At 55.8% G+C, this 56,792-nt stretch carries 49 protein-coding genes, 1 tRNA gene and 4 pseudogenes (2 of these 54 running past the window's edge); 20 read left to right on the top strand and 34 right to left on the bottom strand.

The features are described 5' to 3' along the window. From LQ215_RS04395 to LQ215_RS04370, 6 genes are all read left to right on the top strand, one after another. Window positions 1-378 carry the 3' portion of a GNAT family N-acetyltransferase gene (locus LQ215_RS04395; protein ID WP_230147539.1) on the top strand. 78 nt of this gene lie to the left of the window's left edge, so the window shows 378 of its 456 coding nt (coding positions 79-456); the start codon falls outside the window, past its left edge; the stop codon is at window positions 376-378. Between the two features lie 103 nt (window positions 379-481). Then, window positions 482-1,123, top strand: a complete 642-nt coding sequence (gacA, locus tag LQ215_RS04390) for a response regulator transcription factor GacA (protein WP_003200277.1) — start codon at window positions 482-484, stop codon at window positions 1,121-1,123. Between the two features lies 1 nt (window position 1,124). Beyond that, complete coding sequence (gene uvrC / locus LQ215_RS04385; protein ID WP_230147538.1) at window positions 1,125-2,948, top strand: excinuclease ABC subunit UvrC; 1,824 nt, start codon at window positions 1,125-1,127, stop codon at window positions 2,946-2,948. Window positions 2,949-2,980: 32 nt separating this feature from the next. Next, window positions 2,981-3,541, top strand: coding sequence for a CDP-diacylglycerol--glycerol-3-phosphate 3-phosphatidyltransferase (gene pgsA, locus LQ215_RS04380; RefSeq protein ID WP_003200282.1), 561 nt, complete (start codon window positions 2,981-2,983; stop codon window positions 3,539-3,541). Window positions 3,542-3,604: 63 nt separating this feature from the next. Beyond that, window positions 3,605-3,680, top strand: a tRNA-Gly gene (locus LQ215_RS04375). A gap of 222 nt (window positions 3,681-3,902) precedes the next feature. Then, window positions 3,903-5,744, top strand: a complete 1,842-nt coding sequence (locus tag LQ215_RS04370) for a tyrosine-type recombinase/integrase (RefSeq protein ID WP_230147537.1) — start codon at window positions 3,903-3,905, stop codon at window positions 5,742-5,744. A gap of 250 nt (window positions 5,745-5,994) precedes the next feature. Here the strand turns inward: LQ215_RS04370 and LQ215_RS04365 are convergent, their stop codons facing one another. Continuing rightward, the gene (locus tag LQ215_RS04365) at window positions 5,995-7,512 is read right to left on the bottom strand and encodes a phosphorylase family protein (protein WP_230147536.1); all 1,518 of its coding nucleotides are present in this window, start codon (window positions 7,510-7,512) and stop codon (window positions 5,995-5,997) included. A gap of 427 nt (window positions 7,513-7,939) precedes the next feature. Between LQ215_RS04365 and LQ215_RS04360 the strand changes: the two genes are divergently transcribed. The 4 genes from LQ215_RS04360 (at window position 7,940) to LQ215_RS04350 (ending at window position 9,791) form a co-directional block, all read left to right on the top strand. Further along, window positions 7,940-8,611, top strand: a complete 672-nt coding sequence (locus tag LQ215_RS04360) for an MbcA/ParS/Xre antitoxin family protein (protein ID WP_230147535.1) — start codon at window positions 7,940-7,942, stop codon at window positions 8,609-8,611. Next, window positions 8,604-9,041 carry an RES family NAD+ phosphorylase gene (locus LQ215_RS29470; RefSeq protein WP_253074160.1) on the top strand — a complete coding sequence of 146 codons (438 nt, stop codon included), beginning with the start codon at window positions 8,604-8,606 and terminating at the stop codon, window positions 9,039-9,041. The genes LQ215_RS04360 and LQ215_RS29470 overlap by 8 nt, the downstream gene beginning before the upstream one ends. Next, window positions 8,948-9,307, top strand: a complete 360-nt coding sequence (locus LQ215_RS29465) for an RES family NAD+ phosphorylase (RefSeq protein ID WP_253074159.1) — start codon at window positions 8,948-8,950, stop codon at window positions 9,305-9,307. The genes LQ215_RS29470 and LQ215_RS29465 overlap by 94 nt, the downstream gene beginning before the upstream one ends. 235 nt (window positions 9,308-9,542) lie before the next feature. After that, window positions 9,543-9,791: a hypothetical protein gene (locus tag LQ215_RS04350; protein ID WP_230147534.1), complete on the top strand. Its 249-nt coding sequence runs from the start codon at window positions 9,543-9,545 to the stop codon at window positions 9,789-9,791. 133 nt (window positions 9,792-9,924) lie between these two features. Here the strand turns inward: LQ215_RS04350 and LQ215_RS04345 are convergent, their stop codons facing one another. From LQ215_RS04345 to LQ215_RS04330, 4 genes are all read right to left on the bottom strand, one after another. Next, window positions 9,925-10,137, bottom strand: coding sequence for a hypothetical protein (locus LQ215_RS04345; protein ID WP_230147533.1), 213 nt, complete (start codon window positions 10,135-10,137; stop codon window positions 9,925-9,927). Window positions 10,138-10,627: 490 nt separating this feature from the next. After that, entirely contained in the window at window positions 10,628-11,524 is an 897-nt protein-coding gene (locus LQ215_RS04340) for a LysR family transcriptional regulator (RefSeq protein ID WP_230147532.1), read from the bottom strand. 160 nt (window positions 11,525-11,684) lie between these two features. Further along, complete coding sequence (locus LQ215_RS04335; protein ID WP_230147531.1) at window positions 11,685-12,587, bottom strand: zinc-dependent alcohol dehydrogenase family protein; 903 nt, start codon at window positions 12,585-12,587, stop codon at window positions 11,685-11,687. Between the two features lie 12 nt (window positions 12,588-12,599). Next, a complete protein-coding gene (locus LQ215_RS04330; protein WP_230147530.1) occupies window positions 12,600-13,259 on the bottom strand; it encodes a glutathione S-transferase family protein in 660 nt (219 codons plus the stop codon). Between the two features lie 45 nt (window positions 13,260-13,304). Between LQ215_RS04330 and LQ215_RS04325 the strand changes: the two genes are divergently transcribed. Then, window positions 13,305-14,264: a LysR family transcriptional regulator gene (locus LQ215_RS04325; protein WP_230147529.1), complete on the top strand. Its 960-nt coding sequence runs from the start codon at window positions 13,305-13,307 to the stop codon at window positions 14,262-14,264. Between the two features lie 215 nt (window positions 14,265-14,479). Here LQ215_RS04325 and LQ215_RS04320 read toward each other — a convergent pair. From LQ215_RS04320 to LQ215_RS04280, 9 genes and pseudogenes are all read right to left on the bottom strand, one after another. Further along, window positions 14,480-14,962, bottom strand: a pseudogene (locus LQ215_RS04320) (transposase); the annotation flags it as partial. A 57-nt stretch (window positions 14,963-15,019) separates the two neighbouring features. Next, window positions 15,020-15,691, bottom strand: a complete 672-nt coding sequence (locus LQ215_RS04315; RefSeq protein WP_230147528.1) for an FMN-dependent NADH-azoreductase — start codon at window positions 15,689-15,691, stop codon at window positions 15,020-15,022. A gap of 537 nt (window positions 15,692-16,228) precedes the next feature. Next, entirely contained in the window at window positions 16,229-17,149 is a 921-nt protein-coding gene (locus LQ215_RS04310; RefSeq protein WP_230147527.1) for a LysR family transcriptional regulator, read from the bottom strand. Window positions 17,150-17,344: 195 nt separating this feature from the next. Continuing rightward, window positions 17,345-18,091 (bottom strand): beta-ketoacyl-ACP reductase, encoded by a 747-nt coding sequence (locus tag LQ215_RS04305; RefSeq protein ID WP_230147526.1) that lies wholly within the window; start codon window positions 18,089-18,091, stop codon window positions 17,345-17,347. Window positions 18,092-18,172: 81 nt separating this feature from the next. After that, the gene (locus LQ215_RS04300; RefSeq protein WP_230147525.1) at window positions 18,173-19,198 is read right to left on the bottom strand and encodes an SMP-30/gluconolactonase/LRE family protein; all 1,026 of its coding nucleotides are present in this window, start codon (window positions 19,196-19,198) and stop codon (window positions 18,173-18,175) included. After that, window positions 19,195-20,367: an alpha/beta hydrolase family protein gene (locus LQ215_RS04295; RefSeq protein ID WP_230147524.1), complete on the bottom strand. Its 1,173-nt coding sequence runs from the start codon at window positions 20,365-20,367 to the stop codon at window positions 19,195-19,197. The genes LQ215_RS04300 and LQ215_RS04295 overlap by 4 nt, the downstream gene beginning before the upstream one ends. Before the next feature lie 9 nt (window positions 20,368-20,376). Next, entirely contained in the window at window positions 20,377-21,306 is a 930-nt protein-coding gene (locus LQ215_RS04290) for a 3-keto-5-aminohexanoate cleavage protein (RefSeq protein WP_230147523.1), read from the bottom strand. Window positions 21,307-21,351: 45 nt separating this feature from the next. Beyond that, window positions 21,352-22,485: an FAD-dependent oxidoreductase gene (locus LQ215_RS04285; protein WP_230147522.1), complete on the bottom strand. Its 1,134-nt coding sequence runs from the start codon at window positions 22,483-22,485 to the stop codon at window positions 21,352-21,354. 45 nt (window positions 22,486-22,530) lie between these two features. After that, complete coding sequence (locus tag LQ215_RS04280; RefSeq protein ID WP_230147521.1) at window positions 22,531-23,514, bottom strand: VOC family protein; 984 nt, start codon at window positions 23,512-23,514, stop codon at window positions 22,531-22,533. A gap of 1,002 nt (window positions 23,515-24,516) precedes the next feature. On the opposite strand from LQ215_RS04280, the gene LQ215_RS04275 reads away from it, so the two are divergent. The 3 genes from LQ215_RS04275 (at window position 24,517) to LQ215_RS04265 (ending at window position 27,857) form a co-directional block, all read left to right on the top strand. Continuing rightward, window positions 24,517-25,464 carry a PDR/VanB family oxidoreductase gene (locus tag LQ215_RS04275; RefSeq protein WP_230147520.1) on the top strand — a complete coding sequence of 316 codons (948 nt, stop codon included), beginning with the start codon at window positions 24,517-24,519 and terminating at the stop codon, window positions 25,462-25,464. 129 nt (window positions 25,465-25,593) lie between these two features. After that, window positions 25,594-26,661 (top strand): aromatic ring-hydroxylating dioxygenase subunit alpha, encoded by a 1,068-nt coding sequence (locus tag LQ215_RS04270; RefSeq protein ID WP_230147519.1) that lies wholly within the window; start codon window positions 25,594-25,596, stop codon window positions 26,659-26,661. 293 nt (window positions 26,662-26,954) lie between these two features. After that, the gene (locus tag LQ215_RS04265) at window positions 26,955-27,857 is read left to right on the top strand and encodes a LysR family transcriptional regulator (RefSeq protein WP_230147518.1); all 903 of its coding nucleotides are present in this window, start codon (window positions 26,955-26,957) and stop codon (window positions 27,855-27,857) included. 17 nt (window positions 27,858-27,874) lie between these two features. Here the strand turns inward: LQ215_RS04265 and LQ215_RS29675 are convergent, their stop codons facing one another. From LQ215_RS29675 to LQ215_RS04235, 7 genes and pseudogenes are all read right to left on the bottom strand, one after another. Then, window positions 27,875-28,738, bottom strand: a complete 864-nt coding sequence (locus LQ215_RS29675) for a methyl-accepting chemotaxis protein (RefSeq protein WP_436839558.1) — start codon at window positions 28,736-28,738, stop codon at window positions 27,875-27,877. 9 nt (window positions 28,739-28,747) lie between these two features. Beyond that, window positions 28,748-28,897: pseudogene (locus LQ215_RS29670) on the bottom strand (HAMP domain-containing protein); the annotation flags it as partial. A gap of 1,180 nt (window positions 28,898-30,077) precedes the next feature. After that, window positions 30,078-32,555: an efflux RND transporter permease subunit gene (locus LQ215_RS04255; RefSeq protein ID WP_230147516.1), complete on the bottom strand. Its 2,478-nt coding sequence runs from the start codon at window positions 32,553-32,555 to the stop codon at window positions 30,078-30,080. A 22-nt stretch (window positions 32,556-32,577) separates the two neighbouring features. After that, window positions 32,578-33,603 (bottom strand): WD40/YVTN/BNR-like repeat-containing protein, encoded by a 1,026-nt coding sequence (locus LQ215_RS04250; RefSeq protein WP_230147515.1) that lies wholly within the window; start codon window positions 33,601-33,603, stop codon window positions 32,578-32,580. 53 nt (window positions 33,604-33,656) lie between these two features. Beyond that, window positions 33,657-35,012, bottom strand: a complete 1,356-nt coding sequence (locus tag LQ215_RS04245) for a DUF1329 domain-containing protein (protein ID WP_230147514.1) — start codon at window positions 35,010-35,012, stop codon at window positions 33,657-33,659. A 29-nt stretch (window positions 35,013-35,041) separates the two neighbouring features. Then, the gene (locus tag LQ215_RS04240; protein ID WP_230147513.1) at window positions 35,042-36,673 is read right to left on the bottom strand and encodes a DUF1302 domain-containing protein; all 1,632 of its coding nucleotides are present in this window, start codon (window positions 36,671-36,673) and stop codon (window positions 35,042-35,044) included. Window positions 36,674-36,986: 313 nt separating this feature from the next. After that, window positions 36,987-37,808: pseudogene (locus LQ215_RS04235) on the bottom strand (transposase). An 84-nt stretch (window positions 37,809-37,892) separates the two neighbouring features. On the opposite strand from LQ215_RS04235, the pseudogene LQ215_RS04230 reads away from it, so the two are divergent. Continuing rightward, window positions 37,893-39,368 (top strand): annotated as a pseudogene (locus tag LQ215_RS04230) (TrlF family AAA-like ATPase); the annotation flags it as partial. A gap of 742 nt (window positions 39,369-40,110) precedes the next feature. Here LQ215_RS04230 and mobH read toward each other — a convergent pair. After that, window positions 40,111-41,835 (bottom strand): MobH family relaxase, encoded by a 1,725-nt coding sequence (gene mobH, locus LQ215_RS04225; protein ID WP_230147511.1) that lies wholly within the window; start codon window positions 41,833-41,835, stop codon window positions 40,111-40,113. A 229-nt stretch (window positions 41,836-42,064) separates the two neighbouring features. On the opposite strand from mobH, the gene LQ215_RS04220 reads away from it, so the two are divergent. Further along, window positions 42,065-42,259, top strand: a complete 195-nt coding sequence (locus LQ215_RS04220; RefSeq protein WP_230147510.1) for a DUF7740 domain-containing protein — start codon at window positions 42,065-42,067, stop codon at window positions 42,257-42,259. A gap of 140 nt (window positions 42,260-42,399) precedes the next feature. Here the strand turns inward: LQ215_RS04220 and LQ215_RS04215 are convergent, their stop codons facing one another. Continuing rightward, the gene (locus tag LQ215_RS04215; protein ID WP_169850786.1) at window positions 42,400-43,362 is read right to left on the bottom strand and encodes an ArdC family protein; all 963 of its coding nucleotides are present in this window, start codon (window positions 43,360-43,362) and stop codon (window positions 42,400-42,402) included. 132 nt (window positions 43,363-43,494) lie between these two features. Further along, window positions 43,495-43,824, bottom strand: coding sequence for a hypothetical protein (locus LQ215_RS04210; protein ID WP_169850785.1), 330 nt, complete (start codon window positions 43,822-43,824; stop codon window positions 43,495-43,497). Between the two features lie 447 nt (window positions 43,825-44,271). On the opposite strand from LQ215_RS04210, the gene LQ215_RS04205 reads away from it, so the two are divergent. Beyond that, complete coding sequence (locus LQ215_RS04205; protein WP_230147509.1) at window positions 44,272-44,670, top strand: DUF3742 family protein; 399 nt, start codon at window positions 44,272-44,274, stop codon at window positions 44,668-44,670. Here the strand turns inward: LQ215_RS04205 and LQ215_RS04200 are convergent. The 5 genes from LQ215_RS04200 to LQ215_RS04180 form a co-directional block, all read right to left on the bottom strand. Next, complete coding sequence (locus tag LQ215_RS04200; RefSeq protein ID WP_169850783.1) at window positions 44,659-46,200, bottom strand: conjugal transfer protein TraG N-terminal domain-containing protein; 1,542 nt, start codon at window positions 46,198-46,200, stop codon at window positions 44,659-44,661. The genes LQ215_RS04205 and LQ215_RS04200 overlap by 12 nt on opposite strands. Before the next feature lie 9 nt (window positions 46,201-46,209). Then, window positions 46,210-46,518, bottom strand: a complete 309-nt coding sequence (locus tag LQ215_RS04195; RefSeq protein ID WP_230147508.1) for a hypothetical protein — start codon at window positions 46,516-46,518, stop codon at window positions 46,210-46,212. A 3-nt stretch (window positions 46,519-46,521) separates the two neighbouring features. Then, on the bottom strand, window positions 46,522-47,904 hold the full coding sequence (locus LQ215_RS04190) for an integrating conjugative element protein (protein WP_436839557.1): 1,383 nt from the start codon (window positions 47,902-47,904) through the stop codon (window positions 46,522-46,524). After that, on the bottom strand, window positions 47,901-48,857 hold the full coding sequence (locus LQ215_RS04185; RefSeq protein WP_230147507.1) for a TIGR03756 family integrating conjugative element protein: 957 nt from the start codon (window positions 48,855-48,857) through the stop codon (window positions 47,901-47,903). The genes LQ215_RS04190 and LQ215_RS04185 overlap by 4 nt, the downstream gene beginning before the upstream one ends. Window positions 48,858-48,972: 115 nt before the next feature. Continuing rightward, the gene (locus LQ215_RS04180; RefSeq protein ID WP_027603217.1) at window positions 48,973-49,227 is read right to left on the bottom strand and encodes a helix-turn-helix domain-containing protein; all 255 of its coding nucleotides are present in this window, start codon (window positions 49,225-49,227) and stop codon (window positions 48,973-48,975) included. A gap of 158 nt (window positions 49,228-49,385) precedes the next feature. On the opposite strand from LQ215_RS04180, the gene LQ215_RS04175 reads away from it, so the two are divergent. From LQ215_RS04175 to LQ215_RS04165, 3 genes are all read left to right on the top strand, one after another. After that, complete coding sequence (locus LQ215_RS04175; RefSeq protein ID WP_082339956.1) at window positions 49,386-49,643, top strand: LasR-specific antiactivator QslA; 258 nt, start codon at window positions 49,386-49,388, stop codon at window positions 49,641-49,643. Between the two features lie 185 nt (window positions 49,644-49,828). Continuing rightward, the gene (locus LQ215_RS04170; RefSeq protein ID WP_230147506.1) at window positions 49,829-50,077 is read left to right on the top strand and encodes a hypothetical protein; all 249 of its coding nucleotides are present in this window, start codon (window positions 49,829-49,831) and stop codon (window positions 50,075-50,077) included. Further along, window positions 50,074-50,820 (top strand): zeta toxin family protein, encoded by a 747-nt coding sequence (locus tag LQ215_RS04165; RefSeq protein ID WP_230147505.1) that lies wholly within the window; start codon window positions 50,074-50,076, stop codon window positions 50,818-50,820. The genes LQ215_RS04170 and LQ215_RS04165 overlap by 4 nt, the downstream gene beginning before the upstream one ends. Before the next feature lie 22 nt (window positions 50,821-50,842). Here the strand turns inward: LQ215_RS04165 and LQ215_RS04160 are convergent, their stop codons facing one another. The 5 genes in view from LQ215_RS04160 to LQ215_RS04140 are tightly spaced (each overlapping or abutting the next) and all read right to left on the bottom strand, a layout consistent with a single transcriptional unit that may run on beyond the window. Beyond that, the gene (locus tag LQ215_RS04160; RefSeq protein WP_230147504.1) at window positions 50,843-53,596 is read right to left on the bottom strand and encodes a conjugative transfer ATPase; all 2,754 of its coding nucleotides are present in this window, start codon (window positions 53,594-53,596) and stop codon (window positions 50,843-50,845) included. Beyond that, complete coding sequence (locus LQ215_RS04155; protein ID WP_169850775.1) at window positions 53,596-54,012, bottom strand: TIGR03751 family conjugal transfer lipoprotein; 417 nt, start codon at window positions 54,010-54,012, stop codon at window positions 53,596-53,598. Before LQ215_RS04155 ends, LQ215_RS04160 begins: the two co-directional genes overlap by 1 nt. After that, window positions 53,975-55,492 (bottom strand): TIGR03752 family integrating conjugative element protein, encoded by a 1,518-nt coding sequence (locus LQ215_RS04150; RefSeq protein ID WP_230147503.1) that lies wholly within the window; start codon window positions 55,490-55,492, stop codon window positions 53,975-53,977. Before LQ215_RS04150 ends, LQ215_RS04155 begins: the two co-directional genes overlap by 38 nt. After that, window positions 55,482-56,294, bottom strand: a complete 813-nt coding sequence (locus LQ215_RS04145; RefSeq protein ID WP_169850773.1) for a TIGR03749 family integrating conjugative element protein — start codon at window positions 56,292-56,294, stop codon at window positions 55,482-55,484. Before LQ215_RS04145 ends, LQ215_RS04150 begins: the two co-directional genes overlap by 11 nt. After that, a protein-coding gene (locus LQ215_RS04140) for a PFL_4703 family integrating conjugative element protein (RefSeq protein WP_169850772.1) crosses the window boundary here: on the bottom strand, window positions 56,291-56,792 show its 3' portion. The gene runs 140 nt beyond the window's last position; the window shows 502 of its 642 coding nt (coding positions 141-642); its start codon lies beyond the right edge, outside the window — the gene reads right to left on this strand; it ends in the stop codon at window positions 56,291-56,293. Before LQ215_RS04140 ends, LQ215_RS04145 begins: the two co-directional genes overlap by 4 nt.

The raw sequence follows: 56,792 nt of genomic DNA, 5'->3' as shown, positions 1-56,792 counted from the left end.
TATTATCTCAAGCATGATCTGCTCTGGCAGGACGAGGCATTCGACCTGGCCTGGATCATTCGCCAGAATTGGATAATCAGTCGTGAAGGCCAGGCGCTGGGCTTCGTCAGTCTCAGTCGTGATGCCCGGGCGTTGTATATCCGGGAGCTGCAGATCGACGAGGCGTTTCGCGGGCAGGGCGCCGGTACCTGGGCGATCGGACAGGTTTGGGACCTGGTGGGGCTGGAGCGTCGGCCGGCGCTGCGCCTGACGGTGTTCAAGGATAATCCGGCCAGGGCGTTGTACGAACGCATGGGCCTGCGTGTCGTGGGCGAGGATGAGTGTTTCCTGAGGATGCAGCGAGACGCCGGTGCTGAAGCTTCGGACGTTGTGCCATAAAGATGTGTTGTAACTTTTATCTGTCCCTTTGCGCTAGGTCTGCCGGATGCTTTTTGCTAAGGTGTGGTGCAACCCAAATAAGACCAAATCGTGAGGTGTCTGCTTGATTAGGGTGTTAGTGGTCGATGACCATGATCTCGTCCGTACGGGCATTACACGAATGCTGGCTGACATCGATGGCCTGCAGGTAGTTGGCCAGGCTGAATCCGGGGAAGAATCCCTGATCAAAGCGCGTGAATTGAAACCCGACGTGGTGTTGATGGACGTCAAGATGCCTGGCATCGGCGGCCTTGAGGCCACGCGCAAACTGCTGCGCAGTCACCCGGACATCAAGGTGGTCGCGGTGACCGTGTGCGAAGAGGACCCATTCCCCACCCGGCTGTTGCAGGCGGGCGCGGCGGGCTATCTCACCAAGGGGGCTGGCTTGAACGAGATGGTCCAAGCCATTCGTCTGGTTTTTGCCGGGCAACGCTACATCAGCCCGCAAATCGCCCAGCAATTGGCGATCAAGTCGTTCCAACCGACCAACGACTCGCCCTTCGACGCGCTGTCGGAGCGGGAAATCCAGATTGCCCTGATGATTGTCGGTTGCCAAAAGGTGCAGATCATCTCCGACAAGCTGTGCCTGTCGCCAAAGACCGTCAACACCTACCGCTACCGTATCTTCGAGAAGCTTTCGATCAGCAGTGACGTCGAATTGACACTGTTGGCAGTGCGCCACGGCATGGTCGATGCCAGCGCCTGAAATGACTGAATTGTTTGATCCAAGTGCGTTCCTCTCCACCTGCAGCGGTCGCCCTGGCGTGTACCGCATGTTCGACGGCGACGCGCGCCTGCTGTATGTCGGCAAGGCCAAGAACCTCAAGAAACGCCTGGCCAGTTACTTTCGCAAGACTGGCCTCGCCCCGAAGACTGCCGCCCTGGTGGGGCGCATCGCGCAAATCGAAACGACGATCACCGCCAATGAAACCGAGGCGCTGCTGCTTGAGCAGACGCTGATCAAGGAATGGCGCCCGCCGTACAACATCCTGCTGCGCGACGACAAATCCTACCCCTACGTGTTTCTGTCCGACGGGGCCTTTCCGCGCCTGAGCATTCATCGGGGCGCCAAAAAGGCCAAGGGTCGGTATTTCGGCCCTTACCCCAGCGCCGGGGCGATTCGTGAAAGCCTCAGCCTGCTGCAGAAGACGTTTTTCGTTCGCCAGTGTGAAGACAGCTACTACAAGAATCGCACCCGGCCCTGCCTGCAATACCAGATCAAGCGCTGCAAGGCGCCTTGCGTGGGGTTTGTCGAGCCGCAGGTCTACGCCGAGGACGTGCGTCACTCGGTGATGTTCCTTGAAGGCCGCAGCAATGCGCTGACCGATGAACTCTCGGCAGCCATGGAAGATGCGGCGGTCAACCTTGAGTTCGAACGGGCCGCCGAGCTGCGTGACCAGATCGGCCTGCTGCGCCGCGTCCAAGACCAGCAGAGCATGGAAGGTGGCAGCGGTGACGTCGATGTGATCGCCGCGTTCATCAACCCGGGCGGCGCGTGCGTGCATTTGATCAGCGTACGGGGCGGTCGCGTGCTGGGCAGCAAGAACTTCTTTCCCCAAGTGGGTATCGAGGAGGACGTGGCCGAGGTCATGGCGGCGTTTTTGGGCCAGTACTACATCAGCAGCCCGGAACGCGACTTGCCTGCCGAGTTGATCGTCAACGTGGTCCACGAGGATTTCCCGGCCCTGATCGAGGCCATCGACAAGCTTCGCGGTCGTGAGCTGACCATCAGCCACCGCGTTCGCGGCACCCGTGCCCGTTGGCAGCAACTGGCCGTGACCAACGCCGAACAGGCCCTGGGTGCGCGCCTGGCCAACCGTCAACACGTGGCGGCGCGGTTCGATGCCCTGGCCGATGTCCTCAACCTGGACGAACCGCCACAGCGGCTGGAGTGCTACGACATCAGCCATTCCAGTGGCGAGGCGACGGTGGCGTCCTGCGTGGTGTTCGGTCCGGAAGGCCCGATCAAATCCGATTATCGCCGTTACAACATCGAAGGCGTCACCCCCGGCGATGACTACGCGGCCATGCATCAGGCGTTGATGCGGCGCTTCGGCAAGCTCAAGGACGGGGAGGGCAAGTTGCCAGACATCCTTCTGGTCGACGGCGGCAAAGGCCAGTTGTCCATGGCCCGCGATGTGCTCAATGAGCTGATGGTGCCCGACCTCATCCTGCTGGGCGTGGCCAAGGGCGCGACGCGCAAGGCCGGTTTCGAGACCTTGTACCTGAATGACGCCGCCCATGAGTTCACACTCAAGGGCGATTCGCCGGCGCTGCACCTGATCCAGCAGATCCGCGACGAAGCTCACCGCTTTGCCATCACCGGACACCGCGCCCGCCGTGGCAAGACGCGCCGGACGTCTACACTGGAAGGTGTGGCAGGCGTCGGCCCGACGCGCCGTCGCGACTTGTTGAAACATTTTGGTGGATTGCAGGAACTGTCTCGTGCCAGCATCGAGGAGATAGCCAAAGCACCCGGTATCAGTAAAAAGCTCGCTGAGTTGATTTATGCAAACCTGCACAGCGAGTAGAATGCCCGTCAACCTCGTAGCCAGTTGTGCCGATGAATATCCCAAACCTGATTACCGTTCTACGCGTCCTGCTCATCCCGATCTTTATTTTGCTGTTCTATTTGCCGTACCACTGGAGCTACATGGCCTCCGCCTCGGTCTTCGCCTTCGCCGCCGCGACGGACTGGCTGGACGGTTACCTGGCCCGGCGCCTGGAGCAGAGCACGCCGTTCGGCGCCTTCCTTGATCCGGTGGCCGACAAGCTGATGGTCGCAGTGGCCCTGGTGCTGCTGGTACAGGAACACGGCAACCTCTGGCTGACCCTGCCGGCGGCGGTGATCATCGGCCGCGAAATCGTCGTCTCGGCGCTGCGTGAGTGGATGGCCGAACTGGGCGCCCGCGCCCAGGTCGCCGTGTCGAACCTCGGCAAATGGAAAACCGCTGCGCAGATGCTCGCGCTGGTGATCCTGCTGGCGAACCCTTCGGATTTCAGCTTCTGGGTGCTGTTGGGTTACGCACTGTTGTTGGTTTCCGCGGGCCTGACGCTGTGGTCGATGGTCCAATACCTGCGCGCCGCCTGGCCGCATCTGCGAACGGATGTAGAGCCGAAATAAAACTTTTTTGAATCAAGGGGTTGACGGCGTAATCTGAATCTATAGAATGCGCCACACCAAGACGCGGGAATAGCTCAGTTGGTAGAGCACGACCTTGCCAAGGTCGGGGTCGCGAGTTCGAGTCTCGTTTCCCGCTCCAAATATTGCGCTACGGAGTTCCACTGAATTCTGTAAGTGATTGAAATCAGGGCCTTTAGGCCCTTTTTTCATTCCAGCGGGAACCACTGAAATCCAGCACTATCCGGTGCGTTTAAGTCCAGAATTGAGTCCAGGATTCTGACGAGCATCGAATCGGTTTAATGCTGGAGCAGATTGTGTAGCGAGATGAGCATCTGGCCCTGACTCTGTTCAGGAGCTCGCGATGGCACTCTCAGAAATGACAGTTCGGCATGCCCGAATCACCGGTAACGACTACACCCTAGGTGATAGTGATGGTCTCACACTCAATGTGACGGCCAGAGGCGGAAAAGTCTGGCTCTTCCGCTACTACTGGGCAGGCAAGCAGAAGCGCATGTCACTCGGTAGTTACCCCCAAATTGGGCTTAAAGAAGCCCGTACCCGTCGTGATGAAGCACGTGCCTTGGTTGCCCAGGGCATCAATCCCTATGAACATCGCAAACAACAGCGGCTTGCTGTTCATGCCGCGAAGGAGCACACCTTCGAGGCTGTGTTCAATCAGTGGGTGGAGTTCCGCAGGCTGAGCCTGAAGGAAGGGCGTCAAAGCACGCTCTCGCAGATCTTGAGAATCTTCAATAAAGACGTCCTGCCCCTACTGGGTGGGCGTTCTATCTACGATATCAATCGTCACGATCTATTGGATTTGCTGAGCAGGATCGAACAGCGCAAGGCCTTAACGACCGCCGAAAAATGCCGGACCTGGTTCAACCAATTGTTCCGCTATGCGCTGGTGAAGATTGAGGGGCTGGAACACAACCCAGCTTCAGACCTCGACGTTGTCGCACTCCCCAAACCGCCTGTTACGCACAACCCATTTCTTCGCATGGACGAGCTTCCGGGATTGATGGCTGCTCTTCGAAACTACGGCGGCGCCAACCAAACTCGGCTTGGCCTTCGGTTGTTGCTGCTGACCGGTGTTCGCACGGGCGAGCTACGCTTGGCGACACCCGACCAGTTCGATCTGGAGAAGCGCTTGTGGGTCATACCGGCGGAAGTGGTGAAACAACTCCAGCTAGCGATGCGCAAACCAGGTAAGCAGACCCAAAACGTACCGCCTTATATCGTGCCGCTGTCGGTTCAGGCGCTGGAGATCGTGCGCCACTTGCTGGACCAGGTTGTTCCGGCACAACGCTACTTGTTTGCGCATCGAAGCGACCTGAGCAAGCGCATCAGCGAGAACACGCTGAATGGTGCGTTGCGTCGGATGGGGTATGCCGATCAATTCACTGGTCATGGGATGAGGGCGACGATCTCGACGGCGTTGAACGAGATCGGGTATCCAAAGGTTTGGGTGGATGCTCAGCTTTCTCATGCTGATCCGGACAAGGTGAGCGCGGCCTACAATCACGCGGAATACGTGGAGCAGCGCCGGACCATGATGCAGGACTGGGCGAACCGTCTTGATCTTTGGGGGCAGGGCCAGCTGAAAGCGGCTAGCTCTCCGCTGACCATTCGTTTAGAAGGTGCAGCTTCGTTACCTTCGTTGGAAAGCGCGAACGCAAATGCCGTTCTGTACAGCAGTGGCTTCCCAGCGACGTCGGTCCCAGCCTCCAAAATGTCCGTCAACAACGAACCGGTCCTTAACGCTGCTCAGTATTCACCAGTCCTACATGCTCCAACGCAGACTGAACAGCTGCGCGACCCCCAAGTATCTGAGATACAACGCCAGCGCGCCGAGATGCTAGCTAACTATGAAGCTTCGAGTAGTTTGCCGCTGCTTGTCTTCGCCAAACTGGCAGGCAAATCCCGAGATCAGATCAACCGCGATATCAAGGCTCGGCGTCTGCTGTCTCTGAGCCTCGGGAATCGCGGTCAGCGCATTCCTGATTGGCAGCTTGATCCATTGCGGCACAAGTTGGTACTTGCTGCGTTAGCGCGGTTTCCGGATGTCGATGCTTGGAGGCTTTATCGGACGGTCTGTGAGCCTCATGAGCGACTGAAGGGGCGTTCGCCAATCGATGGGCTCACTCTTGAGAATTTCGACGTGACTGTGCGAGTCGTTTTCAGTGCGCTGGGTTTAAGCTGAGGTGCTGTTTTCGTGCGGTGATGGCGGATGTCGCTGCTTGCTTGGGATCATCCTTGCGCGCTGCCCCTGGGTGGGGCGGACTTCACAATTCGCCTGTGAGTTTTCACCTTAGTCGAACTGACGTTTGATTACGCGAAACGGGTATAACATCTCAAGGCGAGCAGGGCACAAGAGGGCGTGCGGGGGTCGCCTGAGAAGCACCTATAGAGAATGCTTCAAGTTTGAACACCGCCGCCCAATTATGATTAGCTTATCTTCGGCTCCACCCGTGTGTGGCGTAATCAAGAGTCACAATGGCAGCAGCTTCCGAAGCCACCTTGTGGAAGGTGTTGTCCTTGGTCGTGTCGCCGTAATCGCTGATTCCGCGGACGACCAATACAGGCACGTTCTGCTTTTTGCAGGCATCGAATACCCCGTAAGCTTCCATCTCAGCTACCAGTGCTTTTTCGTGAATGCCTTGGAAGCCTTCGAATACCTCTGGGTCTCGAACGAGCAGTTCGCCGGAGGCAATGGTTGCTGGCGATACCATTAGCCTTGCTGCAACTTCCCCCGCGACGGACTCTGCCGGAATCGTGAAGCCCAGCTTTTCTGCACGCTCCTGCAGGCGATCAGGCAGAGATGTGGTTGCGAAGTAAGCATTGAGATCTTGCTGGGTAGAAAGCCCGGGGCGTTGCATCTCTGGCCGTAGCGCAATCTTGCCCCCAGCGTGCGCTGCTGCCCCTTCGTAGTACACGACGCGCTCGGACAAAATGACTTCGCCGAGGCTCAATTTTTTTCGACGTCCGCCCGCGATCCCCATCATCAGGACCTTTTTGGGGTTCAGCTCTGACAACAGAAGTGTGGTGATGCCGCTTGCATTGACGTTGCCTGCGTTGCCAAGAGAGGCAACTACACATGAAAGAGGGCCATCCGCTCGCTGTATGGTTACGGGCCAGAAATGAATGCCATTTTTGGAATAGCGTGCAGGTACATCCTCGCCGATACCGAACACTTTCTTCGCAGCGGCGAGCTCAATGGCGATGGCCGTGATAACCAGAAGATCTGGAGAGCGTGCTGCCTCCTTGGCCTCGATTTCCGCCAGAAAAAGTCCAACGGAAAGGTCTGCCAGCTTGTCCAAGCCGGAGAGCGGCTCCTGCAGAGACATGCTGTCCAGGCGCCCCTTCACCTGCTCGCCAGTGAAGTGGAACATTGTAAGAGGCTCCTTGAAGAAGGTATCACGCAGACCGCGTGCGCCTTCGCCATCTTCGCTGAAGCCACCGAGCTGCAGGTCAAATGGCAGCACGGGAAGCTTCCGTCTGCGTATCTTGCGGGCTCGGTCGGAAACTCCCTTACCACCGCCCAGGGCAATCATCGCAGTGGCCACTTCCACTTGCTCATCACCGATATTTCCGCCGGTGACCAAGTCATCCTCGACGTAGATGATTTCTGCGAAATTTTCAGCAGAGAGCCGGCGTATGAGTGCGCGCTGCTCGAGAGTCATTTTTTCGCGCATGGCCAGTTGGGAGGTAATGATCTTCAACTGTCGAGCGGGGGCGTAACCAGCCAACAACTTCTCCGCCTCGTAGGCCACCGTCCAACCGAAGGTCAGTGCATCTCCAGCGCCATTGGTGGGTAGACCAGCTAGGTAGACGACCAGGCCACCCTTTGCGGTCAGGACGCTTTTGGTCACCGCGCGGGTGAAGTCGTGCGCGAGGTCGATCGGGGCCTTCTCTGCCTTCTTGGAGATGCTGCCTGCAATTGGAATGAATTCATTTTCAAGGTTTGCCATCGTGACAGTTCCTGCCGCATGAGCGGATGCTCGCCCAAGCTCCGCAAGGCGTATTCCCGGGCCGCTTACAAACTGTTGGCCGTGAGAACACATTCTTAGGTCGATATGATGCAGATCGTCGGCCCTTAGGAGGAGGGGCGGGACCGCCCGATCTGGCGTGGTGGGCCGCTGGGAATTCAAGCAGTGCTGAACTGGGTTATGCCAACTATCGGTCCACCATTGCTGGCCTTGAGCTCGCTCGCATAACTGAAAAAGCCAAGATCGTATCCTTAGACTTTTCGTCCAAGAGTCACCGCGCTGATCGAAGGCATGGCGTGCCCCTCTCAATCCAACCTATGCATCCAGATGAATAGCGCTTAGGCTAGAATTAGGGTTATCGAGACTATGTTAGAATTAGATAGCGTAGATAACTGGAGAGGAGATTTCCATGAGCGTTACAGAGCAGTCGGGCGTCTCCACCTTGGTCGGAACGCCTAAGGAGGCTCGGGCTAGCTTAAGCCGCTCGCATGCGGACCGAGTGCTGGTCGTGTCTTTCGATCAGGTCAACCTCAGTGTATTTGAAGTGTTGGCGGAAAACTTCGCCAATGTGGCCTCCTCGATGTATGAGGTGCTGCAGGAGCATCAGGATCCGAAGTCGTTAGAGCGACTGGCCGAGGTGTTTGTGACACGTAAGCCGCCTTCGCCTCGCCTGCTCAAGGAAGCGGCAATGCTGGTCCAAGCCCGCAAAGCAGTTTTGGAAAGCGGTGACTGGCTGACCGCAGCAGACATCGCACAGGTGGCCCAGTTGAGTACCCGAAACCCGAGTGCCCAGCCCAACAAGTGGAAAAAGCAGGGGCAGATTTTTGCCATCAGTCACGGAGCGGTCGACTATTTCCCGGGTTACGGCTTGGATCCGGACGCGGGCTATCGGCCGTTCAAGGCACTCGCCAAAGTCATTGAGGCTTTCGCTGGCCACAAGGACGGCTGGGGCATGGCGTACTGGTTCCGGTCAGATAACAGTTTTCTGGGCGGTAAAAGGCCCCAGGACCTGCTGGCATCGGCGCCTGATCGGGTGATTGCTGCCGCACTGGATGAAATCCAGGGCATAGTCCATGGCTAAGCAGCGTACCGAGTTCAGTGAGGGTAGGGCGACGCCTGCCACGGATTTGGCGGCGTCCACCCCGGAGCCTGCGGCTACGCTGCATGTGACTCTCACGGTGCTTGCCAAGGGCAATGTGCTTTATCGTGTGCACCAGGATATATATCAGCCGGATCAATTCAATCCCGGTGTGCACGGCCACGCACGCTTCAGCCCGATCCAGGACGATCAGGGGCGGGCGATTCCCACCTTGTATGGAGGCACGACAGTCGATTGCGCCTTGATGGAGACCGTCTTCCACGACGTTCCCCATACGGCTGGGTTTAAGAGCTTCGACAAGGCAAGCTGGCAGGGCAGATGCATTCTGCCGTCCAGGTTAGTCAACCGCTGCACCTGGTTGATTTGTCCAGCGTGCCGCTGCGTAAGTTGGGCGTCACTCGCAAGCGACTGATCGACACTGAGAAAGATCAATACCCCGCAACGCGCAAATGGGCCGAGGCGATCCACCGTCAATGCCCTGATGCGCAAGGGCTGTACTGGGTATCGCGACAAGATGATTCGGCACGTGCGGTGGTTCTTTTCGGTGACCGGATTCCTGACGGTGCACTCCATCCGCAGGGGGCGTCACGCAGCTTGACCGGCGACTCGAATGTGTTCGACGTGGTGCTCAATCTGGCAGAGCGGATCGGGGTCATCATCATCGCGGGGAAAAGCTGACTCAAATGGCCGAACAGTACCCCTAAAATTCGCTCTATGAAGCCGGAATTGCCATTCATTAGAACCTGCTGAGGAGGGCGGTTTCGGTGGGGGGCGGTGGTTCCGTAGAAGGGGTTATGCAGCGGCGACGGCCAAATGCGCATTGCGTGCATCTCAAGGAAGGGCGGTGCTTGTCCCAGAACGCAGAAATGACACGATGGCTGGCTCCGTGCTGGCCTAGGATGTGGTGCTAATTATGAATGACAACCAACCATTGTGTGATGAACTGGTGAGCCGGCTGGAGGAGAAAATTCTAGCGATGGCGAAAGGCGCGATTAATGCGGCCTATATCAATACGCTGGCGGCCGGACTCAGTGTGATGGAAGTCATGAATGGCGTGCTCGTTGAAACAACGGCCGATGGTACGAGCAAGGTTATTCGAGTGGCCAAGCCCAAGCATAAGGTAGCTTCGGGCAGGATGATCAAGGTGCGTCGCTTTTCATAACGAGCGGCGAGAGCGCCCGTATCTTTATGATGTCGCCGCGCAACGCGCGGGAAATCTGACATTCGTAATGTCAGTCTTTTTAATATCCGCGGAAGATGGCCGCGAAGCTCGCTATCGCATGGGGTCCGTTAAATCAGTAACCCTGGGCTTTCAACTTAGCCAAGCCCTGTTTGATATATCCGGCGTTCTCTCCGATCATTTGCAGCGCACCGCGGACGTTATCGCCGGTGTCTGTCGCACCTTGGCCTTCTACCTTCAAGGTCAGCTCCATTATCGCAGCCTCCAAAGCGAGCTGATTTTGGCACAGTCGCTCAAGGACATCAGAAAGGGAATATTCGGTGGGCATTGTTTCGACTCCAATTGATGAGTCGAAAGCGTAGCAGCGGAAGGGGTGGAAACCAAAGGGCCGTTGGATAAGCGAGCGCTTGCTGTGATTCAGTGGTAGCAATCGGCCAAAAGCGGGCACCCAGCAAATCTTCGCACAAAGAGTGAGGCTGATAACCGCATTTCGCCCGCCGCGCAGCCCTCGTCCCCTTCGGATTGGGGCATTGGGTCTGTGTCCGGCTCAACGAACGTTACAGTCGTAAGGTTTGAGCGTCTGCACGCCGCATTGCGTCCTCCAGCGGCTGCAACTAGATCGCCCTGGTGCCAGATCCAGCATATTCATATGCTCTCCAGCCGGCGATTTCCTGGCCGCAGCGCCCTATGGCTATCGTCGGTAGCCGTGCGTGATATGTCTTGGTAATCAGATTCAGAGTCCGTCCAAACGGCCGTAATGGTTCGACCCGGTGAATAAATGGCTGCTTCATAGCAGCTAATACCGATGGGGCCGCGCGCTAAGGCAGTTTTTCTTGGAACAACGCACTTACCCACTCGACGAATACCCGCACATTGGGTGAGAGACGACGGCGATCTGGAAACAGCACGGAAACGGTCTTCGGCTCGACTGGAACATCCGGCAGAACCTCCACCAGACGTCCACTATCGATGTATCGCTGCAACGCCGGGCGCAGCCCTTGCACCATCCCAATCCCCGCCAGTGCGCAGTAAAGCAAAGCCTCGGCGTTGTCGACTACAATGCCGCTGCGCATCTTCACATTAATAGCTTTACCGTTGGCCCTGAAGCGCCAGGGCATGATCTGGCGGCGCTGTTCAACCATGAAGTTGACTGCCAAGTGCGACTGCAAATCATCCAGCGTGCCTGGTAAACCATGTTTCTTTACGTAGGCGGGAGCCGCGCAGGTCACCAAAGCAACCTCGCCGATACGTTTGGCAACCAGGCTCGAATCATCCAGATCACCGAGCCGCACGGAACAATCGATGCCTTCTGCGATAAGGTCGTTCAGGTTGTCAGAGGCTCCCAGAGATATTTCCAGGCCAGGGTAGCGCTCGATGCACTCGGGCAGTCGCGGGATTATGACCGCGTGACCGAGTACGGTCTGCATGTCGATCCTGAGCTTGCCTCGCGGCGGACGAGTCGGCGAAAACCAGTCCAGTGTGTCTGCTAGTTCAGCGAGTAATTTCCGGCTGCGGTCATAGAACTCATCGCCAGCTGGCGTGGTGTTCACTCTGCGCTTGGTGCGGTGTAACAGCTGCACGCCCAATTCGTGCTCAAGATTCTGGATGGTCTTAGAGAGCGCCGGGCGATGAACATTGAGCGCCTCGGCCGCTTTGGTGTAGCTGCCATGCTCAACCACTGCCACGAACATTTGCATGGCTTCAATCAGGTTCATCGTCAATCTCCATTTACCTGCGCATCAGGCCAGACCTACTCTGCATGATGATAGCGAAGCCGGGCTGCCTCTCTCTTAGGCACCAAAAAATAAGCCCTCATCGCTTGAGGGTAGGCAGCGATGGCGTACGGCAGCCAAACTGACTGCCGCAGCATTTTACTCAGTCGACCACTACGACGATTTTGCCGATTTGCGCATTCGACTCCATTCGGCGGTGTGCTGCCGCGATGTCAGTAAGCGGGAAGACCTGGTCGATGACGGGCTTGAGTTGACCGCCTGCCAAGCCTTTGGCAACGAATGCCTTGGCATTGGCCAGCTTTTGCATCTCCGTGGTGATTTCGAACAGCTCGTAGCCGCGCACGGTCAGATGCTTGCCAAGTATGTCGAAGACCGGAACCGGGATATCGCGATGATCCAGAGCACCGTACTGAAAGAAGATTCCGTTGCTGGCCATGGACTTGATCAGCTTGGTCGCCTCGGGGCCACCAACGGGGTCGAAAACAATACGCGCGCCTTTGCCATCGGTGATCGCTGCCACCTCGGCAATCAGATCTTCTTCCTGGGTGGCGATGACATATCTTGCACCCGCATCCAGCAATGCCTGACGCTTGGCACTTGTGCGGGTAAGGGCCACCGGGATGGCTCCCTGCATGTTGGCGATCTGGATCGCTGCCAGCCCGACACTGCTCGACGCAGCCGGGATGAGCACGGTTTCACCAGCCTGTAGATTTCCGTACTCAATCAAGGCGCCGTACGCAGTGACAAACATCATCCAGCTGGCTGCTGCCTCAACGAAGCGGAGGTTGGCCGGATGCTTGACGACAGCATACGCAGGCGCATTGACCACCTCACCATACATGCCGTAATCAGCGAAGGAAAACGCCGGCACAACGCTTACTATGTCACCGGGAACAATGTCGCTGACGTCACTGCCAACCGCGCGGACAATCCCGGCCGTTTCATAGCCCAGCTTCGCCGGGAACTGGGGGTCGATCACGTACTGCCCAGTGCGGTACATGATTTCAGCACGGTTCAGGCCGATGGCTTTGACCCCTTTATCCACGTTTGCCGGTTATCAGCTCACGCCGTTAACGGCTGCCACCATCCGTTTTTCCACCTCCTCACCGGTAGCAGCCCATGCTGGTACGGTTTCCAGCAGACGCTGTTGCCAAGCGAACAGATTCGGGAACTCTGCGAAAGGCGCACCCGTGCGTAGGTACTGGGAGAAAGGGGCGGCAATATCAATATCTGCCAGCGTCAACGCGTCCCCGACGATGAAGTGGCGCGTCGAGAGGTGGGCGTCCAGCACTTGCGCCGCATTACGGATATGGGTGCTCGCCATTTGGACAACCGCATCGGACTTCGGCTTGCCCATGAAGGTCGCACCTGCCCACTGATCAAACAGAAGCGTAGAAAAAATCCGCCATTGTTCGCCTGACCAAAACATCCATTGGAGCACCTCCAACCTCTGCGACGGACTTTGCCCAACCAGGTTAGAGTTTACTTTCTCGGCTAGGTAGAGATTGATTGCTGACGCCTCCCAGATAACGGTATCGCCGTCCTGAAGCACAGGGCAAAGCCCGTGCGGGTTCAGCTTCAGAAAGTCAGGGGTGTGACTTTCGCCCTTGAACAAATCGATATTAATACGTTCCAGGTCGACGCCCATGATGGCGGCGGCAGTAGTAACGCGACGAAGGCTTCCGGAGCCCGGATCACCATAGATTCTAATGGCCATGATTTCCTCACATATGGACGTTTGGGCTTGTTACTCAAGCGACAAATGCACGGTAACCTTTTTCTACCGGAAAAATTATACTGTCATTTCGCAGAACACTTATTTGGCAAACAAATGAATGATCGATGGTTGGAAGTCACCGTTTTCACCCGTGTGGCCGAATCGGGAAGCTTCTCACGCACAGCTCAAGAGCTCGGACTTTCGCAGCCATCAACCTCTCGCATCGTTTCGGGCTTGGAGGCGCGGCTGGGAGTGAAGCTCTTGCTACGCACGACCAGAAGCGTGTCACTTACCGAAGCAGGCGCTGCGTTTTTAAAGGGGGCTCGCCAAGCCGCAGCCGACCTGGAGGACGCTGAAGATGCCGCCCGTGGAATCGATTCCTTGCGAGGCACCATCCGCCTCGCACTTCCTATTGCGTATGGCTCCCGAGCGGTCATTCCCGCCTTGCCCGGTTTTCTCGAGCGCTACCCTGAACTTCGCGTTGAAATCACAATGCGTGATGAGCGCCAGAACTTGGTGGTTGCCGGTGTCGATATGGCAATCCGGATGGGCACTCTTGAGGACTCAATGTTCGGTGCTCGGCAATTAGCTTCGGTGCCACGAGTGCTAGTGGCGTCGCCGGCATATCTCGCGAAGAAGGGAGTGCCCACAGTGCCTGAGGACTTGGCATATCACGACGCGATATTGCATGAACCCAACTTTGCCGAGAAAAGCACCTTGAAGCTTTCCAAGGGAGGCGTGGAGCGGGTCGTGACATTGCAGGGGAAAGTAAAATTCGATGCGGCACCCGGTATTCTGGCTGCAGCAATGGCCGGGCTTGGCATAGCAAATGTGACGACGGTCATGTCATCGCAAGAGCGAAAAGACGGAAAACTTGTACACCTGCTGCCCGACTACGAACTAGAGCCTTTGAAAGCGTTTGCGGTATTCCCGTCGGGCCCCAAGCCTTCGGCTAAGGTCCGCGCACTGGTAACCCACCTTTTCGCAGTTTTAGGGAACCGGTGAGCAGAGTTTTTATGGCTTGGATGCTCTGTCCCGGGGCGCTTCGACAGTCCGCTTTTGGCCGAGAGTGGGTAAAAACGCTTTCTAGTTGTTGGCAAGTCGTCCCACCCCTTCTGGCCGCCACGTAGACCGAGCATTTTCCAATATCTGCACCGATAACGCGCCTGCGCTAGCCAGGCGCGTTTTGGTAGCACCTAGCGCTGCGAAAGATAGGGGTTTTACGCCGTAATCGCCTTCATCAAACCTCCGGTGCTTACGATTTTCATGACTCGCTTCAAGTTGCAAGCGAGCACGTTAAGGCTCATCTCAGCGCTTACGCCAACCAGCTTACGAGTGAGAAATGCATAGATCCCATCCATTGTTTAAACGTCCCGAAGGGACGCTCAACAATTCTTTTCCGGACTCGCATCATCTCCGGCGCCTGCTTTAATCGATGGTGCATTTGCTCCAACACTGCTTCATGTTCCCAGCGCCTGACTCGACGATTTTTGCTGGGCGTGCACTGAGATTTCAGCGCACATTTCTGGCAGCTCGAACTCCGATAGCAGTGCATTTTCAGTCTTTTCTCGATGCTGCAAAAACGCCAGATCAGTGCCTCGCCAGCCGGGCAGATATATTGTTTTTTGTCCCGTCATAAACGAAGGCGTCTTGAATCGCCCATCTGCCTTGGCGTTTGAGGTCATCGGCTTTGGCACGTAGGCATGTAGGCACGGCCAGCCGGCTTTCGACTGAGCGTGCAGCCTGTATTGGACTTGCGGTTACGCAGCTGTGCCCGCCGGTGATGATGTAGACGATTTCGACGAGCCCGTTGCATCTGCGCCAGTGGCTGCGACGACGGCTTTGATGTCGTCACGCGCCTGCACGAATGCTGCTTCTCGAGAGGCATCGCCCATGGAAAGGCCGTCGGCTCGCACGAAGCGGATGTCCGTAATGCCCATGAAGCCGAACATCTGACGCATGTATGTGCGCTCTTGCGGCACCAGAACGCCGTCTTCCGGATACTTGCCGCCCCGAGCAGAAACAACGATTAGCGTCTTGCCGCCCGCGAGGCCGACGGGCCCATTTGCTGTGTAAGAGAACGTGCGGCCCGGTTGTGCCAGACGATCGATCCACACCTTGAGCTGGCTGGGAATACCAAAGTTGTAGAGCGGCGCGCCGATCACCAAAACATCCGACTCAAGAAACTGGGTTAGAAGACGTTCGGACGCAGCATTCTGGCGCTGTTGCGCAGCACTTGGCTCGGTGGGATGGCCTACCTTTATACCCAGCGCATCCTTGTCGAAATGGTCCGGTGTGTCAGCGGCCAGGTCGAGATAGTCCACTTCGGTATTTGGATGAACGCGGCGCCACTCGGCGACGACCTCGGCGGTGATCTGACGAGACGACGAATTGGCGCCCAGGATGCTTGAGTCGATGTGCAGCAGTTTCATGAATGATTTCCTCACAGGTCTTTTTTCAAAATTGCCAGGTGGCAGGCGCCGAGATCCTACGCAGCGGAAATATCAGACTCCTAACGCCTCTGCGCTACACACTGCCAGCCTGGAAGATAAAATCGCCAAGGCCCATCTCTATGCGCAACGTCGTACGGCTATTGTGGGCGACGATTGCCATCAGACAGGAGTTGCCGGTGCTCCCAGATTTCTGAAACGCAACAAACATCCAGCTTCTACTACTCGTGATCGGCGCAAAAGCCGGCGAAGGTAGGCTTGTGACCGTGCTTCGCCGGAGTTTTATTGCACGAGTGGAAAACTCCCCCAGTGCTCGTGGCACCGGAGGGTCGCATGCACGATCCTGTGCACGGCGGGGCACCTATTCTTTCCGAGACCGGCACACCCATTCCGACATCCTGTCCTCTCCTAGAAGAGTGAATTTGCTTCCAGGCGTTCTTCGTCAAAGCCTGATTTAATTCTGTGGCCTGTTAAACTTGGTTTGATCAAGCTTGCGAGACACCCAACGCGTCTCTCATTTTATTCCTGCGCGTTGAGCAGGCCGCCGACATAGCGAAACTGGTCTCTTATCCAAGATTGCAAGGGATCGGACTGCTGATAAGCGTGCCACTGCATCATCTCGTTCAGCAGCGGTATTGGCACCGGGCAGTCGAAAATCCTTAGGGGCCAGCGCTTTTCGGCCCACATCGCCAAACGCGTGGGTAGCGTGCCTACTCGCCCGGTGCCCACTACACATTGGGGGATTTGCGTAAACGTCGAGACCCAGGTCTCGATACGACGAGTCAGGTTATGCTCCTGCAAAAAGTTCTCGTCTAACGCTTTAATTCGGCCGACGCCCCATTGAGCAACCACATGGCCCAAACTCAAATATTCTTCAAGAGATAGTGTTTCACCGAGTTGCCGATTGCCGTCCCAAACCACACAGGAAAAAGTATCGCTAAACAGCCTTTCAGACGGGTGCTCTTGGCTGATCACCGTGTCGGATGTAATAAGAAAATCCACTTCGCCGCTGTCAATTTCTTCTAAGAAACGCGCCGAAAACGGACGTATGTCAAACGCAATTCCCGGCGCTTTTTCATAGATATGCGCCAGAACCAATGGAATAAAAATCGACGCCACATAATCGGAGCAGGTAATTGAAAGGCGCCGCTCAATGGTTGCCACATCGATATTTGAGGGTGACGCGGAGATAATCGCTTGCGTGCGCAGCAACAGATCCCGTACTGGCGCTTGCAAGGACAATGCGAAAGGCGTTGGCACCATGGTTTTACCCACCTGCGTCAGAATTTCATCGTTGAAATACTCCCGCAGGCGTGCCAAAGCATTACTCATCGCCGGCCGGCTCAAGAAGAGCCTGTCGGCTGCACGCGTGATGCTTTTCTCCGCTAGCAGCGCATCGAGGCAGACCAGATTATTCAGATCAAATTTGTTCAAGCGCATGTGTCGGACTCAACCATTGGTACGGCGCAGAGGAAATTTCACGTTAGCGTAACCATGGTTACTTCGCAATTCAGAGCAGGGGCTTGCAGCGCTTACTTGCCCGTATAAGTTCGACCAACTTGGTCGCTAGCCGGTACGAGTGGAGCAGTAAGCGCCGCTCATTTTCGAGTGGTCAAAGCGACGCCATTTAGCTAGCTACAGAGAGAGACCACCCGACACTTCAAGCGCAACGCCATTAATAAATGATGCATCATCGCTGGCCAGAAAAACGTACACGCCGGCCACTTCCTCGGGCTCGCCCAAACGGCGCTGCCAGCAGGTTGAACGTATTCCATCCAGAACGGAATTAGGCACAGTTTTTAGAATGTCCGTTGCGATAAAGCCAGGGCACACCGCATTGACGCGAATACCTTTTGGCCCCAGTTCCCTGGCCCACGTCTTGGTCATTCCGATAACGCCAAACTTCGATGCCGAGTAGTTCGTTTGGCCGAAGTTTCCATAGAGGCCTACGACGCTGGACGCATTCAGAATGACGCCACTTCCTCGCTCGAGCATTCCGTCGACGACTGATTGAGTGCAGTTGAAGACGCCCTTGAGGTTTACATCGATGACTTGATCGAACTGTTTTTCAGTCATGCGAGTTAGTTTGGCGTCCTGAGTGATGCCCGCGTTATTGACGAGGATATCGATGCGGCCAAATTCGTGGCTCACCCGCAGTACGGTCTCATCAACCTGCTGGCGGTCGGTCACATCGAGGGTATACGTGGCAACGCTGCCTTGCTGATACCCGCCGTGGGCAGCTTCGTTTTGCAAGGCGTCTTCAGCTCTATCGCACAGCACTACGATTGCGCCTTCCTGCGCAAAGCGGCGGGCGGTCGCCCGGCCAATGCCCGATGCCGCACCTGTGATAATAGCGACCTTGTTAAGTAAAACGCGTGTCATTTTTTGAATCCTGAGAGAGGGGGGTTGCCTGGTTGTGAGCGCAACCGACGCCCGCCCCGTGCCAAGTAACCCAGGTCAAGGTCAGCGCCAGTGAACCATTGGCAATCCCGCCACCGGAGAGGTAAAGGTGGGGATCGTCGTTCCCTTGAGGCTACCTACATACACTGTTTTCAAGTCGGGGCCGCCAAAGGTAATGCTGGCCATCCAGGGCGCGATCGTGCCCCCACAGGCGGCAAGCGTTTCAAACGAAACCGCCTGGCCAGTTTGGAATTCGCGCTCGAACTGCTCGATAGCAGGGCCTGCACCGTCGTCCAATAGCGTTTTCAGATCTCCGTCGGGCGTGATTGCGATAAGCCGGTCGGAAAAGCACATCGCGCCCCAGAGGTTTCCATAGGCATCGAAGGCTATCCCGTCGATTACGCCTCGTCCTAGATCGCTAGGGCCATAGATTTCACGCTCCGAAAGAGATCCGTCAGGCGCAACCTTCAGGCGGCTAACGTGATTGGCGGTGGTTTCCGCGACGTACAGATACTCTTCGTTAGCGTCGAGGCGGATCTCATTGGTGAACGCAAAACTCTCCGCGACGACCCGCAGCCCATTGCCATCCATTAGCGCGATGTAGCCATCGGCCAGGTCGCTGCGAATCGCATCGCTCCAAGGATTGGTACGCGTCGAAATAGTCAGCCAGACCCGGTCTTTAGAGTCACGCAATACGAAGTTGACCTTGCCGATGGGTTTGCCATCAATCGTGTCGTGCAATACCCGTGAACGGCCATTGCGGGTCATCAGCTCCAATGCGTCGGTGCCAAAGTTAGCGATTAGAAAATCACCATTCCTGGCGAACGCCAGCCCGTTGGGCAGTGTTCCAGCGAGCAGGCTGGACTTGGCATCAGCATTCAGGTTGAAGTGCGTGCTTTGGTGCTGAACGAGCAGGTGCTGCTCGCCGTCGGCACCAATACGCATCACGCCGCCGCGCGCATCGGCACTCCACAGGGTGCCATTGGCTTCGGCCAGAATGCACTCCGGACGGCACAGGTCGCGTCCAATATGGGTGATGTCGGCACTGTTAAGCACCCACCCATCCAGCGGGTTTTTTTTGCCCGTCATGTTCTCACCCCGCGCACGCCTAATTCGGAGAAAGTTTCTGCCACCCAGTCAGCGATGTAATCGCGCACATTGGTCATGTTGTCTGCGCTGCAATGTTGAATGCCCCCTTCATGACGGGTGAAAAACTTAAGCTCACGCTTAGGACTGTTAATGGCGCCGTCGTATTGTTGATGGGCGTATTCGCGCGGAATCTGGCGATCGGCATCACCGTGCACGACAAGGAAGGGCACCGTGATTTTGTCGATGACCGGCGCTAAGGTAATACCTTCAGAAAAACTCATGAATTCCCTCAGGGTCGGCTTGCCCCATACCCACTGCACATGGTCCCAATAGTGCGGTACAGGCGTGTCGCCTTCACGTGCTAGGCGGCGCTTTTGTAGTTCACCCCAGTTGAAGTTCGCACCCCATGCTACGCACAGCTTGAAGCGTTTTTCCATCGCCGCAGCACGCGGAGAGTAGTAACCACCCAGCGACCAGGCACACATGCCGATGTTGTTGCTGTCGACGTCGTCGCGTTGCTCCAGGTAGTCGATTACAGCGCCGGCCCACACTTCCGCTTCGATCAGCGCCGTCATGCCATGCAAGCGAAGGGCTTCGCCGGTGCCGGGTTGATCGATGACCACGCTGGAAATGCCACGTTCAGCGAGTGCATCCTGAATGCCGCTGCCGTAGATCATTTCTTTGAAGCTATCCAGACCGTTGGCGAGTACCACGCAGGGCGCTCCGTCTTGACGGTTTTTGGCGGCCACAAACAAGCCAGCCAACGTCTTTCCCGCGTACGGAATATCAACGCGCCGGCAGTTCGCCTCGCTCAACTGAATGTGCTGCACGAAGCAATCTACGCCCTTTTTGTACGCCGCTTTTCGCGGCTCGAATGTCGGGTGAGTCACTCGCTCACCCGTCATGTAGTACACGGCAGCGCGAGCCAGTTTGGTGCCAGCGCTGAGCTTGCGGCCGGCGGCAAGGTCATCCTGGGCGAGCGAGTAAAGGCGGTCGCCAAGGTCGCGCCAGGCGCTGAAGAATTCCTCGGCGCCGCTGTCGTCTGTGCGCTGGGACGCTGCAAGCAACGGCCGGCAGACTTCATCGATCTCGCCTGTATTTCCGCCCGTTGCCAAGGCAATGTTGACGGACAGGTTCCAGACGTAATTAGTTGGAAAGTACTCGACCATTTCGGCTCCTCACAAATTGACTGCAGCGCGGCCTTTAAGGCCAAGGATCGCGCGTGCTTCGTCGGGGGTCGCTACCTCGAGCGACAGTTCATTCAGGATGCGGCGCACCTTGTGCACCTGGTCGGCGTTACTCACTGCCAGCTCGCCTTTGCCCAGAAACACGCTGTCCTCCAGGCCTACGCGTACGTTGCCGCCCATGACTGCGGACACTGCGGCAAGGGACATCTGATGGCGCCCGGCGCCTAGCACCGAGAAGTGATAGTTTTCGCGACCAAACAAGCGGTCCGCCGTGGTGCGCATCAGGGAAAGGTTTTCCGGGTCCGGGCCCATACCGCCGAGAACGCCGTAAATCGATTGAATAAACAGCGGCGGTTTGATCAGCCCCTCTTCAACGAAGAAGGCGAGGTTGTACAGGTGGCCGATGTCGTAGCACTCAAACTCAAATCGGGTGCCGCACTCTTTCCCCAACTTGAGCATGATGTGTTTGATGTCTTTGAATGTGTTGCGGAAGATCGTGTCTTCAAACGCTTCCAGATAGGGCTTTTCCCACTCGAAGCGGTAGTCGGTTATTTTTCGTGCAACCGGGTGCAATGAAAAATTCATCGAGCCCATGTTCAACGAGCAAAGCTCCGGCTTGATTTGCAGGGCGTAGGCCAGGCGATCTTGCAGCGACATGTGCACGCTGCCACCCGTGGTTATGTTGATCACCGCATCGGTGGCCTGTGCAATGCGCGGCACAAACTGCGAGAAAACTGCTGGATCTGACGTGGGTCGACCATCCTGGGGGTCGCGAGCATGCAGGTGCAAAATGGCTGCGCCGGCTTGCGCCGCCTCGATGGCGTGTTCGGCGATTTCATCCGGAGTGATAGGTATATAGCGGGACATGCTCGGTACATGGGCCGAGCCTGTGATCGCGCAGGTGATAATGACTTTACTCATCTAAAAGCACCTCTTTAGGTGGGAAGTGTCGGCTGGCTGACACGATCAGATGGGCTGCATCAGCGTGGCGTAAGTGCTGTTCATCAGGGCGCCCACGTCGCCATGCTGTTGCCCGTTCCACTGCGCCATTTCCCACTCGCCAAGGCGAACACTCACGTCGTACACCAGTTTTGCTCTGGGCATGCGGCGCTTTTCGAATATTGACAAGGCTGACTCAACGTCGTGGCTGTTGGCGGCCAATACCTCGGCCAGCACGACCGAGTCTTCGATTGCCATCCCGGCACCTTCGGCCAGGTGTGGGGTACTGGAGTGAGCAGCGTCGCCGACCAGAACGATCCGGCCTTTGTGCCAAGGCGCGGGAAGCATCACCACTTCCATTGGGCGATAAACCACGTCATTGGGGTCGACGATCTGCTCGGCCAGTTGTTTGACGATGCCGCCGTACTCCGCAAGCCGCTCTTTAAGCAGCGTGTGAAGTTGATCCGCCGGGTGTCTTGGGTTACCCGGTTCAGGCGTAGCGACAAACATGTACATCAGCGTTTCAGAGATTGGCACCAAGCCGGCTTTGCTTTTCTCGCCGAAAAAAATCATTCCCCAATCGAGGTCGCGAGGGCGCTCAAAGTTATGCCGCCACACGCCCTGGCCGGTGAAGTAGGGCTTTACCACGTCGCCGAACAGTTCATGGCGCAATTTGGAGTAGGCCCCATCAGCGCCAATAATCAAGTCATAGCGGCCGGTGGTGCCGTCGCTAAAAGTGGCATCGATTCCCTCACTGTCTTCGGTCCAGGAACTGAGCGTGACGCCCAGGCGCACAGATGTGCCCTGACCTAATGTCGTCTCGGTGAGAATCTTATGCAGGGTAGGGCGCCGGATCCCATTGATAGGTGGATAGTCCGCGCCCATCACGTTGTGCACGTGACTGTCGCCCAACTGATTGCCCTGGGCGTCGCAGAAACGCCACCCCTGGAAGCCTCGGCCGTTCTGGACGCAGGACTGGCCCAAGCCGATTTCACTCAGGGCACGCAGTACGTTTGACGGCTGAATGATGCCAACGCCGTACACTGCCCAGTTGGGGTCGCGCTCGATTACCTCGGCCTCGATGCCCTTGCGATGCAGAGCGATAGCGGCCGTCAAACCACCGATGCCACCGCCAACAATCAGGACTTTATTAATTGCCAATTTAGCCACCTGTCAATTTTTGGAATTGTTGTTTTTTGAACGCGCTTATTCAGTTGTCGGGATCTTTCCATCGACCAGGTAGCGGACTTCCCAATCCGGGGCCTGCTCAAGAAAAGGTGGGATGTCTTGGACCCAGTGTGAGTAGGCGAAAAGCGGCACTGGCCACTCCCGCGGCACCCAAGTGTCATCCACATAGTCGGAGTCGGTGCCGTACTCGATCTCCCCACCAGCAGGGCAGGGCAGGTAATAAAACAGGGCCGAGTCGACTCGATGACGACCCAACCCAAAATGCGATTTAGGCCAGCCGGCGCGTGCCATGTTGTTCACTCCGATCATCAGTTCGTCGACATCGGCGACGCCGAAGTTGGCGTGATGGAAGCGCGTTTGGCCATCCATGCCCGGCAACGGAGCGGACGCATTGATAGCCAGCAAGGAGTGATGATTGTTGGTGCCGTCAGCGCGCAGGTAGACACCAACGTGGTGCTGGTAGTCAGAAAGCTTGAAGCCCAGGCGCTCACGGAAAAATGCGGTTTCTTTCAGAAAATCAGGAACGGCAAAAACGACGTGATTAATCGTTTTTGGCACCGTTCTGGTTTTCCATGGCCGGGGGGTGTTCAGGCGACGGACCAGGCCGGGGGCGTTGGTGGGCACAAGTGCACCGATAAGGGGTTTCTTCGTAAACTGCCTAAGGCCGAAGGAAAGACCGCCATCGGTGGTGAAGCGTGCAGTACCTTCGCTGTCGATAGCGACTTCACGGTCTTGTCCGAGGTTTTCCACCAGCGCTTCTAGTGCTTGCGCGGTGTCTACGCCCCAGATCACCTCGCGCACGCCGATGCCTACTTGTTTGGAGCGGGGAATTCGTGGGTCATTAATGCACCTGACATATACCTTCGATCCTTCGACCAGCTCGAAAACAGCTTCGGTTTCATCACTGCGTATTAACGTGAGACCAAAGTCTGTTAAATACCGTGTACACAAAGTAACGTCATCGACGCCATAAACAAGACTTTCAATTCCCACGATCGCCATAATCAATTCCTCGGCACGACGCGTTTAGCGAGTTGGCGCCAGTCAACAAATGTAAGAATATGCGCTACTTCAACATCCAGTAGAAGGATGAAGCGTTGAAGGTGCGAGGGCGCGATTGAATCTGTAAGCTGAAAACAGATGGCAGATAAAGGGGGGGTGATTGAGGTGGCATAAATATCTCCTTTCATTATTGCCCTTGGCTAGTTAGGGCGTTCTTGTAAAGCAATAATGGGGGAGCAAAAAAAACTGGAAAAGTTTGTTTTTCGGACGTTGATGGTTCACAAGATGAACGTGGCGCGAGCAGGAGGCGTAGGTCGATTTCAGGGCGTGCTGGAGGGAATGGGGAAGCCGCTATCCAGGCCCCTGCGGATGCGAGAGGAGACTAGCTTTAAGCCCAGTAATTACAAGGCTTAAAGCCGTTTCAATCAGGTCTTCGAGGCCGGCGTAAGTCGTAATATTGAGGGGGTAAGCGGCTGGTGCCAATCCATCTATTTATGGCGTAGTAAGCAGCTATTTACACGATAAAGTTGTGACCGCGCTTAGGGCTAGTTAGGGTCTAATTCAACAAAAAAAATGAGCCCTGGCTCTCTGCAAAAATGGCGAGATCGTTATCGTGATCACTGCTCATGTTATCAAGCGCTTTCTTCTTATAATGCCATTGACGCAGTGCAATAATTTGCTGCTAGGTGCGTGTGGTAGTTTTTGCTTTATCAAGCAGTTATATCTAGTCGCGCATCGCTACTTGAGTCGGTGCGTTGATATACAGTGCACGTTTGCTTGTGCGCCGTTCTTGAATATGTACGTCATCAGGCTTTCGAAAAATATATCAGTGCGTCAATAGCTATGGCGGCGTGCCAGTGCGCTTGCGCGGGATTGGCGGTCGTTTGGATATATATTTGGTGCACTAAATCTGTGTGTGATTGCGTTGCGGTGACTGATTAGTAGCGCCACTAGCTCCTTGGTAATGAAAGGGGCGCTTGAAATTGTGCGAGGTGGTAGATCATGGTTGAGGCCATTGTTTTAAAGAAAACGCTTGCGGCAGTAGGAATCTACTGTTTCGAGCTAGCGCGAGCGGATGGCGGCGCGTTATCTCCCTTCACTGCCGGGGCGCATATCGATGTGCATCTTCCCAACGGTCTGGTACGTCAGTATTCGCTGTGCAACTCTGCGCAAGAACAGCACCGCTACGAAATAGCCGTCTTGCTTGACCCCGCTTCGCGCGGCGGATCTAAAGCGGTCCACGAGTTACTTCAGCAAGGAACCCGGCTTTTAATCAGTGAGCCGCGTAATCTTTTTGCGCTGGAGCCTGAGGCTAAGCGCTCGTATTTGTTCGCAGGGGGCATCGGCATTACGCCCATCCTGTGTATGGCGCAGCGGTTAAGCAAACTCGACGCACCGTTTGAAATGCACTACTGCAACAGATCGCAGTCACGCGCCGCTTTTGTCGATCGCATCCAGGCCTCCGATTTCGCCGGCAACGTGTCGTTTTACTACGACGATGAAGGTCAGCGGCTGAATTCTGAAGCGGTGCTAAATCATTATGTGGCGGGCGATCACTTATACGTCTGCGGTCCGCTGGGATTTTTAGAATTCATTCTGTCCGAGGCCAGTCGCCTCGGCTGGCCCGAGCACAGCCTTCACCGCGAATACTTTGCCGCGCCTGCACAAAGCGCTGCTGACGCAGGCTCGTTTGAAGTCAGGCTTTATCGCACTGGGCAGTCTCTGCTTGTCCCGGCTGGGCGTACCGTCGCTGAGGTCTTGCTGGACGCAGGAATCGACATCCCCCTTTCATGCGAGCAAGGAATCTGTGGCACCTGTCTGACCCGCGTTCTAGAGGGCGAGCCGGATCACCGCGACATGTTCCTTACGGATGTAGAACACGCCAGAAACGATCAATTCACCCCTTGTTGCTCCAGGGCAAAAAGCCCTGTGCTGGTATTGGATCTTTAATTTCTGCGAGTTGGCACTGCCGTGATGCCTCACCTCATTTTAGTCAGCGTTGCTGACATAGATGACCTGTACATGCCTGATTGCAGTTAAGTGGCCTGATCTTCACCAACAAATATAAGAGGACAGAATATGGACTTCCTACGAAACACTTGGTATGTCGCCGCCTGGGATAGCGAAGTGAAACCTGGTGAGCTGTTTGCCAGAAAATTATTGAATGAACCTGTAGTGTTCTTCCGCGATGAGCACGGGGTAATTCAGGCGATTTTTGATCGATGCCCACATCGATTCGCACCGCTCTCAATGGGCAAATTGGGAGGCTCTGAGGTTCAGTGCATTTATCACGGGCTTAAATTCAACGGCAGCGGCGCGTGCACGCACAACCCCCATGGTGACGGTAAAATCCCGCGTGCGGCAGTGGTAAAAAGCTACCCTGTGATCGAGAAGCACAGCGTGATCTGGATTTGGATGGGGGATGCCGACAAGGCAGATGAAACATCGATTCCGGACTTCAGCTGCCAGGACTCGACTCGCGTCTATGTGGCGAAAGGATATTTGTATGCCCATGCCAACTACATTCTTGAGTCAGACAACATCCTCGATCTGTCGCATATCGAATTTCTTCACCCCGGCTCGCTGGGCAGTGAAGCCGTTAGTAAGGCGGCGACTAGCGTTGAGCAACGTGGCAATACCGTTTTCTCTTATCGCCAGACATCCGCAGAGATTTTGCCCGACTTCGTTTACATGGCCTTAGGCGTGGAGAACGGTACGGTCGTTGACCGCTGGATCGACGTGCGCTGGGACGCACCGGCCAATATGCTGATTTTTGTCGGGGCCACTCCCACCGGGCGGCCACGAGACGAAGGACGAGAGTCGTATTTCCCTCAATTCTTCACCCCCGAAACGGATACCACGACGCACTACTGGTTCTCCGCGCAGGCGCCGCTGGAAATGGGCGATGAAGCAAGTGTATTCGCTGAAGCGCAACTGGCTGGCTTGACGGAACCCTTCAGCAAAGAAGACTTGCCAATGCTGGAGGCTCAGCAAGTCAGTATGGGTGACGCAGAATTTTGGTCGCTCAAACCCATCTTGTTGCCAGGCGATGCCGGAGCGGTCCGTGCACGCCGCGCCTTGGACAAGATGATCGCTGACGAAAAAGCTGAAAAGGCATTGGGTCAGATTCAAGCGGCTAACGTTTGACATCGTCGTAGGTCGTCGGGCCTGCCTATAGCAGGCCCAGGCTTGAACAAGCCAATGTCCTTCTGCGCCGGTTCTCAACCCGGTCTGCTGCATCCACCCGTAGAATGGCCCTCGCTCTCCACCTCGTACGCCACTGTAATTATTTGACGGGATGGATTAACGTTCCTCACGCCACTTGCTACCAGGTTACTTGTTGCCCAGCGGGAGGCAACTTTTCTGGGAACCTTCGCTCAACCCCATCAAGCTCCAACGACGGGCTACAGTTTTCGTTACTAAAAACACCGGAATCAACGATGCGACTCAACAAGTTAGATCTGAACCAGCTCATTGTTCTCGATGTCATCTTGACCGAGCAGAATATAAGCAGGGCTGCGGAAAAGATTTTTCTGAGCCAGTCGGCCACCAGTTGCGCACTGGGACGGCTTAGGCAGTACTTTGATGACGAGTTGATCGTGCGCGTCGGTAAACGGATGGTACTGACCGAGCTTGGGAAGAGTTTAAAAGACCCAGTCAGCGATATCATATTTCGCATCAAAGAGATCACAACCACGCGAGTTGAATTTGATCCCAAAAAATGTGAGCGCAAATTTGTAATCGAAGCCTCGGATTACGTAATGAATGTTCTGATGGGCTCGGTGATCCAAGAGATTTACCGTCTCGCCCCGTCCATTCACTTCGACTTGCGGCCGCTCAGCCACCTGTCGCCAGCCAGGCTGGAAAATGCCGAGGTTGACCTGTTAATTGCTCCCGATTTTTTCATTCCTGCGGGACACCCTTCGCAGTTACTTTTTCACGACACTTGGTCATGCATAACTTGGGACCAAAACGACATGGTCCGAGAGCGTCTGACGCTGGGTGAATATCTCGCGGCCGGCCATGTTGTGACGCAATGGGGCGGTGGTCAATTATCGATGGATGAGATCGTCGCATCGAACCACGGATACAAGCGAGTCCATGAGGTTTCAACGTCCAGCTTCAGTTTGTTTCCAACCCTGTTAATCGGAACCAGCAGGGTGGCCACGCTGCAGACAAAGCTCGCCAGTCTCTTAAGGACAAGCCATCCGCTGAACGTATTCCCATGCCCGCTACCGATGCCGCTGCTCAATGAGTGCATTCAATGCCATGAGTATCAGCGCGAAGATAACGCCATAAAATGGCTGATCGATGTGATTAAACAGGCCGCAGCCAAACTATGAGGAGCGCCTGCACGCGCTCATGTTCGGAATTGTTTAACCTGAAGCTGGAGCTCCAGACCCAGGCGGGCTAACTCGAGGCTGTATCCTGCCGTTTGATCGCTCACGCTTGCACTGCGCTCGGCGATGGTGCGTACACTTTCAACGCTCTGGCTGATCCCGTCGACGGTTTCGTTTTGCACCCGCGCTGCGGCTTCTATCCGAATGTTCATTTGCTCAATCGTGCTTACTGATTTAGCTATCACCGTTAGCGCTTCACCTGCACGAGTCGTCAACGCAACGGAGCTGTGGGTGAGCAGTCGGCTGTTTTCCATTTGCTCAATGGCGTCGCCCGCCATGCGTTGCAAACTGGCCGTTAACGACTCGATTTCCTTTGTTGAGTTATGTGCGCGCTGAGCCAATGCTCTTACCTCATCGGCTACCACAGCAAAACCACGGCCTTGTTCGCCTGCCCTGGCTGCTTCAATTGCGGCATTGAGGGCGAGCAGGTTGGTTTGTTCAGCGACACCTCTGATGACCTCAAGGACACCGCTGATTTTTCCGCTTTCTTCGCTTAGCGACCGTATGGCGCTCGCCGACACCTCAATCTGCCGAGCCAAAGCAGAAATCTGCTCCACCGTATTTTGAACGACATCATTGCCATGCTGAGCCTCAAGACTGGCGGATTTGGCAGCATTTAGCGCAGATGTGGAATTGTTCGAAACGCCCGCTATTGCCTCGCTCATCAACTGCATGGCATCGGCCGTTCGCTCTGATTCCAGTTTTTGCGCGTGGACATCCGCGTTGGTTTGCGCGGCCGACGAGGAAAGTTGGTCGGCAGCCGAGGCGATTTGGCTGACGCCTGAATCAATTCGGGTCACCAGTTTACGCAGGCTAAGGTTCATTTCTTGTATAGCCATCGACAGGTGCCCGACTTCATCTCGTCGGTCAATATTCAGATTTTGGCTTAGGTCGCCTGCTGCAATTAACCTGGCGAACGTTACGGTGCGTCGCAGAGGGCCGACTATAGAACGGGATATTAAAAGGGCACCAATAATCCCCATGATCACTGCAGCAGTCCCCATCGCCCCCAAGACCAACAGCGTCTTTTTGGCCTCGTGTGTCATGGTCTTGATGGTGGCGCTTTTCGCACCCTCAACCAGAGCTGAAACAGTCTCTGCCTGCATGATCAGAAGTGCCTCGAAGCGACGGCTTTCTTGCAGCGCCTGATTATAAATTGCGAAGGCTTGTTGATACTGGGTCAGGGCGTAAAGGGCATTGCCCATCGTGTTTCTCATATCATCAGCCAACAGTTCCGACAATGCGACGGATGAGGACTGGAGGATATGACTTACGCTAGTCCAGTTCTGGAACGCCGCATCGGTACCGTCAATGATGTAGTGGCTTTCATTTTGCCTGAGTTCGAGCATTTGCTTACTAAGCGCCGAGGCTGTTTCGGCCAGGGTGAGTGGGTCGTTATTGGCAGTGCTTTCGTTAGAAACGCGTTGTTCGCGTACTGCGTCGTACATGCTGATTTCGACCGTTTCGAACTGATCGCCGGCTTCGCGGGCGGCGTCGCTCATCTTCGCACGCGCCTCGGAAGCCAGAGATTGTTGATCGACAAAACGCTCAAAGTAAGTCCGGTAAAGTTCCGTCGACTCCTCTACACGCTGTAACGCCTGTTTACCGCTAGGGGGGCTGTCGGCCAGATGCTGGGTTAACAACGTTTGCACCTCATTGATATTAAGACGGGTCGTAGCGGCATTGCCATCATTCGTGATCATTGCGAACGCGCGCTCCGATAACCGAGTGGTCAAGAGCTTGGCCTCGATAGCCTGGAGTCGGCTTACATGTAATTGGCCTCGCATCACGACGCCCACGGCGGAGAAACCGGCGCCGATAACCGCAACGGTCAGCAACAGCACAAGTCCAAAACCTATACCGAGTTTCTTGCCAACGGCAAGATTGGCGAACCCGCTGATTACATACCGAATCATATTCGTATCCTTGTTGGTTTTCCGCGGTCGTCTAACGCCCTCAAGCAAATGTGGGCGGGTCGGGAAAAACAGGATGAAAATGTCCAAGGTGCTTGAATAGCACCGCTTATTGTTGTTTTTTATTCTTCAGAAAGTGGGACTGGCAAACCATTTTATTGGCGGCGGGGCAGCATGTCAGCGCGCGATTAATTCGGTAATTAAACTGCTTGGTTCTGACGTGCTACCCCATTTTTGGTGCAAGTAATGCCTAAGCCAAACCGCTCATTATCACTTTCGGTAAAGCCGATGTGCTGCCTGCTGTTTTCTCATCTCGGTCACAGGCTGGGGGATGGCTGTTCGCTTCTCTTACCTGAGGTGCGGGCAAAAGAAAGTAAGCCAGCGCAGGGAGCAATATCAGAGCGCCTAGCATGTTTAGCAAGAACATGAATGCGAGAAGAATGCCCATGTCCGCTTGAAACTTGATAGGCGAGAATACCCAGAAGAAAACCGCCGCAGAGAGTGTAATACCGGTCAGCATGACTACTTTGCCGGTGAACAGCAGCGCACCATAGTAGGACTCCGAGAGCGTAAGTCCGGCGCGGCGGTTTTTCAGTAGCACGCTCATGACATACAGCGCATAGTCAACACCGATGCCGACTCCCAGGGCAATAACGGGAAGTGTGGCAACCTTAATGCCGATCCCCAGCCATACCATCAGGGCTTCGCACAAAATAGACGTAAGCATCAATGGCAGGATGGCACAAAGTGTTGCGCGCCAGCTGCGGAACGTAATCAGGCATAGCAAGGCTACGGCTGCATATACCCAGATCAGCATTTCCCGGTTGGCTGTTTTAACAACCTGATTCGTGGCAGCTTCAAAGCCCGCACTGCCTGCTGCCAAGAGAAACTGCACTTCGTCAGTTGAGTGAGTGCTCGAGAATTCAGAGACTAAACGAGTAACTCCCTCCAGGGAGTCCGCTTTATGGTCGGACAAATAAACAAACACAGACAGAAGGTTGCAACTTTGGTTGAACAAGTCACGCGATGCATTGGTGGCGATGGAGTTCAGTATGGCCTGATTTCGCGACAGATCGAACCATTTGGGATTTCCTTCGTTCATCCCCACCAATCCCGCGCGACTCAGTTCGGCCAACGACCGTGTCGACTCTACGCTTGGCAGCTTACGAAGCTGCCAGATCAGGTCATCGACCTTTGACTGTGTTTGGTACAGGGCGCATTGGTTATCGGCTGTTTTGACCATGACGATCATTACATCGTTACTGGCTGCGTAGTTTTGCGTAATAAACGCGTTATCCACGTTGTAGCGTGAGTTGACGCGGAGTTCCGGGGCGCCCGGCTCCAGGTCGCCAATCTTTACGTGCAAACTTACATAGAAGCCAAACATCGCCAGGCCGATGGCGCCAAGCACGGTTACGCTGGCCCATTTACGTTGGGTAAACCGATCCAGGAAAAGCCAAGTTCCATGACGACCTTCTTTGGCCAAGCCTATACCGTCACCATGCATGCTTTTGCTGGCGGCCGCCGGGCTGACGCCGACGTACGACAACAAGATCGGCAGCAGAATCAGATTGGTGAAAATCAACGTGGCCACGCCTAGGCTCGCGACCATCGCCAAGTCTTGGATAATTTCAATCTTGATAATCGACAACACCGCAAAGCCGACCGCGTCGCAGAGTAGTGCAGTCAGGCCAGTAAGAAACAGGCGGCGGAATGTAAGGCGGGCAGCGATGAGCTTGTGCGCGCCGCGCCCGATGTCTTGCATGATGCCGTTCATTTTCTGCGCGCCATGGCTAATGCCGATGGCAAACACCAGAAATGGCACCAGGATGGAGTAGGGGTCTAGCCCTAAACCAAATAGCGGCAGCAGGCCAAGCTGCCAAACGATCGCAATAAGTGAGCAGAACAAAACCAAAAAAGTACTTTTTGCGCAGCGTGTGTACCACAGCAGCACCGCTCCGGTGATAACCACAGCGAGGACGAAAAAGATAATGATCTGTTTAAGGCCGGAGATCAGATCACCAACCACCTTGGCGAATCCAATAATGTGCAGTTCTACGTCTTGCCCGGCATACTTCTCCCGCAGCGTTTCCAGACGTTGGGACAGCGCCTGGTAGTCAATGGGTAAACCGGTCTCGGTATCCACGTTGAGCAATGGCACATAGATCACACTCGAGCGTGCATCCAAAGCGATCAATTTGCCTATTTCACCCGAACGCTCCACGTTGCTTTTTACGATGTACAACGAGTCTGCATCACCGGTGTAGTCATCAGGCACTACGGGGCCTCCGTCAAGGCCGTCCTCGGTGACTGCCATCCAGCGTGTCGAAGGTGTCCACAACGAGCGCATAAAAGGGCGGTCAACCCCGGGAATAAGGAACACTTCATCATTGATTTTTTTCAGTGTTTCCAGATAGGCCTCCTCGTAGATAAGGCCCTTGGTGCTATGGACGGCGATACGCAGAGAGTTTCCTTGTCCGCCCAACTCGTCTTTGTTTTTTACATAGTTTTGTACGTACAGATGGTTGTACGGGATCATCTTTTCAAAACTGGCATTTAGTTCCAGGTGCCGAAGCTGAAATGCGAGAATGATGGTGATAAGTAAGCAAAAAAGAAGCACTAGCCCCCGTCGATTGAATAACAGTCTTTCCGCCAGGCTGCCGGACTTTTTGTCAAATGACTGTGGATCAGAGAAATCGAACGGGTCGCTCAATTCAGTGTGAATCATGGTCTGTCCTCACGCCGGAGCATTAGTTTTCGGCAGTTATTCTTTTAATTCCCGACGCACCCACCACGACGAACGATCCCTCAGTAACGATTGTGAACGCCGAAACAGGCACAGCAACGTGCTGTACTGGGGTAAGTGTGCGGCCCGCCAGTTTCTCAATACGGCCGTTTATGTCAGAAAAATATATGCTGCCGTCGTCGCTCTTTTCGCTGTCGATAAGTGTGCCGGTACTCTGAGTATCAAGCAGGGTCCAGGTCTCGCCACTATTTTCTATCGAGACCATATTTCCCTGCAGACCTGCTGCTAGAACTTCGCCATCGTTGCCGGTCTGTAAGGTAAAAAAACTGCCGCCTACGTCGGTCTGCACTTTGGAAAATGTTTTACCTTGATCCAGCGAGCGCGCTAGGTAGCCTTGTTCGCCGGCAAGGTAGATCGCTCCCGCTGCTTGTGTAATGGCATAAAGGTGGAATTCTTGAGTGTTATCTACGTGCGCCATCCAAACTTGCCACGTAGCACCCGCGTCTTCAGAGCGCAGCACCATTCCGTAAGCGCCAACCACTAAAATCTGTTGGTCGCCGAGAAAAAGCATGTCAAAAAGAGGATCGCTCGCTGCACTGTCCTCCAGCCGTTTTGCATATAACTCCAGTTCAGTCGCTTTTTCCTTCTGGGTGGGGTCAGCGCTGATAGCAACAGCCGCTTGTTGAGTGAGTTTTACAACCTGTGAACCTTCAAGCATTGTTTTCCAGGTCTGACCTGCATCGCTGGTTCTGAGGATTGTACCGCCATGGCCCAAGGCGAAACCCACTTGGTCGTCAACAAATTTGACGGCGGTGAGAGTGCTGCTTACGCCAGCGTCAACGTGTTGCCAGTTTCTTCCCTCATCGTCTGAGAGCAGCACATTTCCGCGTTCGCCAACAGCAACTATTCGATGGCCTGCCTTACTGACAGCCGTCAGGTAAGTGGTTACGTCTTCAGCCGTAATGGCGCAGACGTACTGGGATAGAGGCAGCAGGCATAGCAAGCTGGCTGCACATACAAACTTGTTCATATGTTCTCCGGCAGAGAAAATTGCCGCGCCGGGTTATTCCGCGCGGCGGGGATTCAGCGAACCCCCTCACTGGCGAGTGAATCAGGTGAGAAGAACGAGTCAGGCCAGGTTTTACGGAACGTAATTTGGTCTTTGACGCTGTTGAGCACATTGTTCGCAAACCAGTTACCGGTTTGCAGGTCGTAAACGCCAAAACTTGTGTTTACGACCCCAGGCAATTCAGGTGCAACAATGTTCAGCATATAAGCGGTTTTCCACAGTTGGCCTTTGGCGTCCCAGTTGTCAGCCAGAACGGCCTGCCACGTATCTTCGTCAAGGTAGAATTTACGCTTGGGCATGACATGGCGGTTGCCGGGAACTAGAGTCGCTTCGATTACCCACACGCGGTGACGCTCCCAGCGAACATGGTCAGGGTTCAAAAAGCTCTTGCCTAGAACATCAGCGTCGTTTGCGGGCTGTAGGTTCTTGTTGTTGTTGTAAGGAACATACAATTCCTTTTTGCCCGTCAGTTCCCATGTGTAGCGATTCATCGGCCCTTCGAATACGTACACTTCGTCGTAATTCATTTGGCCCGATGTGACGAAAGACGGCGTGTCATAAGCCGCGTTAGGTAACTTCCTTGTCCGACGTTGACCGGTCAGGTATTGCCAGGTTGGACGGCCCTTGGCCAACGGATCCAGTGGGTCCAGCGCAAGAATGGATTGCCCAGCTTGGAGTGGCGGTGCAGTGGGGATTAGTTTGATTTGGCGATAGAGTCCGTTGAACGAATCACGGCCGTCTTTTATGTAATACGGAAACTGGTAGAAGGCGTTGTTAGTCGAGGTTAGCGATGTCCGTCCGGTGGGCGTGCCGTTATAGGCACTAAATTCCGAGGTGTATGCCTCGCCTTGCCAACGCAACATGTGGTTCCACATGGCTTCGTTGCCATTGGCTGGAATCGGAAACGGTACGCCACCGTACGCACCACTTACCGCCGAGCCATCTTTCAACACTTTCGCTTCCTGAGCGTTGCGAGCGGTATTGTCGTATACCCATTTCGGCGCAGCTGCAGTGCGGTGGGTGGGATAAATGTCAATGCGGTAGTCAGGGTATTTGACGAACATCGCCTGCTGACCTTCGATCAATCGATCCGCATGCTCTTTATAGTTGGCAGCGGTGATACTGAAGAGGGGTTTTTCGCCGGCGAACGGATCGCCGCGTTTGCCACCAGGCCGGTAGTTTTTATCTACCGTCGTATAGCCGCCGTCCCATTTGGGGATAGTGCCGTCCGCATTACCGGCGCGCTCGGCGCCTAGCGGCGTTAGTTCAGACTTCAGTTTGCTCGCTTCATCAGCTGAAACGGCAGCCATTGCTATATTTGCGAAAAGCAGCGCGGTGCCCGCTACTACTAGGGAACGAGAGAGTTTCATATAGTATGTACTCCAGATCAGGCGGTGTTTTAGAACGCGCGTTGTATGGAAATCGAGAGGAAGTCGCGGTCGCGATAGGCGTTGGTGTTCGCCCCGGCATCGCCATAAAAGTGTGAGTAACTGATCAGGCCGTTCCATGTATTGTCATAGACGCCACGCAGTCCGATACTCATGTCTCCGCCACCATCCGCGTTATAGTTGTTAAACGCTGGATCAATCGGCGATTTTCCTCTGGTATAGCCCATGCCGATCGGAACAAACAAATCAAGACCGGGCATTGCCTGGTAATAGCTCGGTTCGAGGACAAAGCGCATGCCAAAGGCGCTGTCGGTGAAGTCCTCACTATCAAATTGTTCCCGGTTGCGCGTGACGGATAACAGTCGATGCCAAGCCAGCTCGCCGACAAACGTGGCTGATTCCCAGAGTGCAGTACGCGGTACCAGGTAGATCGTCGACAATTGCGCATGCCCTGTACGACCTTCTGCGTGGTTGTCGCGACCGTCGTCGTCCAGTGCAACGAGTACCGGGCCGTTTTTTCGCAGCGGCATGTCATACCGTGTTGACAGTTCGCCCGCGAAGTTGGCCTCACCGATGCTTGTGCTGAAGCTGGCGCCGAGCATTTTTACGCCCTCGGAATACACTTCGGCGAACTCACCCACTTGCCCTGGATGCTGAAGAAAACCTTTGCCCTGATGCGCGTAAATTTGCGGCAATCGGTTATTGAAACGCAGCGCATACAGACCGTATTCGGTATCGCCCTCACCGGGACGCATGGTGAGCGATATACCAAATTGACCTGACTTGCTGGCATCACGACTTTTGCCACGGTAGAGGGAGATATTTCCCTGGGCATCACCGATAAACGGACTTTGACCGACGATGATCTTCTCGTTTCCTTCGCCGATCACATCCGACACACTGAAGTAACTGCCAACCGGTGGCAGGCGTGTTTTCTTCCATTCCAGTTGATAAAACGCGGCCATGCTGACCGTGTCAGAGAACTGAAACTGAGTAGAGAGTTGATTGATCGGCATAAACAATTCGGCTGCCTTGGTATTGGGCACCGAAAGCGCTTTCACCACATCAATGGGTGCTTGGCCATAGGCAATGCCGTTGGTGGGGAAAAACAAGCTTTGCCCCCACAACAGTGTGTGTTTACCCAGGCGGAACGAGGCGCTGTGGCCGGCGATATCTGTCGAGCCGTATACGAATGCGTCGAGCAACTCGGCTTTGCGACCGGCCAACTTTTCAGTTTTGCTGCTGAACTGATCGTATTGACCGTCATAGTTTACTGTTGCAGGCGAGGTATTGTCGTTGTTTCGGTTGTAGGCGTTGTCATACCACGCCGCCCCACTCACGCGAACGCCAAAGCTCTGGTAGCTCAAGCCCAGTTCGGAGAATAGGTCAAATCGGTTGGAAATGGAGCCTTTATCAAAGTTGCGATTGCCGTCATCAGCGTTCGCATCAGCGGTGAGGCTATTGTCCTGGTTTGATGTGCGAAACGCGCTGCTGTATTTGACCGTATTGTCAAAATAGCCTTTGAGATCGCTGTTATCGAAGTCGAGCTGGAAGGCACCCGCGAGGGGGGGATAGAGGGGCAGTACGCAAAGCAGAGGAACTGCCCTCTTGAGTTGGCGTATGTTGTTTTTTTCATTACGCATGGACGAAGCTCTCAATTATTTTTATTGGATTTGGCAAGCTATGTTTTTGTTGCGAAAGTGGGTCCCTGGTTAATGTGACTTTCATGACGCGCCGTTGTGAGTATGTTGCAACGCATCGATCTGGGACAGGCGTGTCGGGTAATAACGACATCCCTTTTTCATTCATACGACCCTGTGTTAGCGATCATGGGGCAAAAAAAAATGTAGAAAAGTTTGTTATGCAGACAGGTAGGGTTCATGCAATGAACGCATTGGTCGCACAGGCGAGGTAGGCGCTGGCAGGTGTATTTGGCTGGTGAGCGATGTGTAGTGGTCAACTAATCCCGGACACGACGTTAAGTTTTTCCTCGGCCCGGGCTGGCGCCAACCCACCGTCGAATTGGTGAGGTCGAATCCAGTTGTACCGATGCATCAAAAAATGGCTGATGTCGCGCTGTGCTTCCTGCGCAGTTCTGTAGCCTAAGGTCGGAATCCATTCAGTTTTCAAACTTCGGAAGACTCGCTCCATCGGTGCGTTGTCTTTCTACTGTCGCTCGCTTGTAAGCGTGGGAGCCGGGTTGTTTGCTGACTAAATCAAGCTCGCGCATTAAGCTACGCACTTTGAATCGACCGAGTTGCTCACCGTCTTCACGCATCAGCAACAAGATGCTGCGACTGCCCGCAGCGCTGCGACTTTGTGAGAACAGCTCACTGACACGACTACGCAATCGAAGCCGTTCAACATCGGGTGTGCGGCGCCGCAGGCGCTGGGCGTAGTAACACGAGCGAGTGACGTCAAACACCTTGCACAGCCAATCAACCGGCTCATGGACGCTCAACTGGTCAATCAGCGCAAACGCTCGTGATCTTCCGACATCAAGAGCGCGGTAGCCTTTTTTAGTATTGATTTCTCTCGCTCAAGCCGAGCGATCCGGGCTTCCAACTCCTGAATTTTTTGCTGTTCCGGTGTCAGTGCCTTGCTCTGCGGGGTGACGCCTATATGTTCTTTCTTAATCTGGTCAACCCAGCGACGCTATGCCGACTCACCAATGCCGAGTGAACGGCTGGCTTCGATGTAGCTGTAGTTTTGTTTGAGCACGAGGTCGGCAGCCTCGCGTTTGAATTCAGCAGAAAAGGAACGGCGTTGTTTGGTCATCTGACACCTCGATCTGGCGAGCATTCTCGCCTAAATGGGTGTCCGGTTTCATTAGACCACTACACCTAGGAGTCCAATGCGGCTCAGAAAAAGAAGCTTGTCGACGCTTACACCGCTGACCGCGCCAAGCTAGTGTCCCCCGGTAGCGAGAAACGTGCTGCGCGCCACACTGAGCTGGCGAGCATGGTGAATACCCTTCGTACAAAGCTACGGCGTTTCACAGGGCAGCGGCAAACCTTTCTCGCCCTCCAAGACGAGGTAAAAGATCAACGCCGCAACCAAGCACCAGAGACGCTAAGACAGGCGCAGGCTCGTCATTCCAATAGTGGCTTGTCGGATGAGCAGTGGTCGGAATTCTTATTGGACTACAAGGGACCTGTTGACAGAAATCTCGCCGACTTCATCAAGTGGGTTGACGATAAGATCGCAGCTGTAAAGGGAGCGGCTCCGGTTCTCGGCGAACCCAGCACGCCCTATTTTCCCGATGATACCGATCTGAGCACGCTCTCGCAGGCAATGCTCGATGCAGAGATGACACGATTGGAGAAGCTTGTCAGCGCCGATAAGGAGACTCAGCGCCGCTACACCGCTCTGTCCGGTAGCATCGCGACCGAAACCGCAGCGCTCCAAATCCTAACAGATAAGCTAAAAGACGCCCAAGGGGCGAAGGCGCGGGCGAAAGATCTGCAATCCGACCGCGAGGAGGCCTATGGGCGAGCATTCGACGCCCTTATCGCTGAGCAGTCGGTGTTGGAGGCCCTATACGCTCCGTTGATGGTACGACTGTCCAAGGCATCGGGGACGTTGAAAAAACTGTCTTTCTCTGTGGTGCGCATTGCTAACGTGGAGCAATGGACTTCAGTTGCTGAAGACGGATTAATCGACCTCCGGAAGATCGGTGCATTTCGCGGTAGGGGTACACTTCTGCAAAGGTCGAACGAGGTCCTCAAAAGTGCTTGGGAAACGGGTGACTCAGTAGCAGTTTGTGCCGCGATGAAGGAGTTCCGGCGCCTGTATCAGAAGGAACTGCTTTATCACGCGCCTGTACCGCAAAACGACCAAGCAGAGTTTCGCGCTTGGTCGAAGCGATTCGCGCAATGGCTGTTCAGTACCGACCATATTTCAATCAGGTATGGTATTGAGTATGACGGGGTTGATATCCGAAAGCTGTCTCCGGGCACGCGAGGGATAGTCCTGCTGCTGCTCTATCTGGTACTGGATGATAGTGACAACCGTCCTCTGGTGATCGATCAGCCCGAGGAAAATTTGGACCCGAAGTCAGTCTTTGATGAGCTGGTTCACCTTTTTGTTGAGGCAAAAGCGCATCGCCAGGTGATCATGGTGACGCACAATGCCAATCTCGTAATCAACACAGACGCCGATCAGATCATCATTGCTGAGTCTGGGCCGCACCCACATGGCGCGCTGCCTCCAATCACCTATCGGTCTGGCGGGTTGGAGAATGCGGACATCCGTAAAGCCGTTTGCGATATTCTCGAGGGTGGCGAAGGAGCGTTCCAAGAGCGGGCGAGGCGTCTTCGCGTACATCTGGATAGGTAATTAAACCCACGCTATAAAATTGGCGGCCCAGATCTGTAGTCTCAGTGTTGGGCGGTGGAAACGTAAGCGTCCAGCCAAGTCACCTTCCGAACTCCAGCATTAAGGACGATGGTGTCCGCGTAAAGCGGACACCATCGTCCTTAACGTCAGGATTTCCATGCGCCAACGAAGGTCTTACCCCAAACCGTTCAACGTCCAGGTCGTTCAGGAATGTTTGCAGCCCGGTCCGGACGCCGGTTTGTAATCAGCTGCGCGGTAGCAAGCCGCTTGAGGCCTACGCTGAACGCCGCCAAGGACCATTTCTCCAGCAGAGACTTGCCTGTCCGGCTTTTGCGCGCTGTCAAACAAGCCCACGATAGGTCATTCGCAGGATCGATTGGATCTACTGTGAATTTCACCTGTAGGGCCATGAGCTGATCGGATCGCTTGACGATTATGTCGTCTAACCCGCGAGCATCTTTTTGGTCATCCGCCTCGAACTGAACCTATTCGTAGAGTCTGGGATCGTCTAGCCAATCACACCGTACACGGATTCCCACAAGTGCCTGGTACATATACCCATTCGCGGGTATTGCGCGTCGTTTGACTCTGCTAGCCACCCCTGTCCCCTATTCGTTGTCCAATTACGTTGTTTGCTCATTCCACACGAAAACTTCCATGACGGTGTTCCGTGATCAAGCTATTGCCCACACGCGTTAGCGGAGCTGTGCTCTTTAGCCAATCCCCCGATATTGTCCATTGCTCATACCTCGTCAAGTGCGAGAAATGGGTTGTCTGGCGGTATCGGTTCTAGAAGTGACGTCGGCTCGGCAATCAGATACCCCTTCAAGGTCGTTTTCTTCCTGGGGCCGTGCACTTGGCTCGTCCAGATATTCAAACCTTTGCCTCGCTTCCTGTGGACCTTCAGTTTTTCGAACTGCTTCTGCACCCAGCGCCATTCTTCACCTTGGGAGTCTGCCCCCATTGAGATGCCCGGAAACTCCTGGACATAACGTTGGAAAAGAGCCGGTGTTACTAGAAACAAAGTACCGCTCACCGTGTGGATTTTAGCCTTGCTGTCATTGATGATCAGCTTGTGATTCTGGATGCCTTCTCTGACCCAATTTAGGAATGCCTGGCCAGGGTCATCCGTTGGGAGGGGGGAGGTTTCGGGCGGGCTTTCTGACGGCGAGTCACTGGCCTCTCGCCCCTCCAACTCGAACATATCGAGCAGAGTTCCGAGGTAGTCGGTATCTTCCATTGCCATGGGATCTCTCGGCGAAGAGCTCTGACGCGATCCTGTACTGACAATCTTCGGCGCCGGTGGTGATGTCGAAGCGTCATTCGAGTGGTCATCAGCTATAACACCCACCGTTCCGCTGAAGGTCTCAGGCCGAATTTCGCTCCCCCAAATCAACGCTGGTTGAAGGCGCAGAAAGGTAAAGCTTTGCTGCCAGTTTCCCTGTGTGACGAGCGCCGTCCAGATGGCTTTGCCTTCCGAGGTAGACTCGACCAGTCCATGCGACTGGAGTTCGTCGAACACCGCGATGTTGGACGTGGGAATGCCCTCAATCGATTGCGACAGCAGATAGGCTCGCAGTTTGTCCGTGACCGTCTTGCTGACCAGCCACAATGCGTCTTGAGTCAACCAACCCGCAGCACCTGGCTGGTTGAGTTTTAGCTCGTGTTGAACCAGATGACGCAGTCCGCTAATTAAGTGATGTTGCAGCGAATGAATGGGGGCTTGTAACGCCTTGCTCGGGTTACCACCGATGTTCTGCGCGGTGGAAACACGGTCGGCCTGCATCACCAACTCACCGAGCACGCCGGCACGTTCGTACTGACCGGCCAGGACATACAGCAGACTCGCCCACAGCGGCGGAAAACCACTGAGCCAGTCCAGTATAGGTCGGTCGAGAATCTGGGTGTAGAGCAAGCCTGCGGCAGCGCCGTGCAGGTGGTAGTCGCGACCTTTGTGGTAGCGCAATCGGTAGGGCTGATTCAGGGGGCCGTGCCAAGGATGCCAAACACGGCCATCCTGGCGTTCGACCAGCAGGTCCACGGCGATCTTGCCGATGTCATGCAGCAGGGCGCCATAGGCGATGCCAGCGGACCAGGCATCAGTCTGGGCGGCTTGGTCTTCGGGGGCGGCGCCGGTGGGAAGCAAATACGACTGACGCAGTTTCAAACTACAGGCAACCAGCTCCAAGCCATGGTCAAGCATGCCGCCGAGATACGCATGGTGGTGCGTCTCGCTGGCTGGGAGTTGCTGGACCAGCTCGGCGTAGCGATGGATCGGATTTAAATAGAGCTGGCTGAACTGCGGATGGGAGAGGGCGGTGTACTGCCAGATACGGTCGAGCAACTGGCGGCGATGCTCCGCGGCTAACAAGTTCTGGGGCGACTCGATGGGCAGGTAACCTTCAGCGACGTTTATGGTTGGTTGGGGAGGAGGCTTTAGCCTTTTGTGGCGAAACAGACTAAGCATCGTGACCTCCCGGAAAATGGCAGGGTCAGTGGCCTTTTAGCCTTTTCGGATAGGACTCTTACCCTTGACTCCCCATTCCTTTCCAACCCTTACCGCCCTTTTGCCGTGTGTCCCTTTGTGCGGCAATCGGAATATCGATTTGTCCAGGTGCCGTTTTGTTGGATGCGCGTGCTGGTAAGAAAAAGGAAAGTATCGGTACACTGCGGTGCGAATTTTATCGGGTCTTGCCATGAACCTCACTGATGCCACGCTCGTGCTGCTGCTCGCGGCACGTATCCATGGAACAGACGAAGCTGTCAGGGCCTCGGCGAAGAGCGTGGTCAAGAAGTTACCGCGCAGCAAACGTGATCTGATCTACAAGGTGATAGACAGCCGAAGTCCGCTCGAGCTGGTGGATTTTCTGGCGCAGAGTCTGGATGAGTGATAGCTCGATGTAGGAGTCTGGCTATCTATTATTTTTTACGTGAGACGCCCGTGGCGCGATGCCGTCTGTTTTCTAGAAACAGAAAAAAGGGCTCAACTCACGTTGGGCCCTATGACGCGTTTGCAGCAGTGAGGTAACGATCAAGCTCCATCGTTCATGCAGAGTGAGTCATCCAAGACCGCTTGCTTCAGTTGCTGCTCCAGATTGAGCACATATTCCGAGGCGCTGCGGGCCTGACCACTGGCGCGAAAGATTGCGCGCTTGTCAGCCTTGAGCAGGCTGAGCCAGAAGTCGATGTAGCCCTCGTGCCTCAGCTCTCCCTGAATGCCGGCATAAGCACATAAAAAAGCCGCACCCATTTCGGCGATCAACTCTTCAAATGCATAGCCTGGCGAGCCGAATGGGCAAGGTGAGGTCACGCCTTCGCGCTGCAATCGAGCGTGATGCCCGGTCCAGTGCGTCAGCTCGTGAAGTGCAGTGGCGTAGTATCCACCTTGATCGTGGAATTGCGATTTTGTCGGCAGTTGGATGAGATCCCTGATCGGGTGGTAAAAGGCTTCGTCGGCAAATCGATGAATGATGTTTGCGCCCGAAAGTAACAACAGATTTTCCGCAGCGCCGTTGGTGAAGAAGGGATCGCTCGGTTCCGTCTCGAGCACGGTTTCGTTGAGCGTTTCGAGCCCTTCCGTTTGCTCGATGTTGAACAGAAAATGCGTCCTTAGAATGCCAAAGTGAGCGACCTTGGGCTGACCGTTTTCATCGAGTACGGGTTGGCCTGATTCGGTCTGTTCTTCGCGTTCCATCGGTTTGTAGAGCACTGCCAGGGTGCTGTGCTCACCCTTACGGATGTGCCCGCCGGCTTTTTTGGCTTGGTTGAAGGTGAGCCAACGATCTTGAGTAAACCCCTGCAACCTGGCCTCGGCCCACAGCAACGGTAAATTGATGCCCGAATAGGGACGCTGTGTGATGGCGTTGACGGGATAGGGCTGGTGCTGAGCGACGTCAGTTAAGCCACTTGAGGACCAGGGTTTGATCCATGGGGCTACGCCTTGGTCTAACGCGTCAACAATTTTGTCAGTCACGTCTTGATAGATATTACGCATGGCATTTTCCTCGAGAGAACACGGAGGAACGCCTTGCCCGTCGGGGAGGGATCCCCGGTGGGTGTTGGTTGGATTGGTGCAGGGCTGCGTATAGCCTGAGTTGGATCAGTGGCCGGGTATGGCCGTTTGCGTTCAGCGTTGCTGCTCTTCCGCAAGCGCTATCAATAAGACGTTAGGCTGGTCTGATGCCTGAAGCAGGCTGAGGCTCAGTCGCAGCAATGGTTCATGATCTGCATCACTCGCTGAGACGAACTTGGCTACCTCAAACACCACGTAGGGCGCGTTTGGATCGGCCAGGTGAGCTTCGAAGGCTGCGCGTACGACGTTGCTCAGCCTATCGAGCTGCAGTTTTTCAGGATGATTTGAACCATCGGGCAATACTACGTGTTGCCACGCTTCTGGAGTGAACACAACGGGCAAGCGCAGAGTGTTCAGTGCTTCGCTTGTGAGTGAGTCGGACATGATGTGCCTCCGTTGAAAGCGCGAAGAAACCTGTCCCATAGGGGAAAGTCCCCGCGGTGGGTTGAAGAAAAACAAGAGGGGGTTAGGACGAGCCGAGCTCGAAAGACGCTAGGTAGAGCAGTAGGCGTTCATCACAGTGAAACGTGATCGTGCGAGCCACCGAACGCTAATCGCACTTGGGGGGGAACCATCACCGGAGTGACGTAGCTTTGAAGGCTCTGGCTACCTGGGAAGGTGCTGTCGATACAGCGATCCGTACCCTCTATGTAGCTGGATGATATGGATGGGTCAACGGTCTTAGAGGCGTTGCTGCACGAGGTGCGTCTTCTGTCTTCCAGAGAAGGTTTTTCGACCGAGCAAGCTGATAAACGGTTAAGCATGGGCGGTTTTCAGTAGTAGTCTGTAATCTCGATTACTACAGGAACACGCTCAGAAGAGGGCGCAACCATGCCGGTTCAGCAGCCAGTTCAAATTTCCCGCGCGCACCGCTGGGCTTATGCATGTGGTATGTCGGCAAAATGTGGTTATCGCAAGTGGAAAGGATTTGAATCCCGCGTAGCTAAACGTGCGGCGGCGACAGGTATGCCTGCGGGTGGGCTATTGGTTCGCGGGACCTTTCTAATTACTAAGCTGGCACTCCTCCTTGGCTTGCTCTTTATCGGTTTCTGGTTGGTCGCTTCTGTCGTAACGATGATTGCTGTGATTGGTCTCCTGTTGTCCAAGGCTGCCATTGATGCAGATCTTAAAGAGGCGGAAACCGGGCCAGACTATCTCGGTGCCGACCTCTACATCGGTGACTTCGACGACAACGGGCATTATATCGGCGACAGCAAGTCATCTAATTGAGCGCTGAGCAGCCCCCATTATTTGATCCGTACCTTTGCTTGCTGAATCACTTGCGGCTTTGCTGCCATTGGCCAGCATGCCTTGTATCCCGTTCCCTACTGCATATCCCGTCCAGCTCATGGCTCCAAGGAACAGCATCGGCAGTACGATGAACATCGCCCCCATCACATATTCAATCACCTGCGCCGTCACGGTTCCATCCATAAATCCGGATGTGGGTAGGGACAACAGCATCTGATTGGAGGCCGACACTTGGTTGTACAAGGTGTCGAGCATGCTGGAGTCGACCCAGCGGGCCAACTCCCACCAGAAGGTCAGCATGTGCAGTGTGAACAGCGCGAACGTCACTGTCATGACAGTCTTCAACTGGTAGGTACTGACCAGCAGGATCAGCGGCAAGCTGATGATGACGCCCATGATCAGGAAAGCCTGCACCATCGGCAGGGCAGCGCGTAGTGCATTCATCGCCGGGAAGTTACTGAAGGAACCGAGAGCCAGCCCAGTGTTGGTGGCCAGGTTATTGAGCCCCTGATTGATCGACCCACCGCGAGCACTGGAGCCATAGTCCTGGTACACCTGTCCTGGCGACATGGACATAGATTGCTGGCGCGGGCTGACCAGTTCGCGCAGGGTGGCGTCCTCAATCTCGTTACTCGAACGGCCAGTCAACCAACCTTTTAGCTGAGTCAGCAGCGAAGGGTCGACTTGCTCGATCAAGCGCTCGCGCAACCCGACACCATTGTCACTCCACCACTGTTTGCAAGTGGGGTAGCCCGCGCCATTCTCCAGCCGTGGCAAGGAAACATCGCGGGTTTCATCGTAGGGCCAACTGACTCGCGGTGTCCGTGAGCGATCGGTGTCGTAGTAGCCCGGAGTGTCGAGAAAATAGCTTGAGCCGATCCAGGACGCATCATGACTTTGCGCTTTATCCAACTGCGAGCGATTGGTGAATAGCCGAGAACGGGAATAGCCGTAGCAGTCACGAGTGAAGTCGGCGACCTCCTGCAGCAGGACCTGACTGTCGATACGCGAACTGTCGATCTCCATGCGCATCTGCCGGATGTCCGGTGCGCAGGGAATGGAGGCGGTGGCCGCTGCGGTCACTCCTTTACTCAAGGCGTGCACCAGAAACCACCAGATTGGCACGTTGGCAGAGCGTTCTCCGATGGTGTTGAAAGTGGTACCCCAGGCGGTTTCCGCTGGTTTGGCCACGCTGACACCGCAGCGTTGGCTCGCTGCATCGTCGAACGCCATTGAAGCGAGGTTTAGCGGAAAGACCGGCGCGCAGCCGAACAATACGACAATGTAGGCCAGCCAAAGCCGGTTCTCGATTCGAGGTACCGAGAGCAATCCTTTGTTGCCTTCATCCGCGCCTTGCTGACGGGCCGACAACCATTCTTGCAAGATGATTGCACCAAAGGGGGCGGCGAACAGGCCAGTATCGGACAGGACGTTCCAGATACCGTTGTTGATGATCCATGCCAGCAGGGAGAGGTAAAACTCCAGGTAGCTGTTAGTGCTCATAAGCATGGTGGGACCTCACAATCGAGTAAGCTCGACGCAGGTAAACAGCAAGAGCCCTAATGTCCCGGCGCGTTTCACGCGCAGTCGGTCCTGTGGTCGATGTCGGTAGCGCCTCAGCAGGTCCCACCAGAGTGCAAAGAGGACGCTGTAGAGCAGGGCGCGCCACCACCGCAGATAAGGCCGTATCGATTCCAGGGCTTGCTGCCAGATCTCGAAACTGCCCAGCGCAGCGCGGCCGATCCAAGCGATCAGTGCGGCGGTCAGGATCATCACCGCGGCAGTCCCCAAACTCGAAAGTAAAGTGAATAGCGATGAGCGTTTCATGGCTCACTTGCGCCTGGCGTCAGCATCGTTGAGTCGACCAGGTTCGGGGTCGCCTTGCTCGACGGTACGCGAAGCATCGGCACCACCGGCATGCCGGTCCAGCACCAGACTGGCGGTATTGGTGGTGAGCATCTGCCGGACCTGCAGCTCGGTCTGCAGCAGGCGTATCTCGCGCTCCAGTGTGTCGATGTTTTTCGTCAAGGCCGTTTGGGCCGGTTCGGCGGAAGCGATGTTAGGTTCGTGGCTGCCTGCCAGCAGCGTGCGCAATAGCAGGAGCGCTTTGTCGAGCACGCTGGACAGGGCCGTTTCACTGGCGAGGCGTCGCGCCAGTATTTCCTGATCAGGGTCGTCGCGTAGGGCTTCGATCACACCCCGGGTCACCGGCAGCATCGGGCTGGAGGCTTTGCTCAGATTGTCAGGGGTAGGCTGCAGAGAACCGGACAGTAATCCTTGCAGGATCTTGAGGTGTTCACTGTAGGCCTCCTGGATCAGCGGCGTCAGTCCGCTGCCAGCGGTAGCCCGCAGAGTCTCGCAGGTGTCGCAGGTCGCGACTTCGGTCTCACCCAACACTCGAACAGCCCATTCGGACTCCTCTTTGGGTGAGGTCCATGCCTGGCAAATAGCGCCGCCAAGGCAATCACTGCTACTGATCGAGGCGCTGTCATCCACCGACCGGTTATGCAGCAGGTTGTAGCCCGCGCGCACCACATCGGAGGTTGCCCGGATGGGTGTTTGTCCGCTACCTCCAGCCTTCTGCCCGCCAACCCAAGACACCCCATTATTGCCGTTACGGGCCTCGGTGTTTTTCACCGCGGCCACCGCATCACCGCCGGTTTGTTCGAGGTTGCCCTGCATCTCCTGGTTCTTGGCCAATGCGCCCCAGCCGGCTTGACCGACTTTGTCCGCCATCTTCTCGGCCATGGCCTGGCAGGTCAGTTTGGAACGATCGAAGTCAATGCGGCCTTGCATCACTCCGTTACTCAGTAACTCATAGAGACCGGGATTGGCGCGCTGGATGATCAATGCCGGCAGCGACATGACGGCTTGGGTCGCGTTTTGCACGATGCTGCCCATGATCTGCTGGAAACCTTCGGTGACGCCGTTTAGTTGGTTTTGCAGGGTGTTGGTGAGGCTCATGTTTCCGCACATCATGTTCGCCTGCCAAGACCCACCGACACCGAGTCCGTTGGGGCGATAGAGCGAGCTCGGCGAGCCCGCTGCCGAGCCGCCACCGATGGTGTACATCACCCGATCATCGAGTACTTCGCCTTGAGTACCCAGGCGGTAATCGCCCTCGACTGCATGAGCATGAGTGGCCACTGCGAGCAGTCCACAGAGCAACAGACTCATCGCGTCGAACGAGGATCGTGTGAGAAGCAGGCTCATGAAGCACCTCCTTCGAAGTCGATGCTGAACAAAAAGGTCTGTCCTTCACGCTTGCAGCAGCTATATGGACGCCACAGCGACCAGGCGTAGCCGCCATCCGCGCTCTGCACCGAATCGCTGGGGAAGATGGCACATGTGGGTTGAACCACGGGGGAGAGCAGTTGCCATTTGTGGGTCGAAGCGTCGTTTTCAACGATTGGGCCAGGCGGCCAATAACCCTCGCGTGGTACGGGTATGAGCGGGACATACACGTGCGGTTGCGAGTTGCGGGTAATGACATCACCCGCCCGCTGCGCCATCACCGCAGCGGCTTTGAAATCGTCGGGTTGCACCAAAAATCCTTGCCGGGGATAGACGTTGCCCCACATGTTTCCCGCGAGCTGACGGCCGATTTCACGGATCCCGGGCACAAGCGACTCGGGGTAAAGGCTTTCCGGGATGCCATGACGCCAGGCCAGTGAGTCCAAAGTGCTCAGGTAATAGGGCATGAACGCAGTGGCGCCGCTGGCGCAGGCGTAGCCGGATTGCGAGGCCAGTTGCGTGGCGGCCCAGCCACCTGGATGACCGATGGCATCAACGTTTTTGAAACGAGGCAGATTATCGCGCTGGGTGTTCGGCGTGATCAGGTTACCGCCTCCTTCCGCACCACTGATAGGAGAGGACAGGGTGGCCATCTCGGTCCAAGGATTGGCGCCAGTGGTGGCATAGCTCGAGACCACCAGCTCAGGAATGAAGTGACGAACCTTGGTTGAGGTTTTAACCGTGCAGCCGAAGGGGGTGCAGAGCAACCAAAAGCAGAGGCCGACGACTCTGTACTCGAGGCAGTCTGGAGAAAGTACGGAGGCGGTAATGTTGCCGGTATCCAGCGCTACGCTTGACCCGGATGCCAGCAGAATGCTCAGCACCAACGGATGTAATTTCTGTGGCGAAATGTGCGGGCAGGCAGCGGACATGATCCAGGCTCTGGGTGTATGGCCTGGATAGGTTCAATAATCGAGAGAGGGGTGTCAGTGAGAAAGCCGAACGCAGGATTGTCGGTTTATAACGATCTTCTAGATCAGCAGAGGGTCATTCAGCGCTCAGCGTACGAGCAAGCGCGTCAGACTCGATGAGCAACTGATCCGTTTTGATCTCGAAAATGTTGGCGAGTTTGCAGAGGACCAATAACGACGGGTTGCCTACCCCTCGTTCGATTTGACTCACGTAGGTACGATCCACCTCGGCCATGAGCGCCAATTGCTCCTGGGTAAGGTTCTTCACGCGTCGCATCGAGCGGATATTTTCCGCGAGTTGCAGACGGAGCTGTTCGAAGTCTTGAGTCATGCGCGCAAACTGCGCCTTGAGGGACTCTCAATCCACGGGATATAGTCTACATTGGCTCTGATTCGGGCTTTTTTGATGCTTAAGCCGAGTGTCAATTTTGTTTCTATGCTGCTTAGAACAGACCGAGCATTAATAAATAATCGAAAGCTAAGGTGTCTATGGACGAAAATTACGTTTCAATTCCGGCGGCGGACGGCTGCCCGAGCCTTTTGACACCGTGGGGCAGCGAATTTGCGCCTATGATCGAACGTGGCGTGCAATGCGCCCAGGCCTGGCTTAATACACCCGGTGACGTACCGCTGTGGTGGGAACTGGCGCAGGCACGGAAGACTTGTCCGGCAGGAGAATCTCAGGATGCTTTCGAAGCAGGATTTTTATTGAGAATTCAGCAACGGCTTCAAGGCGTTTCACCGTAGCCGTGCGGCTCCAACCCTGACGATATGGCCTACACGGGAAAATTTACTGGAAGGTATGGTTCCAGGCTCCATTCCTCTAGAATGGAGATCTGACAGAAGTGGCGTTGGTCTGTGATAAACAGATTTACGTAGCTAGGATTCTGATAAGTGCAGATTCTGCACGCTCTGAGAACGTGGAGCGCGATATGAAAGCCGACCAAGTGTTGAGTGATGATCTGGTGAGCCGACTGGAGGGTAAAATCCCAGCCATGGCTGAAGGTGCGATCAATACGGCCTATATCAACGCGCTGGCGGCCGGACTCAGCGTGATGGAAGTCATGGACGGCATGCTCGTTGAGACGACTGCTGATGGTAAGTACAAGGTTATTCGAGTGGCCAAGCCCAAGCATAAAGTGACCTTGGGCGGGATTATCAAGGTGCACCGCTGCTCATGACCGTTCCTCGATTGAGAGTGTTTGCCGGTCCTAACGGCTCTGGCAAAAGCACGATGAAAAGTGCCGTTCCTTCCCATCTGATTGGTATCTACATCAATCCGGATGAAATCGAAAAGGCTGCCAAGGAAGGCGGACGCCTGGAGTTCAGTGATTTTCAACTCGAAGTCGAAGGCGACGAGGTTCTCGGTTTTATCAAGGCGCACCGACTGATTCGGTCGACCCAGCTCGGTGAAGAGGCAGCCAAAATAAGCTTCAGCAATAACGGCCTGAATTTCCAATCCGTCGCGATGAACTCATATTTTGCTTCCGTGCTTTCTGATTTCATCCGGCACAAGCTCCTCGAAGCCCAATTGTCGTTCACCTTCGAAACGGTGATGTCTAGCGAGGACAAAATCGCTTTTATGCTCAAGGCAAGAGCGTCGGGATATCGCACCTACCTCTATTTTGTCGCCACTGAAGACCCGGATATCAATATCAACAGGGTCAAGAACCGTGTTGCAGCCGGCGGGCATCCAGTGCCGACCGAAAAAATTGTCCAGCGCTACGGTCGTTGCCTGAACCTGTTACCAGCTGCCATTGCAGCCTCTAACCGGGCCTATATCTTTGATAACTCCGGCGCGGACCTGGTGCTGCTCGCTGAAGTAACGGACGGGACAGACCTTGAGTTTAGGGCTGATGAGGTCCCTGACTGGTTCATGCAAGCCTACGTGGAGAAGGTGTTCAAGGATTTGCTACCGGGTTGATCGAAACTAAATATGCGCCGTTTCACTTACTCTTTATTCCTCGCATCTCATCGATCCGTTCAGCTACCCGGTAAGCCGCCTCCAATTCCGAGCAGCCGTTCTCTTGCATCAATGTCCAGCGCTCGGCTTTTTCCTCGGGCTCCGTCATGGCCAGGGCGAGATAAAGACTGGGCGGCACGGCCCGAAACAGCGTTTCGAGCTTCTTCGAGAGCACGACTCCCTCAGTGTATTTTCCGGGCTCCTTACTGGCGGAGAGCAGCAAGGCTTTCTGTGCCGGCGTGAGTTTCTTGAACCGTGCGATTTCTTCGATTTCCGCGGGCGGCATGTTCAAGCAAATCCACCATTCGATCATGTTGAGCATGGTCTGCGCGGCGGTGGGGAAGTCGGCAAGGTTTTGCGTTGCCAGCCAGAACCAGGCACCGAGCTTGCGCCACATCTTCGTTCCCTTGACCACAAACGGCGCCAGCAGCGGGTTTTTGGTGACGATATGGCCTTCGTCGGTGACCATGATGATTGGTCGGCCCAAGTACTGGTCGCGCTCGGCAAGGTTGTTCACGGTGTTCATCAGGCTGATGTAGCTGATGGACATCTGGGCTTCGTAGCCTTCACGCGCGTAAGTGGCGAGATCGACAATGGTCACATCGCTTTCGGGCCAAGGTGTGCCTTCGCGATCGAACAGTTCACCCTCGAAACCCTGGCAAAACAGATCGATAGACTCGCCCATTTCCTGGGCACGCTCGCGACGTTTCTCTGGCAAGTGCGGGTCGGCGGCGACGCGCAGCAAGGCGTCACGCACGTCGCGGGTTAGCACCTGGCGACCCGCTGCGACACAGGTCTGTGCCGCATCGAGAATGCACTCGCGGATCAAGCTGCGATCGGCTCGACTCAGGCGCGCCTCTTCCTTGGCCTCGCCGCCGGTGATCATCAGGCGGGCGGTGATTTCCAGTTCGCCGAGAACATCGCGCTGGTCTTCGCGACTGGCTACCGCCTCATCGTCCAGCTCATCGATCGACAGACTCACCACCTGGTCCGGCTGCTCGACCAGGCGCCAGGCATCGGCGAACGGGGCGAGACTGATCGCGGTTCCAGGTTTTAATTGGACCTTGTTGACTGACAGGCCTTGCGTTGCGGAGTAGTCGCCCTGCAAGCCGAATGAGTTGCCGGCCTCAACGATAAACAGGCGAGGCCGGTACACCGCCATGACCTGCATCAGCAGGGTCACCAGGGTGGCCGACTTACCGGCGCCGGTCGGACCGAACAACAGCAGATGGCCGTTCATGGCCCGGTCCAGACGTGACAGCGGATCAAAGCTCAACGGCGAGCCACCACGATTGAACAGGGTGATACCCGGGTGGCCGGTGCCGGTGCTGCGACCCCATACCGGGGCGAGGTTTGCCAGGTGCTGGGCGAACATCAGGCGTGTGTACCAGTTGCGCGTGTCGTGGGCCGGGTTGTAAGCCATCGGTAACCAGCGCAGGTAGCTGTTGCAGGCGGCGACCTCATCGCTTTCGCGCACCGGTTGCAGCCCCGCGCCCAACAGCGCGTTAGCCAGGCCGACCGAGCGTTGGTGCAGTTGCTGTTCATCGTGACCGCGCACATAGAACGCCAGGGTGCCGCGGTACAGCTTGTGCTGGCGACCGATGATCGCACGAGCCTCTTCGACATCCTGACGGGTCTGGGTCGAAGCCAGGTTTTCACCGATGGCTTTGCGCGCCAATCGGTTTAACTGGTCTTCGAGCACATCCTGCGGCTTGACCACCAAGGTCAGACTCATCACCGTGCCTTCGGGTAACTGGTCGAACAGGGCATTGACTGCATCACCCTTACGGGTTTCTCCGGTGAGTTGACCAATCGACGGTGCCCGTCGCAGTTTGTCCACCACCATGACCCGATGGGGTTGCCCATCGAAGTACCAGAGTCCTCGTTGCACATCCGAACACGGTTCGTTGAAGAACAACCGTTCAGCGAAGTCGTGATCGAAGGGCAATTCCAGCGACTCGCCACCAGTAGGCTCCGGATAGGCAACACGTTTGTAAAAGTCCTCGGGCGCTTCATCGGTGAGCCTAGGCGCCGGATTGAACCAGGGTAATAACCAGGCATACAAACCGTGGCCATCAACTGGTACTGATTGCACGCCGCACGCCTGCAACGAAGCCGCAATACGTTCGCAAGCCTGCTGCAGGGATTGCACAGGGGTGAGTCCCGTCTCGTCGGCGCCAGACTCGAGCCAGCGATAGACCACCAGGCGCCCCCGGCGGTTATTGCCGCGCCAAGGCAGGTGCGTCACCACCTTATCCTCGAACAGCCCGCTGGGCTTGGTGATGGCCTTTAGATGACGGCGGCTGAGTTCCAAATACGCTTCGGTGAAGACCGTGCCCCGTGCGCTGTCCTGAATATAATCCGTGAGCTGTGTCAGGTAGGGGGTGAAGTCGTTGTCGTCCTGGCAGAAAAACTGCGCCACCCAAGGCGATTGATCCAGCTCATCAAAACTGTCCTGTAGGGCATCCTCAAGGGCATCGCGGGCGGCCATCAACCAATCGGGTTCGCGCCCTTCGGTGCCGATGGGCAGTAACTCGAACACCGCGCCCACCGAGCGGTTGTCATCGAGCAGAAAACACTGCTCGGTGTCGAGGTATTCGACCCACGGCAGGTGATCGGTGAAGCTGGGGTTGTGCGCATAGAGTGCAGCTTCATCGGCCAAGGTGGCGCGAGGGCGCAATGGATGGCGCCAGGCTTTCCACGCAGGAGTGCGGTCACCCGCATCGCCGGTACGCACTACAAGTCTTCCTGACGTTCACCGGGTAATGCGTACTGCACACGTTGGTAGAACGGAAAGACGGTTGAGTAACCCGGCACCGGTGCCTGCTCGGTACCACTCAAGTGCGGATACACGTAAAGCACCAGATCGGGATTGGGCAGACGAGGGAACAGGTTGCGGATCTCATTCGCCGCTGTGCGAGTGTATGGTTCCTGGAGAGCCGCGGAGACATCTGACTGAGCCAGCGGGCGGCGTAACTGTTGTCGAGCATCCAGCAGTTGTTGCTGAGTGCCTTGCGAACCGGCGCCGTTCCAGATGTCCAGCATGGTTTGCTCGCCATGGGGCAGCAGCGTCTCCTTGTCGGTGGAGCACCCCGCCAGGACTAAGCAAAGCACGCTAATCCAGGTCAGGCAGAGAAGCATGGTCTTTTTCATGGCGAACGCTCCGGCCCTTGGGCTCGTAGTCGATGGTGATCTCATGGTCGAGGTGCAGCGCGACTTGGGCAGCCGGTGGCACGTACACGGCAGCAAAGGTCTCGCCATACAGTTTGTTGATCCACTCGCGGATGTCGCTGACCCCACCACTGAGAATTGAATTCAGCGCGCTGTTGCCTGTGCTGTTGGTAAGCCCGAGCGTACTGCCGCCCGAACTGATCACGCTGCTGTTGTTCTGCTCATCCCCGAGCAAGGCGGCGACACCGGCGCCGGCGGCAGTGATCAAGCTCTGGCTGCCGAGGTACTGTTGAGCGTTTGAGCGGCGCTCGCCGGCAATGCAAGGAATGCCATACGGATCGGACAGGTAACCGAGTCCACCGCGGATCTTGTCGGTGTTCGAGCTCTGGGCGGTGGAGGCGTTGCGGCTGGCTACTGCCTTCGGCTGAGGCACCGTGCGGATAGTGCCGTCGGTAAACACAAAGGTAACTGACTCGACCTGTCCGCGTACGCACGACAGGGTCCAGTCGCCGGAGGCTGTACCGCTCATCACGGCCCCTGCGACGTCCGGCAGGTCGATGCCGTTCGCTGTCAGGTTTTCCGGACCAACCAGTACCTTGAAGGGGTAGGGATCATTCACAGTGCCGTCTACTGGGACTCGGCCGATCAGCGCGGTCATGGCGACCGAGCCCATCAATGTGGCGCTTTCGGGAATGGTGTAGACCGGCTTCGCGCCTTCAGTACGATCAGCGGATCGTGTCAGGTCACGTTCACCCTGGGTGACTGCACGTAGCTGTTTTTGGCTGCGATCAATCGCGTTATCTTTCAAGCCCTCCAGGGAGTTGAAGGCGGTAGGCAGACTCAGTGCGGAGGAGGTCTTGGTTTTGCCTCGGGCGTCGGTGGACAGAGCATCCGAGGGTTCAATCCACTGCAGCGCATCATTGGCAGAATGCTGCCCGTCGAACTGAGCCCCATCGCCCGGCTCAAGCCCCAATCCAACCGGCATATCCTTGCCTTTGCCGGTCAGCCCCGACAGCTGTTCCTGCAATTGCGTCAGCAGACCACGGGCCTGGCGACTGTCTTGTTCCGCTTTGAGTCGGGCCTCGTTGGCTTGTCGGCGGCCTTCGTCGACCTGTTGGGTTACGCTGCCGAGCGCGGTCTGGATGCGCGAATCGACACTATTTTCCCGCTCACGAAGGCGGTTGTTCTCCGTCTGCAGCGAATCGTTGTGTTTTTTCAGGCCGAGCATGTCGCTGCGCATGGCCTTCACCTGGCCGACCAAGGTGGCAACCGTGTCGCGTGGGGTATCACCCGCAATACCGAGCGACTTGGCCTGCTCGGCGGATAACTGGAGGTTGTCCTGAGCAGGCGGACTGTCTGACGAAGGCGAGGTACCACCCGCAACCCAAGTTTTCAGGATGATGAACACCACGCCTAGCAGCACAGCCGGTACCAACCATTTGAGCAAGGCGTTAGCTTTCATCGTCAGCACCTCGTGCAACGGGCGGGAGCGGCACGGCGTGTTCGAGGCCGGCACCGTGGGTGACGAGGTAGGCAACCGTGGTGTCTTCAGGGCTGCCGACAGGCCCGAGGAAAGCATGCTGGAAGGACGCGGCGAACAACTTTGCCTGAAGCTGACGCGGATCGAGTTGCACCGTCACTGATCCAAGGTTGCGTAACTTCACCGCCGTCACCCAGTAATCACCTAGTCGCCAGGCGGCGATGGGCGTGCTGGACACGTTTTCGGTCGGCAGCAGGGTCGGTAGTTCGGTGCGCCGCTTGAGGGGGGCGCGGCGTACGCCGGGTAGGGATTCTACGGTGCGCAGCGGCGCGTACAGGCTTTGCGCGGCGTAGCGCGTCAACGCGACAGGGATCGGCGTACGTTCTGGAACAGGGGCGGTGCTGGATTCCGTCTCGGTAGTCTGCACCGGAGCATTCTTGATAATACGCACGGGTTCCAGCGGTTGGTCGCCAGGCGTGGCTGCAATGTCCAATAGGATGATCTCGCCCGTCGCGACCGATTGCAGTTGTAACCGGGTAGGTGCAATGGCTTCTGACGCGCGCAGGTACAGCGTGCCGCCGGTAGATTGCACGCGCAGCTTGCCGGTCAGAGTTGAGGGGACGCCGACTCGGACATCCTCATCGACAAAGACCACCCGCTCCTGATTGATAACCAGCGGGACCGCGAGGGGCAGGCGTTCCCAGTGCATCAACTCGACGGCCTGCGCTGCAACTCCCCACAGCATCAGTGCGGCGGTGAGTCCCAGAGTAAAAATCCGCGTCATGGCTCACCTCCAGGCAGAGCGATTTTTTGCGGTGTGCCCTGATAACAATCCAGTGCCAGCCCCCACTTGTTTTGTTCGGGGTCCAGATCAAAACGCACCACGCGTAAGGGATAACGCACCACCACCCGTTTCACCGGTTCGGCCGCGTAGTACTCATCGGCGTTGAGGTCGAGGGTGACCAGCCAGCTATCGCGATCGAGTTGCTTGACCCTGAATTCCGGATCTTCGCTGTAGCCTCGGCCCAGAATTTCGTAGACACCACGTACCCGCTGGCGCAGTTCGCCAGCAGCCTTGCGGTACTCGTAGTCGCCGTCGAGGAAGGCTTTGCAGGCGGGTGTCAGGTAGGACTGCAAGCTGTAGATAGCGCGGCGGTAATCCTGTTCGCCATCCGAAGGCCAGCGGTTGAGTTGACCAAAGATATAGAGGGCAAAGGCATAGACGTTCTCTGAGGGGATATCCCACCACTTGCGAGTGCTACCCGAGCGCAGATCCGGGGGG

Source organism: Pseudomonas brassicacearum, assembly GCF_918698105.1.
Lineage (GTDB): Bacteria > Pseudomonadota > Gammaproteobacteria > Pseudomonadales > Pseudomonadaceae > Aquipseudomonas > Aquipseudomonas brassicacearum_F.
The sequence above is the reverse complement of the archived record's forward strand: the minus strand, read 5'-3'. Positions and strand labels throughout refer to the sequence as shown.

What these genes read in the sequence shown, in the direction of transcription:
- LQ215_RS04195 (WP_230147508.1), bottom strand. Translation starts at nt 46,518, where the DNA reads ATGAAACGCTCATCGCTATTCACTTTACTTTCGAGTTTGGGGACTGCC.
- LQ215_RS29675 (WP_436839558.1), bottom strand. Translation starts at nt 28,738, where the DNA reads ATGAACCTTAGCCTGCGTAAACTGGTGACCCGAATTGATTCAGGCGTC.
- LQ215_RS29470 (WP_253074160.1), top strand. Translation starts at nt 8,604, where the DNA reads ATGGCTAAGCAGCGTACCGAGTTCAGTGAGGGTAGGGCGACGCCTGCC.
- LQ215_RS04290 (WP_230147523.1), bottom strand. Translation starts at nt 21,306, where the DNA reads ATGAGTAAAGTCATTATCACCTGCGCGATCACAGGCTCGGCCCATGTA.
- LQ215_RS04240 (WP_230147513.1), bottom strand. Translation starts at nt 36,673, where the DNA reads ATGCGTAATGAAAAAAACAACATACGCCAACTCAAGAGGGCAGTTCCT.
- LQ215_RS04205 (WP_230147509.1), top strand. Translation starts at nt 44,272, where the DNA reads ATGCCGGTTCAGCAGCCAGTTCAAATTTCCCGCGCGCACCGCTGGGCT.
- LQ215_RS04265 (WP_230147518.1), top strand. Translation starts at nt 26,955, where the DNA reads ATGCGACTCAACAAGTTAGATCTGAACCAGCTCATTGTTCTCGATGTC.
- LQ215_RS04310 (WP_230147527.1), bottom strand. Translation starts at nt 17,149, where the DNA reads ATGCGCTTGAACAAATTTGATCTGAATAATCTGGTCTGCCTCGATGCG.
- LQ215_RS04150 (WP_230147503.1), bottom strand. Translation starts at nt 55,492, where the DNA reads ATGAAAGCTAACGCCTTGCTCAAATGGTTGGTACCGGCTGTGCTGCTA.
- LQ215_RS04330 (WP_230147530.1), bottom strand. Translation starts at nt 13,259, where the DNA reads ATGGCCATTAGAATCTATGGTGATCCGGGCTCCGGAAGCCTTCGTCGC.
- LQ215_RS04210 (WP_169850785.1), bottom strand. Translation starts at nt 43,824, where the DNA reads ATGTCCGACTCACTCACAAGCGAAGCACTGAACACTCTGCGCTTGCCC.
- LQ215_RS04245 (WP_230147514.1), bottom strand. Translation starts at nt 35,012, where the DNA reads ATGAAACTCTCTCGTTCCCTAGTAGTAGCGGGCACCGCGCTGCTTTTC.
- LQ215_RS04175 (WP_082339956.1), top strand. Translation starts at nt 49,386, where the DNA reads ATGGACGAAAATTACGTTTCAATTCCGGCGGCGGACGGCTGCCCGAGC.
- LQ215_RS04280 (WP_230147521.1), bottom strand. Translation starts at nt 23,514, where the DNA reads ATGGCGATCGTGGGAATTGAAAGTCTTGTTTATGGCGTCGATGACGTT.
- LQ215_RS04315 (WP_230147528.1), bottom strand. Translation starts at nt 15,691, where the DNA reads ATGAAACTGCTGCACATCGACTCAAGCATCCTGGGCGCCAATTCGTCG.
- LQ215_RS04295 (WP_230147524.1), bottom strand. Translation starts at nt 20,367, where the DNA reads ATGGTCGAGTACTTTCCAACTAATTACGTCTGGAACCTGTCCGTCAAC.
- mobH (WP_230147511.1), bottom strand. Translation starts at nt 41,835, where the DNA reads ATGCTTAGTCTGTTTCGCCACAAAAGGCTAAAGCCTCCTCCCCAACCA.
- LQ215_RS04145 (WP_169850773.1), bottom strand. Translation starts at nt 56,294, where the DNA reads ATGACGCGGATTTTTACTCTGGGACTCACCGCCGCACTGATGCTGTGG.
- LQ215_RS04250 (WP_230147515.1), bottom strand. Translation starts at nt 33,603, where the DNA reads ATGAACAAGTTTGTATGTGCAGCCAGCTTGCTATGCCTGCTGCCTCTA.
- LQ215_RS04215 (WP_169850786.1), bottom strand. Translation starts at nt 43,362, where the DNA reads ATGCGTAATATCTATCAAGACGTGACTGACAAAATTGTTGACGCGTTA.
- LQ215_RS04255 (WP_230147516.1), bottom strand. Translation starts at nt 32,555, where the DNA reads ATGATTCACACTGAATTGAGCGACCCGTTCGATTTCTCTGATCCACAG.
- LQ215_RS04220 (WP_230147510.1), top strand. Translation starts at nt 42,065, where the DNA reads ATGAACCTCACTGATGCCACGCTCGTGCTGCTGCTCGCGGCACGTATC.
- LQ215_RS04155 (WP_169850775.1), bottom strand. Translation starts at nt 54,012, where the DNA reads ATGAAAAAGACCATGCTTCTCTGCCTGACCTGGATTAGCGTGCTTTGC.
- LQ215_RS04350 (WP_230147534.1), top strand. Translation starts at nt 9,543, where the DNA reads ATGAATGACAACCAACCATTGTGTGATGAACTGGTGAGCCGGCTGGAG.
- LQ215_RS04370 (WP_230147537.1), top strand. Translation starts at nt 3,903, where the DNA reads ATGGCACTCTCAGAAATGACAGTTCGGCATGCCCGAATCACCGGTAAC.
- LQ215_RS04275 (WP_230147520.1), top strand. Translation starts at nt 24,517, where the DNA reads ATGGTTGAGGCCATTGTTTTAAAGAAAACGCTTGCGGCAGTAGGAATC.
- LQ215_RS04200 (WP_169850783.1), bottom strand. Translation starts at nt 46,200, where the DNA reads ATGCTTATGAGCACTAACAGCTACCTGGAGTTTTACCTCTCCCTGCTG.
- LQ215_RS04170 (WP_230147506.1), top strand. Translation starts at nt 49,829, where the DNA reads ATGAAAGCCGACCAAGTGTTGAGTGATGATCTGGTGAGCCGACTGGAG.
- LQ215_RS04185 (WP_230147507.1), bottom strand. Translation starts at nt 48,857, where the DNA reads ATGTCCGCTGCCTGCCCGCACATTTCGCCACAGAAATTACATCCGTTG.
- pgsA (WP_003200282.1), top strand. Translation starts at nt 2,981, where the DNA reads ATGAATATCCCAAACCTGATTACCGTTCTACGCGTCCTGCTCATCCCG.
- LQ215_RS04305 (WP_230147526.1), bottom strand. Translation starts at nt 18,091, where the DNA reads ATGACACGCGTTTTACTTAACAAGGTCGCTATTATCACAGGTGCGGCA.
- LQ215_RS04270 (WP_230147519.1), top strand. Translation starts at nt 25,594, where the DNA reads ATGGACTTCCTACGAAACACTTGGTATGTCGCCGCCTGGGATAGCGAA.
- LQ215_RS04165 (WP_230147505.1), top strand. Translation starts at nt 50,074, where the DNA reads ATGACCGTTCCTCGATTGAGAGTGTTTGCCGGTCCTAACGGCTCTGGC.
- LQ215_RS04300 (WP_230147525.1), bottom strand. Translation starts at nt 19,198, where the DNA reads ATGACGGGCAAAAAAAACCCGCTGGATGGGTGGGTGCTTAACAGTGCC.
- LQ215_RS04365 (WP_230147536.1), bottom strand. Translation starts at nt 7,512, where the DNA reads ATGGCAAACCTTGAAAATGAATTCATTCCAATTGCAGGCAGCATCTCC.
- LQ215_RS04340 (WP_230147532.1), bottom strand. Translation starts at nt 11,524, where the DNA reads ATGAACCTGATTGAAGCCATGCAAATGTTCGTGGCAGTGGTTGAGCAT.
- LQ215_RS04180 (WP_027603217.1), bottom strand. Translation starts at nt 49,227, where the DNA reads ATGACTCAAGACTTCGAACAGCTCCGTCTGCAACTCGCGGAAAATATC.
- LQ215_RS04345 (WP_230147533.1), bottom strand. Translation starts at nt 10,137, where the DNA reads ATGCCCACCGAATATTCCCTTTCTGATGTCCTTGAGCGACTGTGCCAA.
- LQ215_RS29465 (WP_253074159.1), top strand. Translation starts at nt 8,948, where the DNA reads ATGCATTCTGCCGTCCAGGTTAGTCAACCGCTGCACCTGGTTGATTTG.
- LQ215_RS04360 (WP_230147535.1), top strand. Translation starts at nt 7,940, where the DNA reads ATGAGCGTTACAGAGCAGTCGGGCGTCTCCACCTTGGTCGGAACGCCT.
- LQ215_RS04190 (WP_436839557.1), bottom strand. Translation starts at nt 47,904, where the DNA reads ATGAGCCTGCTTCTCACACGATCCTCGTTCGACGCGATGAGTCTGTTG.
- LQ215_RS04325 (WP_230147529.1), top strand. Translation starts at nt 13,305, where the DNA reads ATGCACGGTAACCTTTTTCTACCGGAAAAATTATACTGTCATTTCGCA.
- uvrC (WP_230147538.1), top strand. Translation starts at nt 1,125, where the DNA reads ATGACTGAATTGTTTGATCCAAGTGCGTTCCTCTCCACCTGCAGCGGT.